This window comes from Roseivivax sediminis, assembly GCF_900112685.1.
In the GTDB taxonomy this organism is placed as follows: domain Bacteria; phylum Pseudomonadota; class Alphaproteobacteria; order Rhodobacterales; family Rhodobacteraceae; genus Roseivivax; species Roseivivax sediminis.
Genome location: NZ_FOMS01000009.1, coordinates 7,501 through 62,591, shown reverse-complemented (window position 1 = coordinate 62,591; position 55,091 = coordinate 7,501). Strand labels below are relative to the sequence as shown.

Annotated in this window: 54 protein-coding genes and 1 pseudogene (2 of these 55 only partly in view); 37 read left to right on the top strand and 18 right to left on the bottom strand. The window is 68.1% G+C overall.

The window, feature by feature from the left end; genetic code table 11:
* Positions 1-452, top strand: the end of a protein-coding gene (gene hemH / locus F3H57_RS14510; protein ID WP_149756641.1) for a ferrochelatase. The gene continues 610 nt to the left of window position 1, outside the view; only the last 452 of its 1,062 coding nucleotides appear in the window; its start codon lies off the left edge, out of view; its stop codon occupies positions 450-452.
* Positions 453-671: 219 nt separating this feature from the next.
* A complete protein-coding gene (locus F3H57_RS14505; protein ID WP_223163088.1) occupies positions 672-1,502 on the top strand; it encodes a C40 family peptidase in 831 nt (276 codons plus the stop codon).
* 67 nt (positions 1,503-1,569) lie between these two features.
* Here the strand turns inward: F3H57_RS14505 and F3H57_RS14500 are convergent, their stop codons facing one another.
* Both F3H57_RS14500 and F3H57_RS14495 read right to left on the bottom strand, forming a co-directional pair.
* Positions 1,570-1,764, bottom strand: a complete 195-nt coding sequence (locus F3H57_RS14500; RefSeq protein ID WP_149756639.1) for a ferrochelatase — start codon at positions 1,762-1,764, stop codon at positions 1,570-1,572.
* A 153-nt stretch (positions 1,765-1,917) separates the two neighbouring features.
* Positions 1,918-2,514, bottom strand: coding sequence for a L,D-transpeptidase (locus F3H57_RS14495; RefSeq protein ID WP_149756638.1), 597 nt, complete (start codon positions 2,512-2,514; stop codon positions 1,918-1,920).
* 168 nt (positions 2,515-2,682) lie between these two features.
* On the opposite strand from F3H57_RS14495, the gene F3H57_RS14490 reads away from it, so the two are divergent.
* A complete protein-coding gene (locus F3H57_RS14490) occupies positions 2,683-3,237 on the top strand; it encodes a CAP domain-containing protein (protein ID WP_149756637.1) in 555 nt (184 codons plus the stop codon).
* Positions 3,238-3,255: 18 nt separating this feature from the next.
* Here F3H57_RS14490 and F3H57_RS14485 read toward each other — a convergent pair whose 3' ends face one another.
* Entirely contained in the window at positions 3,256-3,756 is a 501-nt protein-coding gene (locus F3H57_RS14485) for a L,D-transpeptidase family protein (RefSeq protein WP_149756636.1), read from the bottom strand.
* Positions 3,757-3,865: 109 nt separating this feature from the next.
* Positions 3,866-5,083 (bottom strand): class I SAM-dependent RNA methyltransferase, encoded by a 1,218-nt coding sequence (locus F3H57_RS14480; RefSeq protein WP_149756635.1) that lies wholly within the window; start codon positions 5,081-5,083, stop codon positions 3,866-3,868.
* A gap of 263 nt (positions 5,084-5,346) precedes the next feature.
* Between F3H57_RS14480 and F3H57_RS14475 the strand changes: the two genes are divergently transcribed.
* The 6 genes from F3H57_RS14475 (at position 5,347) to F3H57_RS14450 (ending at position 11,343) form a co-directional block, all read left to right on the top strand.
* On the top strand, positions 5,347-6,498 hold the full coding sequence (locus F3H57_RS14475) for a WD40/YVTN/BNR-like repeat-containing protein (protein WP_149756634.1): 1,152 nt from the start codon (positions 5,347-5,349) through the stop codon (positions 6,496-6,498).
* A 196-nt stretch (positions 6,499-6,694) separates the two neighbouring features.
* Positions 6,695-7,519 carry a phosphonate ABC transporter ATP-binding protein gene (gene phnC / locus F3H57_RS14470; RefSeq protein ID WP_149756633.1) on the top strand — a complete coding sequence of 275 codons (825 nt, stop codon included), beginning with the start codon at positions 6,695-6,697 and terminating at the stop codon, positions 7,517-7,519.
* A gap of 57 nt (positions 7,520-7,576) precedes the next feature.
* Positions 7,577-8,482 (top strand): phosphonate ABC transporter substrate-binding protein, encoded by a 906-nt coding sequence (gene phnD, locus F3H57_RS14465; protein WP_149756632.1) that lies wholly within the window; start codon positions 7,577-7,579, stop codon positions 8,480-8,482.
* Between the two features lie 63 nt (positions 8,483-8,545).
* Positions 8,546-9,400 (top strand): phosphonate ABC transporter, permease protein PhnE, encoded by an 855-nt coding sequence (gene phnE / locus F3H57_RS14460; RefSeq protein WP_149756631.1) that lies wholly within the window; start codon positions 8,546-8,548, stop codon positions 9,398-9,400.
* 8 nt (positions 9,401-9,408) lie between these two features.
* Positions 9,409-10,728: a phosphonate ABC transporter, permease protein PhnE gene (gene phnE / locus F3H57_RS14455; RefSeq protein ID WP_149756793.1), complete on the top strand. Its 1,320-nt coding sequence runs from the start codon at positions 9,409-9,411 to the stop codon at positions 10,726-10,728.
* Positions 10,729-11,343, top strand: a complete 615-nt coding sequence (locus tag F3H57_RS14450) for a DapH/DapD/GlmU-related protein (protein ID WP_149756630.1) — start codon at positions 10,729-10,731, stop codon at positions 11,341-11,343.
* Between the two features lie 128 nt (positions 11,344-11,471).
* On the opposite strand, the gene phnF is transcribed toward F3H57_RS14450, so the two are convergent.
* Complete coding sequence (phnF, locus tag F3H57_RS14445) at positions 11,472-12,179, bottom strand: phosphonate metabolism transcriptional regulator PhnF (protein ID WP_149756629.1); 708 nt, start codon at positions 12,177-12,179, stop codon at positions 11,472-11,474.
* Positions 12,180-12,303: 124 nt separating this feature from the next.
* Between phnF and phnG the strand changes: the two genes are divergently transcribed.
* From phnG to phnN, 7 genes are all read left to right on the top strand, one after another.
* Positions 12,304-12,774 (top strand): phosphonate C-P lyase system protein PhnG, encoded by a 471-nt coding sequence (phnG, locus tag F3H57_RS14440; protein ID WP_394349837.1) that lies wholly within the window; start codon positions 12,304-12,306, stop codon positions 12,772-12,774.
* Positions 12,774-13,343 carry a phosphonate C-P lyase system protein PhnH gene (gene phnH / locus F3H57_RS14435; RefSeq protein ID WP_149756628.1) on the top strand — a complete coding sequence of 190 codons (570 nt, stop codon included), beginning with the start codon at positions 12,774-12,776 and terminating at the stop codon, positions 13,341-13,343. Before phnG ends, phnH begins: the two co-directional genes overlap by 1 nt.
* Positions 13,343-14,434 (top strand): carbon-phosphorus lyase complex subunit PhnI, encoded by a 1,092-nt coding sequence (locus F3H57_RS14430; RefSeq protein ID WP_149756627.1) that lies wholly within the window; start codon positions 13,343-13,345, stop codon positions 14,432-14,434. The genes phnH and F3H57_RS14430 overlap by 1 nt, the downstream gene beginning before the upstream one ends.
* Before the next feature lie 74 nt (positions 14,435-14,508).
* Positions 14,509-15,360, top strand: coding sequence for an alpha-D-ribose 1-methylphosphonate 5-phosphate C-P-lyase PhnJ (locus tag F3H57_RS14425; protein ID WP_149756791.1), 852 nt, complete (start codon positions 14,509-14,511; stop codon positions 15,358-15,360).
* A complete protein-coding gene (gene phnK / locus F3H57_RS14420) occupies positions 15,357-16,127 on the top strand; it encodes a phosphonate C-P lyase system protein PhnK (protein ID WP_149756626.1) in 771 nt (256 codons plus the stop codon). Before F3H57_RS14425 ends, phnK begins: the two co-directional genes overlap by 4 nt.
* An 80-nt stretch (positions 16,128-16,207) precedes the next feature.
* Complete coding sequence (gene phnL / locus F3H57_RS14415; protein WP_149756625.1) at positions 16,208-16,891, top strand: phosphonate C-P lyase system protein PhnL; 684 nt, start codon at positions 16,208-16,210, stop codon at positions 16,889-16,891.
* A complete protein-coding gene (phnN, locus tag F3H57_RS14410) occupies positions 16,888-17,430 on the top strand; it encodes a phosphonate metabolism protein/1,5-bisphosphokinase (PRPP-forming) PhnN (protein ID WP_149756624.1) in 543 nt (180 codons plus the stop codon). Before phnL ends, phnN begins: the two co-directional genes overlap by 4 nt.
* On the opposite strand, the gene F3H57_RS14405 is transcribed toward phnN, so the two are convergent.
* Positions 17,412-18,101, bottom strand: a complete 690-nt coding sequence (locus F3H57_RS14405) for a DUF1045 domain-containing protein (RefSeq protein WP_149756623.1) — start codon at positions 18,099-18,101, stop codon at positions 17,412-17,414. The genes phnN and F3H57_RS14405 overlap by 19 nt on opposite strands.
* 74 nt (positions 18,102-18,175) lie before the next feature.
* On the opposite strand from F3H57_RS14405, the gene F3H57_RS14400 reads away from it, so the two are divergent.
* Positions 18,176-19,318: an alpha-D-ribose 1-methylphosphonate 5-triphosphate diphosphatase gene (locus F3H57_RS14400; protein ID WP_149756622.1), complete on the top strand. Its 1,143-nt coding sequence runs from the start codon at positions 18,176-18,178 to the stop codon at positions 19,316-19,318.
* A gap of 6 nt (positions 19,319-19,324) precedes the next feature.
* Here the strand turns inward: F3H57_RS14400 and F3H57_RS14395 are convergent, their stop codons facing one another.
* The 3 genes from F3H57_RS14395 to F3H57_RS14385 form a co-directional block, all read right to left on the bottom strand.
* Positions 19,325-19,684 carry a glyoxalase superfamily protein gene (locus F3H57_RS14395; protein ID WP_149756621.1) on the bottom strand — a complete coding sequence of 120 codons (360 nt, stop codon included), beginning with the start codon at positions 19,682-19,684 and terminating at the stop codon, positions 19,325-19,327.
* 151 nt (positions 19,685-19,835) lie between these two features.
* A complete protein-coding gene (gene folD, locus F3H57_RS14390; RefSeq protein WP_149756620.1) occupies positions 19,836-20,729 on the bottom strand; it encodes a bifunctional methylenetetrahydrofolate dehydrogenase/methenyltetrahydrofolate cyclohydrolase FolD in 894 nt (297 codons plus the stop codon).
* A 122-nt stretch (positions 20,730-20,851) separates the two neighbouring features.
* Positions 20,852-22,528 (bottom strand): formate--tetrahydrofolate ligase, encoded by a 1,677-nt coding sequence (locus F3H57_RS14385; protein WP_149756619.1) that lies wholly within the window; start codon positions 22,526-22,528, stop codon positions 20,852-20,854.
* A 357-nt stretch (positions 22,529-22,885) separates the two neighbouring features.
* Here F3H57_RS14385 and F3H57_RS14380 point away from each other — a divergent pair, with 357 nt between their 5' ends.
* Entirely contained in the window at positions 22,886-23,542 is a 657-nt protein-coding gene (locus F3H57_RS14380; protein ID WP_188129696.1) for a LuxR C-terminal-related transcriptional regulator, read from the top strand.
* A gap of 52 nt (positions 23,543-23,594) precedes the next feature.
* Here F3H57_RS14380 and F3H57_RS14375 read toward each other — a convergent pair whose 3' ends face one another.
* Positions 23,595-24,371 carry an ion transporter gene (locus F3H57_RS14375; RefSeq protein WP_149756618.1) on the bottom strand — a complete coding sequence of 259 codons (777 nt, stop codon included), beginning with the start codon at positions 24,369-24,371 and terminating at the stop codon, positions 23,595-23,597.
* A gap of 199 nt (positions 24,372-24,570) precedes the next feature.
* Between F3H57_RS14375 and F3H57_RS14370 the strand changes: the two genes are divergently transcribed.
* The 9 genes and pseudogenes from F3H57_RS14370 to lpdA all read left to right on the top strand — a co-directional run bounded on the left by F3H57_RS14370 (position 24,571) and on the right by lpdA (position 38,549).
* On the top strand, positions 24,571-25,764 hold the full coding sequence (locus F3H57_RS14370; protein ID WP_149756617.1) for a pyridoxal-phosphate-dependent aminotransferase family protein: 1,194 nt from the start codon (positions 24,571-24,573) through the stop codon (positions 25,762-25,764).
* 5 nt (positions 25,765-25,769) lie between these two features.
* Positions 25,770-26,714, top strand: a complete 945-nt coding sequence (locus F3H57_RS14365) for an HpcH/HpaI aldolase/citrate lyase family protein (protein ID WP_149756616.1) — start codon at positions 25,770-25,772, stop codon at positions 26,712-26,714.
* A gap of 23 nt (positions 26,715-26,737) precedes the next feature.
* Positions 26,738-27,922 (top strand): malate--CoA ligase subunit beta, encoded by a 1,185-nt coding sequence (locus F3H57_RS14360; protein ID WP_149756615.1) that lies wholly within the window; start codon positions 26,738-26,740, stop codon positions 27,920-27,922.
* Between the two features lie 13 nt (positions 27,923-27,935).
* The gene (sucD, locus tag F3H57_RS14355; protein WP_149756614.1) at positions 27,936-28,835 is read left to right on the top strand and encodes a succinate--CoA ligase subunit alpha; all 900 of its coding nucleotides are present in this window, start codon (positions 27,936-27,938) and stop codon (positions 28,833-28,835) included.
* Between the two features lie 132 nt (positions 28,836-28,967).
* Complete coding sequence (mutL, locus tag F3H57_RS14350) at positions 28,968-30,818, top strand: DNA mismatch repair endonuclease MutL (RefSeq protein ID WP_149756613.1); 1,851 nt, start codon at positions 28,968-28,970, stop codon at positions 30,816-30,818.
* A 59-nt stretch (positions 30,819-30,877) separates the two neighbouring features.
* The gene (gene rmuC / locus F3H57_RS14345; RefSeq protein WP_149756612.1) at positions 30,878-32,353 is read left to right on the top strand and encodes a DNA recombination protein RmuC; all 1,476 of its coding nucleotides are present in this window, start codon (positions 30,878-30,880) and stop codon (positions 32,351-32,353) included.
* Positions 32,354-32,752: 399 nt separating this feature from the next.
* The gene (gene aceE / locus F3H57_RS14340; protein WP_149756611.1) at positions 32,753-35,407 is read left to right on the top strand and encodes a pyruvate dehydrogenase (acetyl-transferring), homodimeric type; all 2,655 of its coding nucleotides are present in this window, start codon (positions 32,753-32,755) and stop codon (positions 35,405-35,407) included.
* A gap of 15 nt (positions 35,408-35,422) precedes the next feature.
* Positions 35,423-36,733: pseudogene (gene aceF, locus F3H57_RS14335) on the top strand (dihydrolipoyllysine-residue acetyltransferase); the annotation flags it as partial.
* 10 nt (positions 36,734-36,743) lie between these two features.
* Positions 36,744-38,549 carry a dihydrolipoyl dehydrogenase gene (lpdA, locus tag F3H57_RS14330; RefSeq protein ID WP_188129695.1) on the top strand — a complete coding sequence of 602 codons (1,806 nt, stop codon included), beginning with the start codon at positions 36,744-36,746 and terminating at the stop codon, positions 38,547-38,549.
* A 190-nt stretch (positions 38,550-38,739) separates the two neighbouring features.
* Here lpdA and F3H57_RS14325 read toward each other — a convergent pair whose 3' ends face one another.
* From F3H57_RS14325 to F3H57_RS14315, 3 genes are all read right to left on the bottom strand, one after another.
* A complete protein-coding gene (locus tag F3H57_RS14325; protein WP_188129694.1) occupies positions 38,740-38,952 on the bottom strand; it encodes an antitoxin Xre/MbcA/ParS toxin-binding domain-containing protein in 213 nt (70 codons plus the stop codon).
* Positions 38,953-39,218: 266 nt separating this feature from the next.
* Positions 39,219-39,857, bottom strand: coding sequence for a ChrR family anti-sigma-E factor (locus F3H57_RS14320; RefSeq protein WP_149756607.1), 639 nt, complete (start codon positions 39,855-39,857; stop codon positions 39,219-39,221).
* 15 nt (positions 39,858-39,872) lie between these two features.
* Positions 39,873-40,442 carry a sigma-70 family RNA polymerase sigma factor gene (locus tag F3H57_RS14315; RefSeq protein ID WP_149756606.1) on the bottom strand — a complete coding sequence of 190 codons (570 nt, stop codon included), beginning with the start codon at positions 40,440-40,442 and terminating at the stop codon, positions 39,873-39,875.
* A 194-nt stretch (positions 40,443-40,636) separates the two neighbouring features.
* On the opposite strand from F3H57_RS14315, the gene F3H57_RS14310 reads away from it, so the two are divergent.
* From F3H57_RS14310 to F3H57_RS14290, 5 genes are read left to right on the top strand one after another with little or no spacing between them, the layout of a single operon-like run.
* Entirely contained in the window at positions 40,637-41,947 is a 1,311-nt protein-coding gene (locus F3H57_RS14310) for an NAD(P)/FAD-dependent oxidoreductase (protein ID WP_149756605.1), read from the top strand.
* 4 nt (positions 41,948-41,951) lie between these two features.
* A complete protein-coding gene (locus tag F3H57_RS14305) occupies positions 41,952-42,704 on the top strand; it encodes a DUF1365 domain-containing protein (RefSeq protein WP_149756604.1) in 753 nt (250 codons plus the stop codon).
* Complete coding sequence (locus F3H57_RS14300) at positions 42,701-43,924, top strand: MFS transporter (RefSeq protein ID WP_149756603.1); 1,224 nt, start codon at positions 42,701-42,703, stop codon at positions 43,922-43,924. The genes F3H57_RS14305 and F3H57_RS14300 overlap by 4 nt, the downstream gene beginning before the upstream one ends.
* A 1-nt stretch (position 43,925) precedes the next feature.
* Positions 43,926-44,489 (top strand): DUF3833 family protein, encoded by a 564-nt coding sequence (locus tag F3H57_RS14295; protein WP_149756602.1) that lies wholly within the window; start codon positions 43,926-43,928, stop codon positions 44,487-44,489.
* Positions 44,486-45,217 (top strand): SDR family NAD(P)-dependent oxidoreductase, encoded by a 732-nt coding sequence (locus F3H57_RS14290; protein ID WP_149756601.1) that lies wholly within the window; start codon positions 44,486-44,488, stop codon positions 45,215-45,217. Before F3H57_RS14295 ends, F3H57_RS14290 begins: the two co-directional genes overlap by 4 nt.
* Here the strand turns inward: F3H57_RS14290 and F3H57_RS14285 are convergent.
* Complete coding sequence (locus tag F3H57_RS14285; protein WP_149756600.1) at positions 45,214-46,467, bottom strand: DNA polymerase IV; 1,254 nt, start codon at positions 46,465-46,467, stop codon at positions 45,214-45,216. The genes F3H57_RS14290 and F3H57_RS14285 overlap by 4 nt on opposite strands.
* Before the next feature lie 55 nt (positions 46,468-46,522).
* Here F3H57_RS14285 and F3H57_RS14280 point away from each other — a divergent pair, with 55 nt between their 5' ends.
* Positions 46,523-46,936, top strand: coding sequence for an NUDIX hydrolase (locus F3H57_RS14280; protein WP_149756599.1), 414 nt, complete (start codon positions 46,523-46,525; stop codon positions 46,934-46,936).
* Positions 46,937-47,041: 105 nt separating this feature from the next.
* Here the strand turns inward: F3H57_RS14280 and F3H57_RS14275 are convergent, their stop codons facing one another.
* Both F3H57_RS14275 and F3H57_RS14270 read right to left on the bottom strand, forming a co-directional pair.
* Positions 47,042-47,350: a hypothetical protein gene (locus F3H57_RS14275; protein WP_149756598.1), complete on the bottom strand. Its 309-nt coding sequence runs from the start codon at positions 47,348-47,350 to the stop codon at positions 47,042-47,044.
* A gap of 128 nt (positions 47,351-47,478) precedes the next feature.
* Positions 47,479-48,132, bottom strand: coding sequence for an orotidine 5'-phosphate decarboxylase / HUMPS family protein (locus F3H57_RS14270; RefSeq protein WP_149756597.1), 654 nt, complete (start codon positions 48,130-48,132; stop codon positions 47,479-47,481).
* A gap of 132 nt (positions 48,133-48,264) precedes the next feature.
* Between F3H57_RS14270 and F3H57_RS14265 the strand changes: the two genes are divergently transcribed.
* Positions 48,265-49,413, top strand: coding sequence for a hypothetical protein (locus F3H57_RS14265; RefSeq protein WP_149756596.1), 1,149 nt, complete (start codon positions 48,265-48,267; stop codon positions 49,411-49,413).
* 251 nt (positions 49,414-49,664) lie between these two features.
* Positions 49,665-52,280 (top strand): ATP-dependent chaperone ClpB, encoded by a 2,616-nt coding sequence (gene clpB, locus F3H57_RS14260; RefSeq protein ID WP_149756595.1) that lies wholly within the window; start codon positions 49,665-49,667, stop codon positions 52,278-52,280.
* 300 nt (positions 52,281-52,580) lie between these two features.
* On the opposite strand, the gene F3H57_RS14255 is transcribed toward clpB, so the two are convergent.
* Together F3H57_RS14255 and F3H57_RS14250 are read right to left on the bottom strand one after the other, a co-directional pair.
* The gene (locus tag F3H57_RS14255) at positions 52,581-53,069 is read right to left on the bottom strand and encodes a fasciclin domain-containing protein (RefSeq protein ID WP_149756594.1); all 489 of its coding nucleotides are present in this window, start codon (positions 53,067-53,069) and stop codon (positions 52,581-52,583) included.
* 103 nt (positions 53,070-53,172) lie between these two features.
* Positions 53,173-53,664: a fasciclin domain-containing protein gene (locus F3H57_RS14250; RefSeq protein WP_149756593.1), complete on the bottom strand. Its 492-nt coding sequence runs from the start codon at positions 53,662-53,664 to the stop codon at positions 53,173-53,175.
* Positions 53,665-53,962: 298 nt separating this feature from the next.
* Between F3H57_RS14250 and msrP the strand changes: the two genes are divergently transcribed.
* Together msrP and msrQ are read left to right on the top strand one after the other, a co-directional pair.
* A complete protein-coding gene (msrP, locus tag F3H57_RS14245) occupies positions 53,963-54,868 on the top strand; it encodes a protein-methionine-sulfoxide reductase catalytic subunit MsrP (protein ID WP_149756592.1) in 906 nt (301 codons plus the stop codon).
* Positions 54,868-55,091 carry the start of a protein-methionine-sulfoxide reductase heme-binding subunit MsrQ gene (gene msrQ, locus F3H57_RS14240; RefSeq protein WP_149756591.1) on the top strand. The gene runs 376 nt beyond the window's last position, so 224 of the gene's 600 nt are visible here — the first part of the coding sequence; the start codon lies at positions 54,868-54,870; its stop codon lies off the right edge, out of view. The genes msrP and msrQ overlap by 1 nt, the downstream gene beginning before the upstream one ends.

The following is a 55,091-nucleotide window of genomic DNA, read 5'->3' as shown; positions in this document are numbered from 1 at the left end:
AGCGCAAGTATGCCGAGATGGACGAGAAGCCGCAGATCCTCGTCTGTTCCTATCACGGCGTGCCAAAGCGCTACCTGATGGAAGGCGATCCCTACCATTGCCAGTGTCAGAAGACGACGCGCCTTCTGAAGGAGCGGCTGGGTTGGGCCGACACCGAGATCACCACCACCTTCCAGTCGCGCTTCGGGCCCGAGGAATGGCTGAAGCCCTACACCGTGGAGGAGGTCGCCCGTCTCGCCAAGGAAGACGGCAAGACCAACATTGCCGTCTGCGCCCCGGCATTCTCGGCCGATTGCATCGAGACGCTCGAGGAGATCAACGAGGAGATCCGCGAAAGCTTCGAGGAGGCAGGCGGAAAGACTTTCACCTACATTCCCTGCCTCAACGACGACGAGGCGCACATCGCGGCGTTGACCCGGGTGATAGAGGAGAATCTCGGCGGCTGGCTGTAGGTTCGGCGATCGGTCGCCCCTGCCAGCGAAGGGGCGCGGTTCGCCCGCCCTATGGCACGGGGATGCCGCCGGCGGGTCTTACTTTCGGCCGGTTCGCGCGGTGACGTGATCGCCTGCGCAACGGGTGCGCCCGCGGCAGGTATCGGTTCCGAAAGGGTTCGTACCTAGATTCAGGTCATGGGCGCGCCGCTTGTGCGCCGTTGCAGAAGGACGAGCCACGTGACCGATACGATCCGCACCCGCCTCGATGCCGCCCTGAGGTCTCTCGGGCTGTGGCTGGCCGCGCGGATCACCCGCAACGACGCCGCGGGCGGCAGCCACGTGCCTTCCGACTTCGCCCGCCTGCGCGAGGCGTTGCAGCCGGGGGATGTGCTGCTCGTCGACGGGCAGTCGCTGGTCGGCCAGACCGTGAAGTACCTCACGCAGTCGACATGGTCGCATGCCGCGCTTTACGTGGGCGACGCCGCCGCCCTCGGCGCACCGACCGACGCGCGCCACGAGCTCGTCGAGGTCAATCTCGGAGAGGGCTGCGTTTCGGCGCCGTTGTCGAAATACGCCAGGTACCACACCCGCATCTGCCGTCCGGTCGGGCTGTCCGACGCCGACCGTGCGCGCGTCGCGCAGTTCATGACCGAGCGGATCGGTCTGCGCTACGACATGCGCAACATCTTCGACCTCGCCCGTTACGTGATGCCGAAGCCGCCGCTGCCGGGGCGCCTGCGGCGCCGGATGCTGGCGCTCGGGTCGGGCGATCCGACGCGGGCGATCTGTTCGTCGCTGATCGCGCAGGCGTTCCAGACCATCGGCTACCCGATTCTGCCGCGCGTGCGCGAGGTCAAGCTGCGGACCCGTGACGACGCGACCCGGAGGGAGCTTCTGCACATCCGGCACCATTCGCTCTACGTGCCCGGCGACTTCGACCTCTCGCCCTATTTCGAGATCGTCAAGCCGCAACTCGCGGCCGGATTCGACCCGGGCCTGCTGGCCTGGGCGCACCAGGTCCCGGACGAGGTCGGCGGCGCGGAGGCGCTGCAATTCGTGGCGGAGTGAACCCGGAACGAAAAAGGCGGCGCCGAAGCACCGCCTTCCACCAGCGTCACGCGTTGTCGCGCGTCGATCAGTCCGATGCCACTGCGGCAGCGACCAGGGCCAGCATGATCAGCGGCACGACGATCGCGGCCGAAGAGGATTGCTGTTCGGTTTCTTCCACGACCACGACGGGTTCCATGACCACGTCGTCCTTTGCGTAAGAGCCCGCGAACGCGGACGTGCCAGCGGCGGTGATTGCGGCTGCAAGAGCGAGTTTCTTCATCTTGTTCCCTCCAGATGACGGCCAGCGCCCGCAACCGTAACGGCCTAAAGCGGCAGGCCCCAAAGATTTACCTCGTGAGTCGTTCTAAGCAGCAAAACCATGCGCAGGCAATTTCGCCGCCGGGAATGACGCCCTCAAGCACCGCGTGTGTCGTCAAATAAGCAACACCTGTGTGCCCACCTGGGCAAGCTGGTACAGCTCTTCGATGTGATGGTTGTAGAGGCCGATGCAGCCGTTGGAGGAGCGGCGCCCGATCTTGCGTGTGTCGTGCGTGCCGTGGATGCGGTAATATTGCCACGATAGGTGCAGCGCCCGGGTGCCGAGCGGATTGTCCGGCCCCGGTCCGACATAGTCCGGCCATTCGGGATTGCGCTGCTTCATCGCCGGCGTCGGACGCCAGTCGGGCTCGGGGTCCTTCAGGGTCACGCTGGTGCGCCCGCGGCGCGTCAGGTCCTCGGTCAGCGGCACAGACGTCGGGTAGAGCTTGTATGTCTGCCGATCCTCACCCCAGTAGTGGAGCGCGCGCGAACGGATATCGACAAGGATCGCACCCTTGTTGAGGTTCGAGAAATAGGGTTGCCAGTCCAGTGTACGGAAACTCGACACGTTCCGGCGCACGATGGTGGACAGGTCGCGCTCCACCTCTGTTGTGCCGGGTCCGGTCTGGGCCAGGGCAGGGGCGGCGAGGAATGCCGCCGTACCGGTCAGGAAGCCGCGCCTTGCAAGGCGGTTCTGTGTTTTCTTCTTCATGACGTCGTCTCCGGATCGTCCAAGCATACAACGAATGGGTTATGGCGCGCTGGCCGCGGTCGCAAATCAAACGCCCGTCATCGGGAAAATCACGGCGATGTGGGTTTGAATGGCAACTTATACAGCGATATGGCGTTTGTTAACACAACGACAACAGGTGGACAGGCCATGACACGTTCCATTCTCCTCGCATCCGCGGCGGCTCTCACGCTCGCGGCCTGTGCGCCAACGATCACCACCAGCACGACGGCGACCGGCCCCGACGGCCAACCGCTCAAGGTCTACAACCTGGCGGGCGTGAGCGATTCTCAGGTGTCTTTCCGCATGCTCGACGCGGTGAACTCCCTGCGCCGCGACGCGGGCGTGGGCGAGTTGGAACTCAATTCCCAGTTGCGCGCGGCAGCCGCGACGCATTCGCGGGACATGGCGGTGCAGAACCGCCCCTGGCATTTCGGCTCCGACGGATCGTCGCCGGTGGACCGTGTCCGGAGCGCAGGATACAACGGGGAGCTCGTCGGCGAGGCGATCTCGGAGACTTACGAGACCGAGCTTCAGACGCTCGCCGCGTGGATGGACGAAGCCAATACCCGCGACGTTATCCTCGATCCCGAAGCGCGCGAGATGGGCTTCGCCTGGCACCAGGAATCCAACGGCAAGATCTGGTGGACGCTGGTCACCGGCGCGCCGGGTGGCGGCGGCGGTACCGTGACCGCCGCGCTCTGAGGGCCGGGGCGCCCCGCCTCAGGGCGTGATGACGATGGGGGTGCCGTCCTTGACCATGGCGTAGACATGCTCGATCTGCCGGTCGGTCACGGCGATACAGCCCCAGGTCCAGTCCTGTTTGCCGTTGATGTTGCTGCCTTTGGGCGGTCCGCCATGGATGAAGATGTCGCCTCCCGGGCTCTTGCCCATGGCCAGGGCGCGGGCGATGTCCTGCTCGTTCGGATACGACAGGCCGATCGACAGGTGGTACCGGGAGTTCGGGTTGCGCTTGTCGATGTAATACAGGCCTTCGGGCGTGCGCCCGTCGCCTTCGATCTGCTTGTGCCCGGCCGGCTGGAAGCCGAGCTGTATCGGGTATTGTTTCAGCATCCTGTCGTGATGCAGCAGGTACATCCGCCGACTGGACTTGTCGACGAGCACCTGTGTGACCTCCGGCCCGTTGTAGGTCCGGAATTTCGTGCTGCAGGCCGAAACCGCAAGCGCGGCCCCGACCAGCATCAAAACCTTGATGAGACGCATGTGAGACTGCCCGCTCTGCCCGCTCTATTTTTGCGGCGAAGGTACTGCAGATCGGCACGCGAGCCTAGCCGGAACGTAACCCCGATCACGCAGCGGTGAGCGGGCCGGGTCACGTTCGCGACAGCTGCGCCACGATCTCCACATGCGCCGACCAGCGGAACTGGTCGACCACCTGCAGCCAGTTGATGCCGTAGCCCGCGCGCGCCAGCGTGGCGCAGTCGCGGGCGAAGGTGACCGGGTTGCAGGACACATGGGCGATTCGCGCCGGTCCGGCCTCTGCCAGCTCGGCGATCTGCGCCTCGGCGCCGGCGCGCGGCGGGTCGATCACCGCGGCGTCGAAGCGGGCCAGATCGACCGCGGGCAGGGGATTGCGGAACAGGTCGCGCGCCTCGGTCGTGACCTGCCGCAGCCCGTGGGCGTGGCGCCAGCCCCGGTCAAGCGCGGCGAGCATGTCGCGCCCGGCTTCGACCGCGTGCACCGACGCCCGGCTCGCCAGCGGCAGCGTGAAGGTGCCGCAGCCGGCGAACAGGTCGACGATGTGACGCGCGCCGTCCGTCGCTTCGGCCACCGCGTCCTGAAGCGCCGCCTCGCCTTCGGGGGTCGCCTGCAGGAAGGCGCCGGGCGGCGGCACCACCCGCGCGGTGCCGAGTTTCACCGCCGGCGCGCGCCGCTCCAGCGTCTCGTCCGCGTCCCAGCTCAGGCGTGCGAGATCGTGATCGCGGGCGATGTCGGCCAGCGCGCTGCGCAGCGCGGCATCGGCCGGCTTGCCGCCGGTGACCGCGACGTCGAGCCCGTCGGCACTCCGGGTGATCTGCACCGCGATCTCGCCCTTGCGGCTGGCGCCCAGTCGCGCCACCGCCTCGGCCAGGGGCAGGGCCCCGGCGATGTCGGGATGCAGCACCCGGCATTCGGGGATGGCGACGATCTCATCCGACCGCTTGCGGTGAAACCCCGCCAGCGCGCCCGTCTTGGTGCGCCGCGCCGAGAGCGTGGCGCGCCGCCGGGTCTGCGCTGGCGAGGTGGCCACGGGGCGCATCGGCGCGGTGAGCCCGTGCGCGGCAAGCGCGGCGCGCACCACGTCCAGTTTCCACGCGGCGACGAAGCCGTCCGAGGCGTGCTGAAGCTGGCAGCCGCCACACGCCCGCGCATGCTTGCAGGGCGGCGCGACCCGGTCCGCCGACGGCGTGACGATCTTCGGCGCCGGGATCGTGTCGCCCTCCAGCGCGCCGGAAACCTCCTCTCCGGGGAGCGTGCCGGGTACGTAGAGCGGCCCCGGCGCGATGCCGTCGCCGCGATGGCCGAGCCGTTCGATGAAATGCGTGGTCATGCCGCGGTGATGGCGCGAATTGCCTCCCGCGTCGAGAGGGTGGTCGTCTCAGCGCGCGCAGAGCCGCTCGGTGGCTGCGCGAGGCCGCGGGCCGGTGAGGTCCAGCAAAAGATGCAGGCCCGGGGCGCGATCTGGCATCGGAAGGTCCTGTCGGGTCAGGCCGGACCCTGGGCGGGTTGGCGCCGGGTCGGAACGGATCGCCACGTCGCGGGCCGGATTCGTGTTACTCTGCCTCCGGGCGAAGCGGTGCGGGGTCGGGTGCGATGACCGACGTGACGGTACTGGTGGGAACGACCAAGGGGGCATTCCTGATCGTCGGAACCGCGGACCGGCAGGACTGGCGCCTGCGCGGCCCGTTCTGCGACGGCTGGGCGATCAACCACGTGATCGGGGATCCGCGAAGCGGCGTGCTCTGGGCCGGCGGCGGCGGCGAATGGTCGGGCGCCGGAGTCTGGCGGTCGGCCGACGGCGGCGACAGCTGGACGCTCTCCAAGCTTTCCGACGGCAGCATGGACGCCTGGATGCGCGAGGACCCAAACACCGCGCAGGCTCTGGGGTTCATGAGCTCGCCGCCCGGGCCGCATACCGGCGTGGTGGAGGCGATCTGGTCGCTCTCCCGTGTCGGCGACCTCGTCTATGCCGGGGGCAAGCCGGCGCAGCTCTTCCGCAGTGCCGACAACGGCGAAAGCTGGGAACTCGTCGAGAGTCTCGCGCAGCATCGTGAGCGCGAAAGCTGGAACCCGGGCGCAGCAGGCCTCACCCTGCACACGATCCTGTCCGCGCCGGACGCGCCAGAGCGCATATGGCTGGGCATCTCCGCCGCCGGCGTCTTCGCCTCCGAGGACGGTGCGGAAAGCTGGGAGCGCCGCAACCGCCGGTCGAACGCCGTGGCCGCGCCGGCCCATCCGGCGGGCGGCGACGGGCAGCAGATCGGGTTCTGCGTGCACAACATGGTCCGCGCACCGGGCGTGGGCGACCTGATCTACCAGCAGAACCATCACGGTGTCTTCCGCTCGCGCGACGGCGGGCGCAGCTGGGACGACATCACCGCGGGCCTGCCCTCTACCTTCGGGTTTCCCGTTGCGGTGCATCCGCACGATCCGCAGACGCTCTGGGTTCTGCCGCTCAACGGCGACAGCGCCGGCCGCTATCCGCCGGGCTCCGCGGCGGCGGTCTGGCGCTCGCGCGACGGAGGCGAGAGCTGGCAGGCGATGACGGACGGTCTGCCTGCGCGCGACTGCTTCTTCACCGTGCTGCGGCAGGCGATGGCGACAGATCGCGGCACCCCGGCCGGGGTCTATTTCGGCACCAACAGCGGCTCGGTCTTCGCCTCGACGGACGAGGGCGAGAACTGGTCCGAGATCGCCCGTCATCTGCCGACGGTCCTTTGCGTGGAAACTCTGGCGCCCGCCTGACCAGAACGCGCTCCTTATGCCCCGGCCCGCTTCTTCATCTGGCCGGATAAACTCCGGGGAGCGCGAGGGGGCGGCCCTCGCTCCCTCTTCCAGCAACCCGCGCCGCGCGGCCGGTCATCGTTACAGAACTTTTACGGAACCGTCACGAACAGGTTGCCCGCGACCCTCATACGCCCCCCAGCATTCAGGGGGACGCATGCTCGCAATCGAAGGCCTGACAAAGCGCTTCGGCACCAATACCGCCGTGGACGCCGCCAGCTTCACCGTCGACGAACCGCGGATGATCGGCATCATCGGTGCGTCCGGGGCCGGCAAATCGACCATGCTGCGGATGATCAACCGGCTGACCGACGCGACCGAGGGGCGCGTCGCGTTCGAGGGCCGCGATGTGCTCACGCTGCGCGGCAAGGCGCGGCGCGACTGGCAGTCCGACTGCGCGATGATCTTCCAGCAGTTCAACCTCGTGCCACGGCTCGACGTGGTGTCGAACGTGCTGCACGGCACGCTCGGCCGCCGCTCGACGCTCGCGACGATATTCAACCTCTTCCCGCGCGAGGACATCCACCGCGCCATCGACATCCTCGCGAGGCTCGGCATCGCCGAGCACGCCGCCAAGCGCGCCGAGGCGCTGTCGGGCGGCCAGCAACAGCGCGTCGCCATCGCCCGCGCGCTGATGCAGGAGCCGAAGATGATCCTCGCGGACGAGCCCATCGCCTCGCTCGACCCGATGAACGCGCAGACGGTGATGGAGGCGCTGCGCCGCATCCACGAGGAGGACGGCCGCATGGTGATCGCCAACCTCCACACGCTCGATACCGCGCGGCGCTACTGCGACCGGGTGATCGGCATGCGCAAGGGCCGCATCGTCTTCGATGGCGCGCCGGAACTGCTGACCACCGGCGCGGCGCGCGACATCTACGGCGCCGGCGCGGATTTCTCCGAGGAGGCGACCTCGACCGAGATCCGCGAACGCGAGCCCTACGCGGAGGCCGCCCTGCGCGACGCCGAAGCGACTGTCTGAGACCCGTTTCCACCACACCGGTACCCGGGACAGGGCCGGCAACCAACGGAGAGTACCATGAAGAAACTGATCGCAGCCGCGCTCGCGACCACCGCGCTGACCGCGCCCGCCTTCGCGCAGGAGATCGACGGCTTCAACATCGGCATCCTCGGCGGCGAGAACGCGCAGGATCGCCTGAACTCCTACCAGTGCCTTGCCGACTACACCGAGGAAGCGCTCGGGGTCGACGTCAAGCTCTTCGCGCCGGCCGACTACAACGGCGTGATCCAGGGCCTTCTCGGCGGCACCATCGACATGGCCTGGCTCGGCGCGTCGGCCTACGCCGCGACCTACCTGTCGGACCCCGAGGCCGTGGAGCCGGTGTTGGTGAAGATCAATCTCGACGGCTCCTACGGCTACCACTCCATCGGCTTCGCCCGGAAGGATGCCGACATTGCCTCGCTCGAGGACATGGAAGGCAAGGTCTTCGGCTTCGGCGATCCCAACTCCACTTCGGGCTACCTGATCCCTTCGATCGAGATCCCGCAGGAAGGTGATGCGATCACCATGGAGCCGGGCGACTACTTCCAGGACGTCGTCTTTACCGGCGGTCACGAGCAGACCATCGTCGCGGTGAACAACGGCGACATCGACGCCGGCGTGACCTGGGCCGACGGCCAGGGCGACTGGGCCGACGGCTACAACTCGGGCGCGCTGCGCAAGGCCGTGGACGCCGGCCTCGTCGACATGAACGACATGGTGGAGATCTGGCGCTCCAAGCCGATCCCGGAAGGTCCGGTCGTGCTGCGCAAGGCGCTGCCCGACGAGGTCAAGGCCACGATGACCGAACTCGTCGACGGCATTTACGATCGCGACCAGGACTGCGCCTACAACATCGCCGCCGGCGAAACCCTCGGCTTCGATCCGATCGATCACGACGCGTACCTGTCGATCATCGAAGCGCGCAAGTCGCAGTCGAACTGAGCGCGACGCACCATCCGGGCCCTGCCGCAGACGCGGCGGGGCCCATCATTTTCCGGGGGCACAATGGCCTACGTCGACAGCGATTTCCGCGCCCACTACTTCGAGATGCTGCGCCGAAAGCGGCTCTATTCCGGCATCGTGCTGGCGATCTTCGTGCTGCTTCTGGCCTCGGGCTTCCTTCTGGCGAATGACCGCAACGCCGGCGGCTTTCTTCAGGGAATGCCGCAGGTGCTCGACTTCCCGGCCGACGTCGTGGCCGACGCCGCGCCCAAGGTGGCGGAGCTGCCGGCCCACCTCGTCACCTATTTCCCGGCCCTTCTGGAGACGGTGAACATCGCCGCGGTCTCGACGCTCGCGGGGGGCGTCCTCGCGATTTTTGTGTCGCTCCTGTCGACGCGGGGCCTTGCGCGGTTTCCGCGCCCCATTCCTGTCTTCCGCCGCTTCATGGACCTCTGCCGCGCGATCCCCGAGATCGTGATCGCGCTCATCCTCATCTTCGTGCTCGGCGGCGGGCCGGTGCCGGCGATGATCGCCATCGCCTTCCACACCATCGGCGCGCTCGGCAAGCTCTTCTCCGAGGTCAACGAGAACGCCGACCTCAAGCCGGTGGAGGGCCTGTCCTCCGTCGGCGCCAGCTGGATGCAGCGTATGTGGCTCGGCGTCGTGCCGCAGGTCGCACCCAACTGGCTGAGCTACGCGCTTCTGCGGTTCGAGATCAACGTGCGCGCCTCCGCCATCCTCGGCTTCGTCGGGGCCGGCGGCATCGGCTACGAGCTGAAGAACACGATGTCCTGGGGGCAGGGCAAGTTCGACGAGGCCGCGGCGATCTTCATCCTGCTGTTCCTGACCATCGTCGTCTTCGACCAGCTGTCGAGCGCGGTGAGGAACCGACTGACCCACGGGAGGGCCGTGCTGTGAGCGACGTGATGCAAGGCACTGCAAGCCACGCCCGCTACGCCGCCGCCGAGGCGCTTCTGTCCCGCAAGCGGCTGATGGCCTTTCTCGTGCCGGGCGTGGTGCTCGCATACCTCGTCTACATCTTCTTCGCCTTCGACATCCCCGGCCTCGCGCAGCGCGCGGACCTCGAGAACGGCCGCACGCTGATCCGCGACGCCTACAGCTACAAGACCCACGTGACGCGCGACAACCGCTCCGGCGACGTCTCGGTGTCGATCGAGGGGGAGCGCAAGGGCGACTACCCCGAAGGCACCGCGCCCGAATGGGTCGCCCTGGGCGAAGAGACCGTGGTGACGCTGCCGCGCGGGCACGAGGTGCGCTTCCTGCCCGGCAACGCGCTTGTCTACGACTTCCCCGAGGGCGATCCGCGCGCCGATATCGAGGCCCGGATCGAGGATCGCGAGGTCGTCACCGACATCGGAGAGGCCCTGCCCGATCACGTCTCCCTATCCTCGTCGCGTCTGAACATCACCACCGAGGCGGGGCGCGTGTCGCTCACCAACAACCGGACCGAGGTGTTCCGCTACTTCACCGGGTGGGAGCTGTTCTTCTTCACCCTGGACAGCCCGTATCACGGCCACTCTTTCTGGAGCATCGCCTTCGGAGAGCGCATCGACTCCGAGCGCACCAACATCGCCGGCGCGGTGTCGGACTTCTGGAACAACGCCATGTGGCGCCACAAGGACGTCGCCTGGGCGATCTTCGAGACGATCCTCATGGCCTTCCTCGGCACCGCCGGCGCGGCGCTCATCGCGCTGCCGCTGGCCTTCGTCGCGGCCAGGAATTTCTCGCGCCTCTGGGCGGCACGCTTCGGCGTGCGGCGGATCTTCGACTTCGTGCGCGGGGTCGACGGCCTGATCTGGACCATCGTGCTCAGCCGCGCCTTCGGGCCCGGCCCGCTGACCGGCGCGCTGGCGATCCTGCTCACCGACACCGGCACTTTCGGCAAGCTCTTCTCCGAGACGCTGGAGAACGTCGACAGCAAGCAGATCGAGGGCGTGCAGTCGACCGGCGCGAAGAAACTCCAGCGCTACCGCTTCGGCGTGATCCCGCAGGTGATCCCGGTCTTCCTCAGCCAGGCGCTCTACATGCTGGAATCGAACACCCGCTCGGCCACGATCATCGGCGCGATCACCGGCGGCGGCATCGGGCTTCTGCTGACGCAGGCGATCATCACCCAGAAGGACTGGGAAGAGGTGACCTATTACATCGTGCTCATCATCCTGATGGTGATGTTCATGGACAGCGCGTCGTCCTGGCTGCGAAACAAGCTCATCCGGGGCGAGTAGATGCCCCGCCTTTCTCCGGACGCGCCGTATCTGCACCCCGAGTGCGAGATCACCGAAACCACCTTCGGCCGCTATTGCGAGATCGGACGCGGCAGCCGCATCGCGCATGCGCGGATCGGCGATTATTCCTATTGCGACCGCTACGCCGACATCGCCAACGCGCATATCGGCAAGTTCGCCAACATCGCCAGCTTCGCCCGCATCGGCCCGACCGATCACCCGATGGAGCGCGCCTCGCTGCACCATTTCCTCTATCGCTCCGGCGATTACTGGGACGATGCGGAGGCCGATCCGGATTTCTTCGCGCGCCGCCGCGCCCGGATCGCGACCATCGGCCACGACACGTGGATCGGCCACAACGCCATCGTCCGCCCCGAGGTCACGGTGGGCGACGGCGCCGTGGTCGCCGCCGGCGCGGTCGTAACCCGCGACATCGCCCCCTACGAAATCGCCGCAGGCATACCCGCCCGCCCGATGCGCCGACGCCTGCCCGAACCGGTCGCGGACCGGATGCGCGCGCTCGCCTGGTGGGACTGGGACCATGCCACCCTGCGCGCCCGCCTCCCCGATTTCCGCGCCCTCTCCGCCGAAGCCTTCCTCGAGCGCTACGAATAACGTCACCTGTCACCCTCGCGTCCCACGCCAGTCAGGAGCGCGCCCCCGGCTTTCATCTGCCCACAAATATCCCGGGGAGCGCGAGGGGCTGGCCCCTCGCTCCCTCGCGCACCAAGCGCGCGCACATCTCACCCCGCATGCACCAGCGCCACACGGTCGCCCGCGAACCATGTCGTGCCGCGCTCCACCGGCATGCCTTCGGGCGTCTCGTTGCGGCTGATCGTGCACAGGACCGGCTCGCCGTCTCGGAGCCCCAGATGCAGCGCCTGAGTCGCGCTCGCCCGCTCGGCGCTGATCCGGGTCTCGGCGCGCACGTAGTCGGCCACGCCGGCGCGGGCCAGCGCCTCGGTGACGGACGCCGTCTCGGCGAGGGCCGCGGCGAGACCGGGCAGGCGCGCGGCGGGGAAGACGCTCTCGAAATGGGCGATGGCGATTCCGTCCGACAGCGACAGGCCCTCGTAGACCACGACCTCCGACTCCCGGTCGAGGTCCAGCGCCTCGGCCTCGGCCCGCCGCGCCGGCCGGGTCTCGATCCGCAGCACGCGCTTTTCCGGCAGGTGCCCCGCGGCGCGCAGGTTCTGGTGAAAGCGCACGCGGCGGCCGAGCGCGTAGTCCGTGGGCACGATATCGACGAAGACCCCGGCGCCGCGACGCGACCGCACGAGGCCGCGCTCCGACAGATCCGAGAGCGCGCGGCGCACGGTGTGGCGGTTGACGCCGAAGCGATCCGACAGCGCGGCTTCGGTCGGCAAGCGCGCGCCGGGGGGATAGAGCCTCTCCGCGATCTCGGTCTCGAGCGTCTTCGCGATGGCTTTCCAGACCGGGTTTCGGGGCATGCGGATGTCTCCGGCTGAGGGCGTCATCAAAACTTCACGACGCGTGGTCTTGTGCGCCGGGCGGCTTCGGCGTAATTAGTTGTCTAGTTGTATAGTAATCGCGACAAGTGGACAAGATGTCGAGATGACGATGGCACAGGACAGCGAAGCAGAGGCGACAGAATCGCGCCGGGGCTGGATGGGGCTTCTGGCCCGTGCCGCGCCCGAAGCGCTGGCGGCGCGGGTGGAGGCGCTCGATCCGCCGCTGCCGGAGGCCGAATGGCTGCGCGTGCCGCAGACCGGCGGGGTGATGGTTCGCGGCCAAATGGGCGGCACAGGCGCCCCCTTCAACCTCGGCGAGATGACCGTCACGCGCTGCGCGCTGCGCCTGACCGACGGTACCGTGGGTCATGCTTACGTGCAGGGCCGCGACCGGGCGCATGCCAGGACCGCGGCGCTGGTCGACGCGCTGATGCAGGGCGAGCGCGCGGCGGAGCTGCGTTCGGCCGTGCTGGATCCGCTCGATGCTGCGGAAACGGCCGCGCATCGGGACCGTGCGGCGAAGGCGGCGGCGACGCGGGTCGATTTCTTCACCATGGCGCGGGGAGAGGATTGATGACGCAGGATGCCCTGTCCGGCGGCTTCGCCGATCCGGCCCGCGCCGCGGCCGAGGCGTTCCGCGCCTCGCTCGACGCGCTCGCCCGGCCCGGCACGATCCACCGCGCCTCCGGCGGGTCCGGGCCGGCGCCGCTGTCACCCGCGGCCGCGACGCTGCTGCTGACGCTCTGCGATGCCGGCACGCCGCTGCACCTCGCGGGGGACCACGACACCGCCGACATCCGCGCCTGGGTGGCCTTCCACCTCGGGGCGCCTCTGGTCGCGCCGGGCGCGGCGCAGTTCGCGCTTGGCACATGGCAGGCGCTCGGACCGCTTGGCGCCTATCCGCAGGGCGAATCCGAATATCCCGACCGCTCCGCCACGCTGATCGTCGAATGCGGCGCGCTGGAGGCGCGGGGCTCGCGGCTCACCGGGCCGGGCATCGCCACCGAGGCGCGGCTTTCCCTGCCCGAGACGGAGGCGTTCCGCGCCAATGCCGCGCGCTTCCCGCTCGGGCTCGATTTTTTCTTCTGCGCGGGGGACCGTCTGGCGGCCCTGCCGCGCACCACGCGCGTGGAGGCAGGCTGATGTACGTGGCGGTGAAAGGCGGCGAGCGCGCCATCGACAACGCCCATGGCTGGCTCGCCGAGGAACGGCGCGGCGACCGGGACGTGGCGGAGCTGAGCGTGGCGCAGATCCGCGAGCAGATGGCGCTGGCGGTGAACCGGGTGATGGCGGAGGGCTCGCTCTACGATCCGGACCTCGCGGCGCTGGCGATCAAGCAGGCGCGGGGCGACCTGATCGAGGCGATATTCCTGATCCGGGCCTATCGCACGACGCTGCCGCGCATCGGCGCCTCGCGGCCCGTCGACACCGGCGCGATGCGCTGCGACCGGCGGATCAGCGCGACTTTCAAGGACGCGCCGGGCGGGCAGGTGCTGGGGCCGACCTTCGACTATACCCACCGGCTGCTCGACTTCCTGCTGGAGGCCGGCGCCGAGGTGCCGGAGGCCGAGACGGACGAGGCCGACATGGTGCCGAAGCCGAGGATCACCGAGTATCTCGGCCGCGACGGGCTGATCGAGGCGGAGGCGGATAGCGACGCGGAGCCGCCCGACATGACCCGCGCGCCGATGGCCTACCCGGCGGACCGGGCGCTGCGGCTGCAGGCGCTGACCCGCGGCGACGAGGGTTTCGTGCTTGGCATGGCCTATTCGACGCAGCGCGGCTACGGGCGCAACCACCCCTTCGTGGGCGAGCTGCGCATCGGCGCGGTGCCGGTCGAGATGGAGGTGCCCGAGCTCGGCTTTGCCATCGAGATCGGCGAGGTGGTGCTGACCGAATGCGAAAGCGTGAACCAGTTCGCCGGCTCGAAGACCGAACCGGCGCAGTTCACCCGCGGCTACGGGCTGGTGTTCGGGCAGACCGAGCGCAAGGCGATCTCCATGGCGCTGTGCGATCGTGCGCTGCGCTGGGAGGAGCTGGGCGAGGAGAATGTCGGCGCGCCGGCGCAGGACGCCGAGTTCGTGCTGAGCCATGCCGACAACATCCAGGCGACCGGGTTCCTCGAGCATATCAAGCTGCCGCATTACGTCGATTTCCAGTCTGAGCTGGAGCTCGTGCGCAAGCTGCGGCGCGAGGCGGGTGCAGCGGACGCCCATGCGGAGGCGGCGGAATGAGCGGGGGCAGCTCCTCCGCCGTGGCCGGCGTCGTCGCTGGCCCGGCCGGGACAACGGAAGGATCGAGCGCGATGATGGACGGGCAGGCCGAGGCCTACAACTTTGCCTATCTCGACGAGGAGACCAAGCGGATGATCCGCCGCGCGCTCCTCAAGGCGGTGGCGATTCCGGGCTACCAGGTGCCCTTTGCCAGCCGGGAGATGCCGATGCCTTACGGCTGGGGCACCGGGGGCGTGCAGCTCACCGCCGCCTGCCTTCGGCCCGACGATACGCTGAAGGTCATCGACCAGGGCGCCGACGACACCACCAACGCGGTGTCGATCCGCCGCTTCTTCCAGCGGACCGCCGATGTGGCCGTGACCGAGCGGACGGCGGAGGCGACGGTCATCCAGACCCGCCACCGGATCCCGGAGACGCCGCTCAGAGAAGACCAGATCCTCGTCTACCAGGTGCCGATCCCCGAACCGATGAGGTTTCTCGAGCCCCGCGAGACCGAGACGCGCAAGATGCACGCGCTGGAGGAATACGGGCTGATGCACGTCAAGCTCTACGAGGACATCGCGCGGCACGGGCATATCGCCACCTCCTACGCCTACCCGGTGAAGGTGGAGGGGCGTTACGTCATGGATCCCTCGCCGATCCCGAAATTCGACAACCCGAAGATGGAGATGGCGGCGCTGCAGCTGTTCGGCGCTGGCCGCGAGCAGCGGATCTACGCGATCCCGCCGCATACGCGGGTGGTCAGCCTCGATTTCGAGGATCACCCGTTCGAGGCCTCGAAGGCGGACCAGGCCTGCGCCCTATGCGGAGCTGAGGACAGCTATCTCGACGAGGTGATCACCGACGATGCGGGCACGCGGATGTACGTGTGTTCGGACACCGATTACTGCGGCACCCGGCAGGCAGCCGGGGAGGAGGCGCGATGACCCCGCTTCTGGACGTGCGCGGCCTGGAAAAGCGCTACGGAGCGCGGATCGGCTGCACCGACGTGTCCTTCGACCTCTGGCCGGGCGAGGTCATGGGCATCGTCGGCGAGAGCGGGTCGGGCAAGTCGACGCTGTTGAGTTGCCTTGCCGGTGACCTTGCGCCCGACAGGGGCGAGGTGATCTTCGACACCCGCGATCGCGGCCCGGTCGACACGGTGACGATGTCAGAGCCCGAGCGGCGGATGCTGGGGCGGACCGACTGGGCCTTCGTGCACCAGACGCCGCGCGACGGGCTGCGTATGGGCGTGAGCGCCGGCGGCAACGTGGGCGAGCGGCTGATGGCCGTGGGCGCCCGGCATTACGGCGAGATCCGCACCCAGGCGCTCGACTGGCTGGGCCGGGTCGAGATCGCGGCGGACCGGATCGACGACCGGCCGCGGGATTTCTCGGGCGGGATGCAGCAGCGGCTGCAGATCGCGCGCAACCTCGTCACCGGGCCGCGGCTGGTATTCATGGACGAGCCAACCGGGGGGCTCGACGTCAGCGTGCAGGCGCGGCTTCTGGACCTGCTGCGCGGGCTGGTGCGCGAGATGGGGCTGTCGGCGATCGTGGTCACGCACGACCTCGCGGTGGTGCGACTGCTGGCGGACCGGCTGATGGTGATGCAGGGCGGGCGCGTCGTGGAGGCGGGGCTGACCGACCAGGTGCTCGACGATCCGCAGCACGGGTACACGCAGCTTCTGGTGTCGAGCGTGTTGCAGGTGTGAAGGCGTCGTGGGGGCGCTGCCCCCACACCCCCGGAGTATTTTGAAGCCCAAAGAAGCAGGGGCGCGGGAGTAGTGGCGAGATGATCGAATTGAGGGACGTGGCGAAGACGTTCACGCTTCACAATCAGGGCGGGGCGGTGATCCGGGTGATGGATGGCGCGGCGCTGTCGGTGGCGCCGGGTGAATGCGTGGCGTTGACCGGTGCGTCGGGTGCGGGCAAGTCGACGCTGATGCGGATGATCTACGGCAATTACCGGGCGGCGTCGGGGTCCATCGTCGTGGGCGGCGTCGACCTGGCGGGGGCCGCGCCGCGCGAGATCATCCGGCTGCGGCGCGAGACTTTGGGCTATGTCAGCCAGTTCCTGCGCGTGGTGCCGCGGGTGCCGACGCTCGACGTGGTGGCCGAGCCGTGCCTCGCGCTCGGGATGGCGCGCGAGGCTGCGGGGGAGCGGGCGGCGGCGCTCCTGTCGCGGCTGAACGTACCGGAGGCGCTCTGGGGCCTGTCGCCGACGACCTTCTCGGGCGGGGAGCAGCAGCGCGTGAACATCGCGCGGGGCTTTGCGCACGACTACCCCGCGCTCCTGCTGGACGAGCCGACGGCGAGCCTCGATGCCGTGAACCGGGGGATCGTGCTCGATCTGATCGGCGAGGCGAAGGCGCGCGGCGCGGCGATCGTCGGGATCTTCCACGATCTCGAGGCGCGCGCGGCGGTGGCCGACCGGGAGGTCGACGTGACCGCCTTCACGCCGGGGCAGGCGGCATGAGCGGACGGGCCTTTGCCGTCGTCGGCCCCTCGGGCGCGGGCAAGGACACGCTTTTGCAGGCGGCGCTGGCGCGGCGGCCGGATCTCTACCTCGTGCGCCGGGTCATCACGCGCGGCGCGGAGGCGGGCGGTGAGGATTTCGAAGGCGTGAGCGCGACGGAGTTCGCCCGGCGGGACGCGGCCGGAGACTTCGCGCTGACCTGGCAGGCGCACGGCCTCAGCTACGCCATCCCCGAGGCGGCGCGGGAGGCGCAGGCCGAAGGCCGCGACGTGGTGTTCAACGGCTCGCGCGCCATGCTCGGCGCGGCGGCGGAGGCGTTCGCGGACCTGCGGGTGATCCTCGTGACCGCGCCGCGCGAGGTGCTTGCGGCGCGGCTTTCCGAACGCGGGCGCGAGAGCGCCGATGAGATCGCCGCGCGCGTGGACCGGGCCGTGCCGCCTCTGCCCGAGGGGCTACCGGTGACCGAGATCGACAACGGCGGCGCGCTGGGCCCCGCCGTGGAGGCGATGCTCGCCGCGCTTCAGCCGGTGAGGGCGTAGCGGTGTACCAGATGGAACATGCCGTCCGGCGCCTCGCCGAAAAGGCAGAGCGATGCGATCCGGTAGGGCGCCGGCAGGAGCGGCGCGAACCAGGCGCCGAGCGCGGCCTCGGTCGCGGCAAGCTCCTCGGGCGGCAGCGGACCCGTCAGGGTGATGTGGAAGCGGAATTCCTCCATCACGTAAGGGTAGCCGAACTCTGCCAGCAGCGCCTCCTGCCGGTCGCTGAGCCGTCCGGCGCGGCGGCGGGCCAGCTCTTCGTCCGTGAGAAGGGCCCGGTGGCGGTCGAGGTCGCGCACGCAGGCCCCTGCCAGAGCGTCGAGCGCGGCCGTCTCCCCGTCCGGCACGAGGGCGAGGAAGGGGCCGATCCGCGCCAGCCGCAGACCCGGCAGCCTCACCGGGGCGCGCTCCGCCGCCAGAGCCTCCACCTCGGCGGCGAGCGCCTCGGGCGTCGATCCTTCCGCCAGGCGAAACGGGGGTTTCAGCGTGGCGTGAACCCCGTACTTGCGCGGCCGTGCGGTGATTTCCGCCACGGGCCGTGGCAGGCCGGGCACGTCGGGGTGATCGCGCGGCGCCGCGGCCGCGGAATCCCAGCCGAGCCAGCGCGACAGCGTGTCGGCGAACGCCCCGGTTTCCGGGGCATGGTAGAGAGCGTAGCGCTTGTAGTCGGTCACGGGCTCTGGCCTAACGCGCAAATGTCACATCCGGATGTCACGACCTTGAAGCAGGCGCGGCAAGCGAGGGCAAGATGAACGAGACCATTCTGACGAACGCGCGGATCGTGCGCGAGGACGAGGTCGTGACCGGCACGCTGGTCCTGAAGGACGGCCGGATCGCGGAGATCGCGAAGGGCGCCAGCACCGCGCCCGGTGCCGTCAATTGCGGCGGCGATCACCTGATCCCCGGCCTGATCGAGCTGCACACCGACAACCTCGAGCGGCATATCGAGCCGCGCCCGGGCGTCGCCTGGCCACACATGACAGCCATCCTCGCCCATGACGGGGAGCTCGCCAGCGCCGGGATCACCACGGTCTTCGACGCCATGCGCGTCGGCTCCATCGTGCAGGAGGCGGAGACGGAATACGGCAAGTACGCCCGCGCGCTGTCGCGCGAGATGTTCGGCCTGCGGGCCAAGGGCGCGCTGCGGATCAGCCATTTCCTGCACCTGCGCGCAGAGGTCTGCTCGGAGACGCTGCTTGAAGAACTCGGCGAATTCGGGCCCGAGGACCGGGTCGGCATCCTGTCGATCATGGACCACACGCCGGGCCAGCGGCAGTTTCGCGACATCTCCAAGCTGCGGGCCTACGTGATGGGTAAGCACGGCGTCGACGAGGCCGGCTTCCAGCGGCATGTCGCGCAGCTCAAGGCGCTGCAGGAGAAGGTCGGCGCGGCGCACGAAGCGGGTGCAGTCGAAGCGGCCGGGCGACTCGGCGCGGTGCTGGCGAGCCACGACGACACCACCGCGGATCAGGTGGAGGTGAGCCGCGGTCACGGCGTGCGCCTGGCCGAATTTCCCACCACCGAAGAGGCGGCCGAGGCCTGCCACGCCAGCGACATCGCGGTAATGATGGGGGCGCCCAACCTCATCCGTGGCGGATCGCATTCCGGCAACGTCGCAGCGGAGCGGCTGGCCAAGGCGGACCGGCTGAACATCCTGTCGTCGGACTACATCCCGTCCTCGCTGATGCTGGGGGCGTTCCGGCTCGGCACGGTCTGGGACGACCTGCCGCGGGCGATCCGCACGGTCACGGCCGCGCCGGCGGCAGCGACGGGCCTGACCGATCGGGGCCGCATCGCCGAAGGGTTGCGCGCCGACGTGGTGCGCGTGGCGCATGTGGACGGCACGCCCGTCGTCCACGGCGTCTGGAGCCAGGGCCGGCAGGTCGGCTGAGGCGCCTCAGCCCACCGCCTGCCAGAAGGTGAGCCGGTTGCCGGCGGGATCGGTCACGGTCATCTCCATGTCGCCCCAGGGCTGGCGCACCGGCACGCCGGGGCGCCCGAAGCCGTAACCGGACGCGGCCAGGCGGCGCTGGAACGCCAGGAGGTCCGGCTCGGCGATCCGCACGCGCGCGCCGGGGCAGCAATCGCCGTGGTGCTGCGACAGGTGCAGCTCGGCGCCGCCGCGAATGACGCCCATGTAGAGCGGCAGGTCGGGGGCGAAGCGGTGCTCGAACCGCTGCTCGAAGCCGAGAAAGCCGAGGTAGAAGTCGCGCGTCGCGGCGATATCGAACATGCGCAGGATCGGTGTCACGGGCATTCGGGCGCTCCGGCAGGCCTATGAATGGCAGCGGCATGGCGCCGCCGTCTCCTCTTGACGCCTCGGCACGCGGGCAGTCCCGCGCCGCATTGCGACAAGACGCCCGGCCCGAAACGAGGTCCATTGCCCGAGCCGCTGCCGCCATCCCCGCTCAGACCGTGAGGTCCGCCGGCTCCTCCAGCCCGTTCGCCCGGCAGCAGGCCGTCGTGGTGTTGGCCAGAAGGCAGGCGATGGTCATCGGGCCGACCCCGCCCGGCACCGGGGTGATCGCACCGGCGACCTCCGAACAACTGGCGAAGTCGCAATCGCCCACGAGCCGGGTCTTGCCCTCGCCCGCATCGATCCGGTTGATGCCCACGTCGATCACCGTCGCGCCGGGCTTGACCCAGTCGCCCGGCACCATCTCCGGCCGGCCAACGGCGGCGACGAGGATGTCGGCGCGGCGGCACACCTCCGGCAGGTCCTTGGTGCGCGAATGCGCGATGGTCACCGTGCAGCTGTCGCCCAGCAGCAATTGCGCCATTGGCTTGCCGACGATGTTCGACCGCCCCAGCACCACCGCGTTCATGCCCGACAGCGACCCGTGGTGATCGCGCAGCAGCATCAGGCAGCCGAGCGGCGTGCAGGGAACCATGGATTTCTGCCCGGTGCCCAGCAGCCCGACATTCGAGATGTGGAAGCCGTCGACATCCTTAGCCGGGTCGATGGAGTTGATCACCAGATCGCTGTCGAGGTGATCCGGCAGCGGCAGCTGCACGAGGATCCCGTGCACCTCCGGATCGGCATTCAGCTGCGCGATCAGCGCCAGCAGGTCCGCCTCGGAGGTATCCGCGTCCAGCCGGTGCTCGTAGGAGTTCATCCCCGCCTCGCCCGTCTGCTTGCCCTTGGACCGGACATAGACCTGGCTCGCCGGGTCCTCGCCCACCAGCACCACGGCGAGGCCGGGGGTGATCCCGTGATCCTGCCGCAGCCGGGCGACATGCCCCGCCACCCGCTCGCGCACCTTGGCCGCAAAGGCCTTGCCGTCCAGTATCGTCGCTGCCATCGCGCCTGTCCCCTTCACCTTCTTCTCGTTGCAAATACTCCCGCCGGAGGCAGGAGGCGACCCCCTTCGGGGGGTGCCGACCGCCGCGGGCGGGGCTCGATGCCCCGTCCGCGGCGCGCCCGTCAGAACAGGCCCTCGATCTCCCCCGCGTCGTTGAGCCGGATGTTTTCGGCCGACGGCACCTTGGGCAGGCCCGGCATGGTCATGATCTCGCCGCAGATGGCGACCACGAAGCCCGCGCCCGCCGACAGGCGCACTTCGCGCACCGGCAGGTCGAACCCCTCAGGCGCGCCGCGCCGCGTCGGGTCGGTGGAGAACGAATACTGCGTCTTGGCCATGCAGACCGGCAGGTTGCCGTGGCCCTGCTCCTCCCACTCCCTGAGCTGGCTGCGCACCTTGTTGTCCACGGTGACGCTGCCGGCGCGGTAGATCTTCTTCGCCACCGTCTCGATCTTCTCCAGAAGCGGCATGTCGTCGGGGTAGAGCGTGCTGAAGTCGGATTCGCCGCCATCGGCGATCTCGGCCACGCGGGTCGCCATCTCTTTCATGCCGGCCGAGCCTTCGGCCCAGTGCTTGCACAGGATCGCCTCGGCGCCCTGGCCGGAGACGTAGTCCTTGACCGCCGCGACCTCGGCATCGCTGTCGCCAGCGAAGTGATTGATACCGACCACCACCGGGACGCCGAAGCCTTTCACGTTCTCGATGTGACGGCCGAGATTGGCGCAGCCTGCCTTGACCGCCTCGACGTTCTCCGCCCCGAGGTCGGCCTTGGCGACGCCGCCGTTCATCTTCATCGCCCGCACCGTCGCGACGACCACGACGCAATCGGGCGACAGGCCCGCCTTGCGGCACTTGATGTTCATGAACTTCTCGGCCCCTAGATCGGCGCCGAAGCCGGCTTCGGTGACCACGTAATCGGCCAGCTTCAGCGCGGTCCGGGTGGCGATGACCGAGTTGCAGCCGTGCGCGATATTGGCGAACGGCCCGCCATGCACGAAGGCGGGGTTGTTCTCCAGCGTCTGCACCAGGTTGGGCTGCATCGCCTCGCGCAGGAGCACCGTCATCGCGCCGTCGGCCTTGATGTCGCGGGCGTAGACCGGCGTCTTGTCCCGGCGGTAGGCCACGATCATCGCGCCGAGCCGCTCCTGCAGGTCGGACAGGTCCTTCGCGAGGCACAGGATCGCCATGACCTCGGAGGCGACGGTGATGTCGAAGCCGGCCTCGCGCGGGAAGCCGTTGGCCACCCCGCCGAGCGAGGTCACCACCTGCCGCAGCGCCCGGTCGTTCATGTCCAGAACGCGCCGCCAGACCACGCGGCGGATGTCGATCTGCTCCGCGTTGCCCCAGTAGATGTGGTTGTCGATCATCGCCGACAGGAGGTTGTGCGCCGACGTGATCGCATGGAAATCGCCGGTGAAGTGAAGGTTCATGTCCTCCATCGGCACGACCTGCGCGTAGCCGCCGCCGGCGGCGCCGCCCTTCATCCCGAAATTCGGCCCGAGCGAGGCTTCGCGGATGCAGATCGCCGCGTTCTTGCCGATCGCGTTCAGCCCGTCACCGAGGCCGACGGTCGTCGTCGTCTTGCCCTCGCCCGCGGGCGTGGGGTTGATCGCCGTCACCAGAATCAGCTTGCCGTCCGGGCGCCCGTCCAGCCCGTTGATGAAGTCCTGCGACACCTTCGCCTTGTCGTGGCCGTAGGGCAGCAGGTGGTCGCTGCCGATTCCCAGCTTCTCGCCGATCTCCTGGATCGGCCGCTTGGAGGCAGCGCGCGCGATCTCGATGTCGCTTTTGGGTGCCATGGTCATTCTCCCTCGTGTCTGTATGGTGCGCGGCGCCGGCTGTCGGACCGGCCGCATGTCGGTGTTCTGCGCCTTCGCGTCCGCAGGGGCGACAAACTCGCTCCCTCTCGAATATTCTCACGGTTAAATAATATTTCCTAAGCGTCAATGGCGCTTTTTGGGTTAATCCGGGTGGATCGGTCCCGGACCGGAGCCGATCGGATGCAGGCGTCGCTATCGGAAACCTCGCTGCGCCGCAGCGAAAGAATACGCAAGAATACCGTGACTTTGGCAGGATGCCTCGCAGACTGGGAGGATCGTCGAGATGGCGTGCCGGGCTGCCGGCACGGTATCCTGAACCACGTCTGGAGGAGGACCATGACCGTATCGGTGAACACGATCGAGAGCCCCGCGGCCACCATTGCGGTCGCCCCGGTGCGCGTGTTCCTGGTCGAGCCCAACCCCCTCGTGGTCTCGGCCCTGGGGCAGTGTTTCGGCACCGATCCGAGGTTCGAGCTTGTCGCCTCGGCGCCCGGCGGACGCGCGCTTCTGGCGGCGGAGGCGGGCGGCTTCGACCTCGCCGTGGTGGCGTGGAAGACCGCAGACATCCCCGCCATCGACATCCTGCGCAGCTGGAGGGAGGCCGGCCGGACAGAGCCGGTGACGGTCTTCTCCAGCACCCGCGATCTGGGCACCGTGCGGCAGGCGGTGCGGCTCGGCGCGCAGGGCTATTGCTACCAGTTCGACGACCCGTCGGTGCTGTTCGACACGCTGCACGCGGTGGCCAACGGGCGCATCTGCGTGCCTTTCATCGACGTGACGGAGATCAACGACACCCCCCTGTCACAGCTCACCGTGCGCGAGAGGGAGCTTCTCGACGTGCTGTCGCGCGGCTGGACCAACCAGCAGATCGCCGACCGGACGGGCATCTCCGAGAACACGGTGAAGTACCACCTCAAGAACCTCTACGAGAAGCTCGGCGTGCGGAACCGCGCGATGGCCGTCGCCGTCTATTCGCGCGAACGCGACCGCTAGGCGCCGCCTCTCGTAGGGTGGGCAATCTGCCCACCCCGGCTTGGCCGCAGTGCTACTCGTCCCGCTCCGCGAGCCGCCGGTCGATGGCGTCGAGCCGGCGCAGCACCTCGTCGCGGTAGTCCGTGGTTGCGGCCTGCGATTCCTCGGCATGCGCCTCCTGCATGGAGTTCACGATCAGGCCGACGATCAGGTTCACCACCGCGAAGGTGGTCACCAGGATGAACGGCACGAAGAACGCCCAGGCGTGGGGGTAGACCTCCATCACCGGGCGCACGATGCCCATCGACCAGCTTTCCAGCGTCATGATCTGGAAGAGCGTGTAGGCCGAATGCGGGATCGTGCCGAACCACTCGGGGAACGCGTCCCCGAAGAGCTTCGTGGCCATCACCGCGCCGATATAGAAGATCAGCGCCATCAGCAGGAAGACCGACGCCATTCCCGGCAGCGCGGACACGAACCCTTCGACCACCCGGCGCAGCGTCGGCGCGACCGAGACGAGGCGCAGAAGCCGCAGGATCCGCATCGCCCGCAGGACCGACAGCCCCTGCGTCGCCGGCACCAGCGCGATCCCCACCACGAAGAAATCGAAGAGGTTCCAGCCGTCGCGGAAGAACCGCCCGCCCTGCGCGATCAGCTTGGCGCCAAGCTCCAGCACGAAGATCGCCAGGCACAGCCGGTCGAGCGTCACGATCAGACCGCCCGCCGCCGCCATCGCCGCGTCCGAGGTCTCCAGCCCGAGGATCACCGCGTTGAACAGGATCACCCCGGTGATGACGTGCCGCGTGATCGGCCGGTCGAGGATCGCGGAAAGGCGCTGGCGGAAGGTCATCGGCTCACCCGTGGTTGCGTCGCGCTGCCTTAATGCGGGTGCGCACCGCACCCGGCAAGGGGGTGCGCGCCGGCGCCGGCCGGGTAGCGGCGCCCTACCCGCCGGCGGTGATTTCCTATCCTGCGGTGTGTGGGCCGAAGCGCCGTGCCGGCGCAGGCTGAGGGCCAGAGATCGACCGCGGCCCGAAGGAGATTCCGCCATGCCCGGCTTCAGCCACCTCTACATTCCCGGCCCCACCAACCTGCCCGAAGCGGTGCGCCGCGCCATGAACGTGCCGATGGAGGACATGCGCGCCCCCGACTTCCCGGACCTGACCCGCCCGGTCTTCGAGAAGGCGCAAAAGGTGTTCCGCAACAGCGAGGGCCGCGTCTTCATCTACCCCTCCTCGGGCACCGGCGCATGGGAGGCGGCGATCCAGAACACCCTGTCGCCCGGCGACAAGGTGCTGATGAGCCGGTTCGGCCAGTTCTCGAACCTCTGGGTCGACATGGCGCAGCGCATGGGTCTCGACGTCGACGTGATCGATTGCGAGTGGGGCGAGGGCGTGCCGGTGGACCAGTACGCCGAGCGGCTGAAGGCCGACAAGACGCACGATTACAAGGCGGTCTTTGCCACCCATAACGAGACCGCCACCGGCGTGACCTCGGACATCAAGGGCGTGCGCGAGGCGCTCGACGCCGCCGGGCATCCGGCGCTGCTGATGGTCGACGGGGTGTCGTCGGTGGGCTCCATCGAGTTCGACCAGGACGCCTGGGGCGTCGATTGCGCGGTGTCGGGCTCGCAGAAGGGTTTCATGCTGCCCGCCGGTCTCGGTATCCTGTCGGTCAGCAAGTGGGCGCTGGAGGCGCACAAGACCGCGGAGTTCCCGCGCTGCTACTTCTCCTTCGAAGACCAGATCCGGATGAACGACACCGGATACTTCCCCTACACGCCGGCGACGCAGCTTCTGCGCGGCCTCGACGTGTCCTGCGACATGCTGCTGGACGAGGGGCTGGAGAACGTCTGGGCGCGGCACCGCCGGCTCGCCTCGGGCGTGCGCGCGGCGGTGGAGGCCTGGGGGCTCACGCTCTGCGCGGCGCGGCCCGAGCTGTGGTCCGACACGGTCAGCGCCATCGTCGTGCCGGATGATCGCGACGCCCGCGACGTCATCGCCGCCGCCTATGCCAAGTACGATACCTCGCTCGGTTCCGGCCTCGCCAATGTGGCAGGCAAGGTGTTCCGCATCGGCCATCTCGGCTGGCTGAACGAAGGCATGGTCTGTACCGCGCTTTCGGCCGCCGAAATGGCGATGATCGAGTGCGGCTTCGAGATCGAGGCCGGGTCCGGCGTCGGCGCGGCGATCCGCCTCTTCGCCACGTCCGATGCCCCCCAGATGAAAATCGCAGCGGAGTAAGCTTCATGTCCCACATTGTTCACGGCATGCGCGCGTCCCGGCTTCAGCGCTCGACGCTGGCTGTGCCCGCCTCCAACCCCACCATGGTCGAGAAGGCCGCGGACAGCGCCGCCGACATGGTGTTCCTCGACCTCGAGGACGCGGTCGCGCCCGGCGACAAGGTGCAGGCCCGCAAGAACGCGATAGAGGCGCTCAACGACATCGACTGGAAGGGCAAGAACAAGCTCACCAGCGTGCGGATCAACGGGCTCGACACCCACTACATGTACCGCGACGTGGTCGACGTGATGGAGCAGGCCGGCCAGTTCCTCGACGTGGTGCTGATCCCCAAGGTCGGCCTGCCGCAGGACGTCTACATGGTCGAGGCGATGCTGAGCCAGATCGAGATGGCGATGGGTTTCGAGCGCCGCGTCGGCATCGAGGCGCTGATCGAAACGCCGCTCGGCATGGCGAACGTCGAAGCCATCGCCGCCGCGCCCTCGCGGCTCGAGGCGATGCATTTCGGGGTCGCGGACTACGCCGCGTTCCACAAGGCGCGCACGGTGAATATCGGCGGGCTCAACCCGAACTATCCGGGCGACCAGTGGCACGCGGCCCTCAGCCGCATGACCACCGCCTGCCGCGCCTATGGCCTGCGCCCGATCGACGGCCCGTTCGGCGATTTCAGCGATCCGGACGGCTTCCGCGACGCCTGCCGGCGCGGCGCGGCGCTGGGGATCGAGGGCAAGTGGGCGATCCATCCCAGCCAGATCGAACTGGCGAACGAGGAATATTCGCCCACCGACGCGGAGGTCGAGCGCGCGCAGAAGATCATCGCCGCGCTGAAGGAGGCCGCGTCGGCCGGCAAGGGCGCCGCCAGCCTCGACGGCAAGATGATCGACGCGGCGTCCGAGAAGATGGCGATGAACGTGCTGGCCGTGCAGGACACCCTGCGCGCCCGTGCCGCCTGAGCGGCGGGAAAGGGAGGAAAACCATGGACATCCACGAATACCAGGCCAAGGAGCTTCTGGCCAAGCAGGGCATCCGCCTGCCGCGCGGCGCGCTGGCCTATTCGCCCGAACAGGCCGCCTACCGCGCCTCCGAGATCGGCGGCACCGCCTGGGTGGTGAAGGCACAGATCCATTCCGGCGCCCGCGGCAAGGCGGGCGGCATCATCCTCTGCCGGTCGGAGAAGGAGGTGGAGGACGCCGCCGACAAGCTTCTGGGCGCGCGGCTCGTCACCCACCAGACCGGGGAGCGCGGCAAGCTCGTCTCGCGCCTCTATATCGAGGAGACGGTGCAGATCGACCGGGAGATCTATCTCGGCTTCGTGCTCGACCGGAAGGAAGAGCGGATCATGATCGTCGCCTCCGGCTCCGGCGGCATGGAGATCGAAGAGATCGCCGAGAACGAGCCCGACAGCATCGTGCGCCAGGTGGTCGATCCGGGTGTCGGCATGCTGCCCTTCCAGGCGCGCGAACTGGCCTTCGGTCTCGGCCTCGACGGGGCGCTGATCGGCAAGGCGTGCCAGGCGATCATGGGCAGCTACCGCGTCTTCCGCGACCACGACGCGGCGATGCTGGAGATCAACCCGCTGGTGGTCTCGCACGACGAGATCTACGCGCTCGACTGCAAGATGTCGTTCGACGAGAACGCCGTCTTCCGCCGCCCCGAGATCATGGAACTGCGCGACAAGAGCCAGGAGGACCCGCGCGAGACCTTCGCGTCGGATCGCGGGCTGTCGTACGTGGGCCTCGAGGGCAATATCGGCTGCATCATCAACGGCGCCGGCCTCGCGATGGCGACGCTCGACATGATCAAGATCGCTGGCGGAGAGCCGGCGAACTTCCTCGACATCGGCGGCGGCGCGAGCCCCGAGCGCGTGGCGAAATCCTTCCGCGCGGTGCTTCAGGACCGCAAGGTGGAAGTGATCCTCGTCAACATCTTCGCCGGCATCAACCGCTGCGACTGGGTCGCCGAGGGCGTCGTGAAGGCGCTCGAAGAGGTCGGCGTGGGCGTGCCGCTGGTGGTGCGCCTGTCCGGCACGAAGGTGGAGGAAGGCCGCGCCATCCTGAAGGAGCGGGCGCCGTCGGTGATCGTCGCCGACACGCTCAAGGACGCGGCGGAAAAGGCGGTGGCGGCCAGGAAGGGCGCCGAAAGCACCGTCGCAGCGCAGTAAGGGAGGACAGCACATGGCCATTCTGATCGACGAGACGACGCCGGTGATCGTCCAGGGCTTCACCGGCCGCATCGGCACCTTCCACGCGGAGGAAATGCTCGCCTACGGCACCAATGTCGTCGGCGGCGTGACCCCCGGCAAGGGCGGCGGCACCCACATGGACCTGCCGGTGTTCAACACCGTGAAGGGCGCGGTGCGCGAAACCGGGGCAGAGGCGTCCATCATCTTCGTGCCGCCGCCCTTCGCCGCGGACGCGATCATGGAAGCCGCCGATGCCGGCATCAAGTATTGTACCTGCATCACCGACGGCATCCCGGCGCAGGACATGATGCGCGTGAAGCGCTACATGCGCCGCTACCGCTCGGACCTGAAGATGCGGCTGACCGGGCCGAACTGCGCCGGCACGATCTCTCCGGGCCGGGCGATGCTGGGGATCATGCCGGGGCAGATCTACACGCAGGGGCGCGTCGGCGTCGTGGGCCGCTCGGGCACGCTGGGCTACGAGGCGGCGAGCCAGATGCAGGCACACGGCATCGGCATCTCAACCTCCGTCGGGATCGGCGGCGATCCGATCAACGGCTCCTCGTTCAAGGACATCCTGATGCTGTTCGAGGAAGATCCGGATACCGACGCCGTGGTGATGATCGGAGAGATCGGCGGCCCGCAGGAGGCCGAGGCGGCCGAATGGGCGCGCGAGCACATGAAGAAGCCGCTGATGGCCTACGTGGCGGGGCTTTCGGCGCCGAAGGGCAAGAAGATGGGCCATGCCGGCGCCATCGTGCAGGCCTTCGGCGAGAGCGCGCAGGAGAAGGTGGAGATCATCCGCGAGGCCGGTCACACGATCATCCCCAACCCCTCCGCCTTCGGCGAGACGGTGGAGGCGGTGCTCTCCGGCCGCAAGGCCGCCGCCTGACATCGAAGCAACTCCCCGACTGCAGGCGGCTTTCGGGTCGCCTGTTTTTCTTGGTGCCGTTTCGAAAACCGGCCTTCGCGGGCGCGGAAAAGGCGTTGCCCGACTCGGCGCGCGGCTGCTAGATATCGTGTGATGACGACGCACAGCCCCAATATCCGCGCCGAACGCCCCGCGATTCGCCAGCTCGACGATGCCGCGATCAACCGCATCGCCGCCGGCGAGGTGGTCGAACGCCCCGCCTCCGCGGTCAAGGAGCTGGTGGAGAACGCCATCGACGCCGGCGCCCGCCGCATCGCCATCGACATCGCGGATGGCGGCAAGACCCTGATCCGGGTGTCGGACGACGGCTGCGGCATGTCTCCCGAAGATCTGCCGCTGGCTCTGTCGCGGCATGCCACGTCGAAGATCGACGGCACCGACCTTCTGAGCATCCACACGTTCGGGTTCCGGGGCGAGGCGCTGCCGTCACTCGGCGCGGTGGGCCGGCTGATACTGCAATCGCGGGCCGAGGGCGGCGAGGCGGCGGAACTGACCGTCGCGGGCGGCATCGCGACTGGCCCCAAGCCCTGCGCGCGCAGCACCGGCACGACCGTCACCCTGCGCGATCTGTTCTACGCGACGCCCGCGCGGCTGAAGTTCCTGCGCACCGACCGCGCCGAATCGCAGGCGGTGGGGGAGGTGGTGCGCCGGCTTGCGATGGCAGAGCCCTCAGTCGGGTTCACCCTGCGCGACGTGTCGGGCGGGGGCGAGGGGCGCGTGACCTTCCGCGCCGATCCCGTCACGGGGGACCTGTTCGATGCGCTGCGCGGGCGTCTGTCGCAGGTCATGGGGCGCGAATTCACCGATAACGCGATCGCCGTCGACGCGGAGCGGGACGGCATCCGGCTGACCGGCCTTGCCGGCCTGCCGACCTATTCGCGCGGCTCGGCGGTGGCGCAGCACCTCTTCGTCAACGGGCGTCCGGTGAAGGACCGGATGCTGCTGGGCGCGCTTCGAGGTGCCTACCAGGATTTCCTGTCGCGCGACCGGCACCCGGCGGTGGCGCTGTTCGTCGATTGCGACCCGCGCGCGGTCGACGTCAACGTGCACCCCGCGAAGTCCGAAGTGCGCTTCCGCGACTCCGGCACCGTGCGCGGGCTGGTCGTCTCGGGCTTGCGTCACGCGCTGGCCGAGGCCGGGCACCGCGCCTCCACCACCGTCGCCGGGGCGGCGCTGGGGGCGATGCGCCCCGAGCCGTCCGGCCCGCCGCGCGTCTACCAGATGGACCGCCCCTCGCCGGCGGCGCGCGCCGCGTCCCACGTCGCGCAGGCGCCCGGTTTCGCGGAGATGGAGCCGGCCTGGTCCGGCCGCGTGGTGGAACCGGAGCCCGAACCGGCCGAACCCGCGCAGGAGGCCCCGGCCGCGCTGCCGCTTGGCGCCGCGCGCGGGCAGGTGCACGAGAACTACATCATCGCCCAGACCGAGGATGGCCTCGTCATCGTCGATCAGCACGCGGCGCATGAACGGCTCGTCTACGAGAAGCTGAAGGCGCAGATGGCCGAACGCGGCGTGCCGGCGCAGGCCCTCCTGATCCCCGAGATCGTGGAACTGTCCGAAGGCGACGCCGCGCTGATCCTGTCGGTCGCGGAGGATCTGTCGCGCATGGGCCTTGGCGTGGAGCCCTTCGGCGGCGGCGCCGTCGCGGTTCGCGAGACGCCGGCGATCCTCGGCGAGGTCAACGCCGAGGCGCTCCTGCGCGACGTGCTGGACGAACTCGCGGATGGCGGGACTGCAACGCTGGTGCAGGAGAAGCTGGAGGCGATCCTGTCGCGCGTGGCCTGCCACGGCTCCATCCGCTCGGGCCGCAGGATGCGGGCCGAGGAAATGAATGCACTCCTGCGGGAGATGGAGGCGGTGCCCCATTCCGGCCAGTGCAACCACGGCCGGCCCACCTATGTCGAATTGAAGCTGACGGATATCGAACGGCTTTTCGGCCGAACTTGACGGACATCCCAAAGCGTCTCTGATGCCGCAAACGGGTATATACATTCGGGAAATCGAAAATGGACGTGCTGCTTGATACGGCGGGGCCGGCCTATCCGCTCTTGCTCGGCCTCCTGGCCCTGTCCGCAATCCTTGCGGGCGTGTCCGCCGTGCTGCGCAATCGCCTTTCGGCAAGGGTCCGCGATGTCGCGGAGCTGACCCGCACGCTCGAACAGGAGCGCGCGGCGCTGAAGGAGGAGCGCGAGCAGCGCACCGACCTTGCCGCGAAGCTATCGGCCGAGACGACGCGCGCCGAACGCCTGCCGGGGCTGGAGCGGGAGCTGAGCGCGGAACGCACCGCGCGATACGAGGCGCAGCAGGCCAATACCCGGCTCGAGACCGAGATGGACGCGCTCAAGCGCGCGAACGAGGAAAAGCTCGCCGAATTGCGCGATATCCGGAAGCAATTGGAAGAAAAATTCACGTCGCTCGCCGGGACGGCCCTCGAGGACAATTCCAAGCGGTTCCTGAACCTGGTGAGCGAGAGGTTCGAAAAACACAAGGAAACCGCGGAAAAGGAATTGAACACGCGCCAGGAGGCGATCGGCAACCTCGTCAAACCGCTGCAGGATCGCCTGTTGAAATTCGACGAGCGCATGGGTGAGATCGAGAAGGCCCGGAACGAAGCCTACGGCGCGATCCGCACGCAAGTGGAGCAGCTGACCCTCGGGCAGACGACGCTCAACGCCGAGACCCGCAAGCTGGTGCAGGCACTGCGCGCGCCCAAGACGAGGGGCCGCTGGGGCGAGATGCAACTGCGCCAGGTCTTCGAGATGGCCGGCATGACCGAGGAGGTCGATTTCCTCACCGAGACCTCGATGGAAACGGATGAGGGCCGGCGGCGCCCCGACGCGCAGGTCCGCATTCCCGGCGGCAAGAGCATCATTGTCGACGCCAAGACCCCGCTCGATGCCTATCTCGACGCGCTCGAGGCGGAAACGGCGGACATGCGGGAGGCGCATATCACGCGGCACGCGCGGCAGGTGCGAGAGCACATCAAGGTGCTGGCGTCCAAGGCCTACCAGGACCAGCTCGACACCACGCCGGATTTCGTCGTGATGTTCATCCCCGGCGAGACCTTCGTTTCGGCGGCCTGCGAAGCCGATCCCGGCCTGCTGGAATTCGGGTTCGAAAAGCGCGTGCTGATCGCGACGCCGACGACCCTGATGGCCCTGATCAAGGCCATCGCCTATGGCTGGCAGCAGGAGAAGATGGCCGAGAACGCCGCCGAGGTGCAGCGCGTGGCGCGCGAGATCTACGATCGGCTCGGCACGTTCGCGTCGCATCTCGACAAGGTCGGGCGCAGTCTTCGGACGTCCGTGGACGCCTACAACAAGTCCGTCGGTTCACTGGAGGGGCGCGTTCTGCCGTCCGCCCGCAAGTTCGAGAGCCTGGGCGTCGTCGGCCCGAACGACAGCCTCGACCAACTCGCTCAGGTCGAGGTCGAGCCGCGCGCGCTTTCGGCGCGGGAATTCGTGCCGGGCTCTTCGGGCTGACAGGCGTCCCTGCGCCACGCCGGGGATTTCCTCTTTCCATTCTCTGCCTATGTCGTCCAACCTGAGGCGGAACCGGTGGCCCACGCGGCCGCGCCAGGCCGGTTTTGCAGGAGGCGCCGGTTGGTGCGCGCTCGTGCGACGCGGGAGGAGGAACATGGCAGACGTCTTGCGGGATGACGAAATTTGTTCATCGTTGAACTATAGGGCATGCGGCTTACGCATGCCGGTTATTCGTGCACCTGCCTGTTTCGTCCACGCGGAGCCTGATACCGCAGCGTCATCGCGCGGCGGGGGAGCCGTTCGGGTCGTTCCAGACCTAGAGAGCGACGACGAGTGGAAATTGGTTCAGCGTTGAACAAGTCTGGGCGCGCCGCGCCGCGATCAAGGGAAGAGGGCCCCATGAAGGATACGCCAAACGACATCGACCCGGTCGAATCGCAGGAATGGCAGGAGGCCGTCGAGGACGTCATCCTGCGCGACGGTCCCGACCGCGCGCACTTCCTGCTCGACAAGGCCGTGCAGCAGGCCCGCGCCGCAGGTGCGATGCTGCCGTTCTCGGCCACGACGCCGTACCAGAACACGATCTCGCCCGACGACGAGGTCGACATGCCCGGCGACCGCGAAGCCGAATGGCGGATCCGCACGATCAACCGCTGGAACGCGATGGCGACCGTGGTACGCGCCAACAAGTCGAGCGAGGGCATCGGCGGGCACATCGCGTCCTTCGCGTCGTCCGCGGCGCTCTACGATGTCGGGCTCAACCACTTCTGGCGCACAAAGTCCGCGATGCACGGTGGCGACCTGGTGTTCTTCCAGGGCCACGTGATCCCCGGCATCTACGCGCGGTCCTTCATGGAAGGGCGGATGTCCGAAGAGGATCTCGCCGGGTTCCGGCAGGAGGTCGGCGGCAACGGCCTGTCGTCCTACCCGCACCCGTGGCTGATGCCCGATTACTGGCAATTCCCGACGGTCTCGATGGGCCTCGGGCCGATGATGGCGGTCTATCAGGCGCGCTTCATGAAATACATGGAGAACCGCGGCCTGATCGAGAAGTCCGACCGCAAGGTCTGGGCCTTCCTCGGCGACGGCGAGATGGACGAGCCGGAATCGCTCGGTGCCATTTCCATCGCGGCGCGCGAGGGGCTCGACAACCTGATTTTCGTCATCAACTGCAACCTCCAGCGACTCGACGGGCCGGTGCGCGGCAACGGCAAGATCGTGCAGGAACTCGAGGGCTCGTTCCGCGGCGCAGGCTGGGACGTGATCAAGCTGCTGTGGGGCCGCGGCTGGGACGGGCTTCTGGAGCGTGACACCTCCGGCAAGCTGCGCCAGTTGATGGACGAGACCATCGACGGCGACTACCAGACCTTCAAGGCCAAGGACGGCGCCTATATCCGCGAACATTTCTTCGGCAAGTACCCCGAGACCGCGGAGCTGGTGAAGGACTGGAGCGACGAGGACATCTGGGCGCTGCGCCGCGGCGGCCACGACATCAAGAAGGTCTACAACGCCTATCTGCGCGCCACCCGGGCCGAGGGGCAGCCGACCTGCATCCTCGTCAAGACGGTGAAGGGCTACGGCATGGGCTCGGCCGGCGAAGGCCAGAACATCGCCCACCAGTCCAAGAAGATGCAGACCGATCAGCTCAAGCAGATGCGCGACCGCTTCCGCATCCCGATCGAGGACGAGGACCTCGACAAGGTGCCGTTCGTCACGCTGAACAACGCGCACAAGAGCTACCTGACGGAGCGCCGCAAGGAGCTGGGCGGTTCCTTCCCGCAGCGCTTCTCGGACGCGCCGAAGCTGGAGATCCCCGGCCTCGACAAGTTCAAGAAGGAGCTGCAGTCGTCGGGCGACCGCGAATTTTCGTCCACCATGGCGTTCGTGCGCATCCTCACAACGCTTCTGCGCGACAAGCAGATCGGCAAGCACGTTGTGCCCATCGTACCGGACGAAAGCCGCACCTTCGGCATGGAGGGGCTGTTCCGCTCCGTCGGCATCTACAACCCGCTGGGGCAGAACTACACGCCCCAGGATGCCGACCAGATGATGTACTACAAGGAGTCCAAGGACGGCCAGGTCCTGCAGGAGGGCATCAACGAGGCCGGCTCCATGTCGGACTGGATCGCGGCGGCGACGTCGTATTCCACGCACGGCGTGCCGATGATCCCGTTCTACATCTTCTATTCGATGTTCGGCTTCCAGCGGGTCGGCGATTTCGCCTGGGCTGCCGGCGACAGCCGCGCGCGCGGCTTCCTTCTGGGCGGCACCGCGGGCCGCACGACGCTGAACGGCGAGGGCCTGCAGCACGAGGACGGCCACAGCCACATCATGGCCGGCACCGTGCCGAATTGCATGAGCTACGATCCGACCTTCTCTTACGAGGTGGCGGTGATCGTTCAGGACGGCATGCGCCGGATGTACCAGGACCAGGAGGACGTCTACTACTACATCACCCTGATGAACGAGAACTACGCCCATCCCGAGATGCCCCCCGGCGCCGAGGAAGGGATCATCAAGGGGATGCACCGGATCCAGAAGGCATCGCGCCCCGGCAAGAAGCACGTCAACCTGATGGGGTCGGGCACGATCCTGATCCAGGTGATGCGCGCCGCCGAGATGCTGAAGGAGGATTTCGGCGTCTCGTCCGACATCTGGTCGGCGACTTCGTTCAACGAACTGGGCCGGGACGGGCAGGACGCGCTGCGCCACAACCGCCTCAACCCGTTCGCGGAGGAGCGCGTGCCCTACGTCACCCAGTGCCTCGAGAAGGCCAAGGGCCCGGTGATCGCCGCGACCGACTACATCAAGGCCTATGCCGACCAGATCCGCGCCTTCGTGCCGCAGCGCTACACCGTGCTCGGCACCGATGGCTACGGCCGGTCGGACAGCCGCGAGAACCTGCGGCGCTTCTTCGAGGTGGATGCCAACCATGTTGCCGCGGCGGCGATGGTTGACCTCTACCGAGACGGCGCGGTGTCCCAGAAGGACGTCGAGGCCGCCCTGAAGAAATACGACATCGACGGCGGCAAGCCGAACCCGCGCCTGAGCTGAGCCGGACCCGAGGGAGAGAGACATTCCATGACGACTGAAGTGAAAGTGCCCGACATCGGCGATTTCGACGATGTTCCGGTGATCTCGGTTCTGGTGAGCGTGGGCGACACCATCGCCGAGGAAGATCCGCTTATCGAGCTGGAATCCGACAAGGCGACGATGGAGGTCCCGTCGAGCCATGCCGGAAAGGTGGCCGAGATCAAGGTCTCCGAGGGCGACAAGGTGTCCAAGGGCTCGGTGATCCTGCTGGTCGAGGCGGCGGATGACGAGTCCGGCGGCGATGAAGGCGGCGGCGGTGCGGAGTCCGCACCGAAGGAGGCCAAGGAAGAGCAGCCCCAGAAGGACGAGACCAAGCAGCAGGAGACGCCGAAAGAGCCGGCCCAGCCCGCGAAGGCGGTGACCGATGCCGGCTTCTCGCGCGTCCACGCCTCGCCGTCGGTGCGGGCCTATGCGCGTCGGGTCGACGTCGATCTGTCCACAGTGAACGGATCGGGCCGCAAGGGCCGTATCCTGCGCGAGGACGTGGAAAAGGCGCTGAAGGCGCAGGCCGGCGCCGGAGCGCCCGCCGCGGACGCGGCGCAGGGCGGCATGGGAATCCCCCCGATCCCGCCGGTCGACTTCTCCAAGTTCGGCCCCGTCGAAGACGTGGAGATGAGCCGGATCAAGAAGCTCTCCGGCCCGGCTCTGCACCGCTCGTGGCTGAACATCCCGCACGTGACGAACAACGAAGAGGCGGACATCACCGACCTCGACAAGTACCGCAAGGAGCTCGACACCGAAGCGAAGGAAGAAGGCTACCGCGTCACGCTCCTGTCCTTCGTCATCAAGGCGTGCGTCTCCGCGCTCAAGAAGCACTGGGAGTTCAACTCGTCGATCCACCCCGATGGCGACAAGCTGATCCGCAAGCATTTCTACCATATCGGGTTTGCCGCGGACACGCCGAACGGGCTGATGGTGCCGGTCCTCAAGGATGCCGACCGCAAGGGGATCGTCGAGATATCAAAGGAGCTCGGGGAGCTGTCGAAAGCCGCGCGCGACGGCAAGCTGAAATCGGCGGACATGCAGGGCGCGACCTTCACCATCTCGTCGCTCGGCGGGATCGGGGGGACCGACTTCACCCCCATCGTGAACGCGCCCGAGGTGGCGATCCTCGGACTCTCGCGATCGAAGATGGCGCCCGTCTGGGACGGCGAGCAGTTCGTGCCGCGCAACATGCTGCCGCTGTCGCTGAGCTACGATCACCGGGCGATTGACGGCGCGCTGGCCGCGCGGTTCAACGCGCATCTGAAATACCTGCTGGCCGATCCGCGCCGGCTGATGCTGTGAGGTGACGAAGATGGACGTCAAAGTCCCCGATATCGGCGATTTCAGCGAGGTGCCTGTCATCTCCGTGCTGGTGAGCGTCGGCGACACGGTCGAGAAGGAAGATCCGCTGATCGAGCTTGAATCGGACAAGGCGACCATGGAGGTCCCCTCGTCCGAGGCCGGCAAGATCACCGAGATCCGCGTCAAGGAAGGCGACAAGGTCACCGAGGGCGACGTGATCCTCGTGCTCGAGGGCGCGGACGGCAGCGGCGACGACGAAGACGAGAAGGACGCCGAGAAGGCCGAGGAGCCCAAGGGCCAGGGCGGTCAGCAGGCCGGCGGCTACGGCGACCGCGGCTCGGACAGGGAAGGCGCGCCCGAGAAGGTCGAAGCCTCGGGCAGCGACAGCGGCGAAGGCGATGTCCACGCGGAGGTTGTCGTGCTCGGCTCCGGCCCCGGCGGCTATTCGGCGGCGTTCCGGGCCGCCGACCTCGGCAAGAAAGTGGTTCTGATCGAGCGGTATCCCACGCTCGGGGGCGTGTGCCTCAACGTCGGCTGCATCCCGTCGAAGGCGCTTCTGCACGTCGCCAAGGTCATCACCGAGGCCGAGGAGATGAACGCGCACGGGGTCAGCTTCGGCAAGCCGAAGATCGACCTTGATGAGCTGCGCGAGTTCAAGGACAGCGTCGTCGGCAAGCTGACCGGCGGGCTCGACGGGCTGGCCAAGGGACGCAAGGTGCAGGTCGTGCACGGCTTCGGCAAGTTTACCGGACCGAACATGATCGCGGTCGAGGGCGATGACGGCACCACCAAGGTCAGCTTCGACCAGTGCATCATCGCCGCTGGGTCCGAGCCGGTGGAACTGCCGTTCATCCCGCATGACGATGATCGCGTGGTGGACAGCACCGGCGCGCTGGAGCTTCAGGACATCCCCAAGCGGATGCTGGTGCTCGGCGGCGGGATCATCGGGCTGGAAATGGCCTGCGTCTACGATGCGCTCGGCTCAAAGATCACGGTCGTCGAATTGATGGACCAGATCATTCCGGGCGCGGACAAGGATCTCGTCAAACCGCTGATGCAGCGCATCAAGGGTCGCTACGAGAACATCTTCCTCAAGACCAAGGTCACGGGGATGGAGGCGCTCAAGAAGGGGCTGAAGGTCACCTTCGAGGACGAGAAGGGCGAAAGCTTCACCGACACCTTCGACAAGGTGCTGGTCGCCGTGGGCCGCAAGCCCAATGGCAAGATCATCGACGCGGACAAGGCCGGGGTGGCGGTGGACGAACGCGGCTTCATCGCGGTGGACGAATTCCAGCGCACGGGCCAGAGCCACATCTTCGCCATCGGCGACGTCGTCGGCCAGCCGATGCTGGCGCACAAGGCGGTGCACGAAGGCAAGGTCGCGGCCGAGGTCGCCGCGGGCGAAAAGCGCGCCTTCGATGCACGCGTGATCCCGTCGGTCGCCTATACCGACCCGGAGGTCGCCTGGTGCGGCCTGACGGAGACGCAGGCGAAGGAGCGCGGCATCAAGGTCGAGAAGGGGGTCTTCCCCTGGGCGGCCTCGGGCCGGTCGCTGTCGAATGGCCGGTCGGAGGGCATGACCAAGCTGCTGTTCGATCCCGAGGACGACCGCGTCGTGGGCGCGGCCATCGTCGGCACGTCGGCGGGCGACCTTATCTCGGAGGCGGCACTGGCGATCGAGATGGGCGCGGACGCGGTCGACCTCGGCCACACGATCCACCCGCACCCGACGCTGTCCGAGACGGTGAACTTCGCGGCGGAGATGTTCGAAGGCACGATCACCGATCTGATGCCGCCGAAGAAAAAGAAGTCCTGACTGAGACGAAAACCGGAGGCTCGAAGCCCCCGCGCGGATCTCCGTGCGGGGGCTTTGCCTTCGCGGTGTCGGGCCTAGCGATGTCCGGTTGAGCGCGCGCGCCGACGCGCGATCTCCCCGCGCGTCACAACCGCGCGATGGATGGGGGGCTCGTGTAGAGTCTCGCGATCCTGGGTGAGTCGGGCCGCCGTCAGGCGGCGGCCACTGTGGTCGTGCCCATGCTGGTCACCAGCACTGTCACACGCATCATGTTCAGATGGTCCCCGTCCAGCACTTCGGCCGGTTTCTGCCAGCCGAGGACTGGATTGGGCGTGTGCAGAAACTCACGCGCCCGGTCGCTTCCTACCTTGGCTTCGAGCAGTTCGACCAGTTTGCGACGGCTTTCGGTGCAGTTCGTGCGCACGGCGCCCTCCTTCTTTGATTCTTCCCCTGGTCCCACCTAAAAGTTGTACGAGGGCGTGGTGTTGCTGTCACGCCGCGCGGCAGCGAAATTATTGCCTCCAAATGTCGAAATCGTTTGTAATCTTACGAAAAAATCTGAATCGAGAACCGCAACGCATTGAACGCAAAGGTGTTGACGAAATTTCGCCTACACGCTTATGGCGACTAAATATTTCGCAGTGACATATTTGCATCCCAGGACCCGGGCGCCCGCGCCGCGCCCCCGGTTCAGATCCCCACGAACCGTTGCGCAAGCCGCGGCAGCCAGCCCTTGAATCGCAGGGGCGCGTCGGTGACCGCAAGGCAGATGCAGTCCGCGGAAATGTCGGCAACGGGCATGTGGTCGTCCGCCTCGGTCGCGACCTCGATGTCGCCACGGGCATAGGTGCCGCCCGCATCCGAGAAGGCGCCCTGCAGGACCAGCGTAAGCTCCGTCCCGTTGTGCCCGTGATCGGGCATCGCCGTCCCGGCGGGGATGTGGAATAGCCGTGCGGTGGCCTCCCCGGTGGTGGCGATCACGGCCTGCCGGACACCCATGCCAACCGGCCGCCAGGATACGGCCTCGAGCGACTCCCCCACATAGCCCGCAAGCGGTGCCGGCAGCGCCCCGGCGGAGCCGGACTGGCGGCGTGGCTCCGGCGTCTCGGTGCGGATGCGGGCGAGAGTCCGGGTCAGGCAGCCGTCCGAGAGATCCGCGGAATCGCTGCGGTCCAGAAGCGCGCCGCCCACCGCGTCGTAGCCGCCATAGGCCGCGCGGCAGGTGTCGCAGAGCGAGATATGCGTGGCGATCGCCAGCTCCATCGCCTCCGGCAGGGTGCCAGCGGCGTAGGCCATCAGAAGCGCTTCGGTCGGGTGATGTCGGATCATCGTCGTTACGTCCGTTCAAGACATGGCATGGCGCAGGCGGTCCAGCGCCAGGCGGATGCGGGACTTGATCGTGCCGAGCGGCAGGCCGGTTTGCGCGGCGATCTCCCGGTGGCTGAGATCGCCGAAATAGGCCTTTTCGATCAGGTCACGCTGTTTCTCGGGTAGGCTGCCGAGAGCGGCGCCGAGGCGCGCGCTCTCCTGCTGGAGGCCGACGATATCGGCCGCTTCGGCCGGCTGGTCGGGCCCCCAGGGCAGATCCTCGGGTTCGGGGCGCGCGGCGGTCTTCCGGGCAAGGTCGATGCGCCGGTTGCGGGCGATGGTGAAGATCCAGGTCGACACGCTGGCGCGCGCGGGGTCGAAGAGATGCGCCTTGCGCCAGACCGTCGACATGGAATCCTGCACGATTTCCTCGGCGGTGGCCGGATCGCAGCCGCGCCGCATCAGGAACGCCTTCAGCCGCGGCGCGAAGTGTTCGAAGATGGCGACGAAGGCCGCTTCCGAGCGGTTGTCGCGGATCTCGGCCAGCCGGGCCACCCAGTAGGCCGGATCGGCCTTGGGATCCGGGGCTCTTTCGGCGGGCCTCATGCGCGGCGCCGCCGGCGGCGGGGCCGTCGGCATCTCGGACTCGAACTCCTGGGCAAGGCGGGCATTGCGCAACATAACCGGGTTACGTGGCGGGGCCGAAGCCGGATCACTTGAAAGTATATCTGAACCAAAGTCATCCGCGTGTCCGTGGGTTTCGTACCATCCCACAAACGCTGTGACGGAGACCTGCCCGCATGCCCTTCGAACGCCTGTCCGCCGCGCCCCGGAAGATCGCCGTGATCGGCGGAGGAATTTCCGGGCTCGGCGCGGCGCATTACCTGGCCGACGACCACCGCGTGACGCTGTTCGAGGCGGAGCCGCGACTGGGCGGGCATGCGCGCACCGTCGTCGCCGGCAAGCGCGGCGACCAGCCGGTCGATACCGGGTTCATCGTTTTCAACTACGCCAACTATCCGTTGCTTGCCGATCTCTTCGCGCGGCTCGACGTGCCCGTGGTGCCGTCGAACATGAGCTTCGGCGCGAGCCTGCGCGGCGGGACGCTGGAATACGGACTGGCCGGGATGCGGGCAGTCTTCGCCCAGCCGGCCAACGCGCTGCGGCCCGGCTACCTGCGGATGCTGCGCGATATCGGGCGCTTCAACGCAAGGGCGATCGCGGCCTCGGCCGCCGATGACACGCAGAGCCTCGGGGATTTCCTCGAGACGCTCGGCACGGGGCCATGGTTCCGCGACTATTACCTCCTGCCGCTGTCGGGGGCGATCTGGTCGACGCCGACGCAGAAGATCCTCGACTTCCCGGCACAGGCTCTGGTGCGGTTCTTCGAGAACCACGCGCTGCTCAACTATTCCGGCCAGCACCAATGGTACACGGTAGACGGCGGATCGGCCGAATATGTCCGGCGGCTGGCGGACGAGTTGCGCCGGCAGGGGGCCGATCTGCGCACCGGGGCCCCGGTCGCCGGCGTGCGGCGCGATGCCAACGGCGCAGAGGTGCGCTGCCCCGGCGGTGAGTGGGAGCGCTTCGACGATGTGGTGTTCGCCACGCATTCCGACGACAGCCTGGCCATGCTGTCCGACGCGACGGGGCAGGAGCGGCGCATTCTCGGCGCCGTCGCCTACCAGCCCAACCGCGTGGTACTGCACCGCGACCCGCGCATGATGCCCAAGCGCCGCGTCTGCTGGTCGTCGTGGAACTACACCGAAGACCGTGTTCGGGCGATGAACACGATCGACCTGACCTACTGGATGAACTCGCTCCAGCCGATCCCGATGGACGATCCGCTGTTCGTGACGCTCAATTCGACGCGCGAGATCCGCGACGAGCTGATCTGCGACGAGACCGTGCTGCGCCACCCGGTCTACGACCTCGGCGCGCTCGAGGCGCAGGCGGCGATGCGGGCGCGGAACGGCACGCACAACACCTGGTTCTGCGGCGCGTGGATGAAGAACGGGTTCCACGAGGACGGACTGTCGAGCGCCTGGGACGTGGCGGGCGCGATCAAGGCGCGCGCCGGGCTCGTGGCCGGTGCGGTGGCGGCGGAGTGAGCGCATGGAAGCGGTCGAACACATTGCAGGTCATACGTGGCACGGCCGAAAGGGCGCGGTAAAGAACGCCTTTCGCTATTCCATCGACTACGTGCTCGTCGATGCGGAGGCCGACCAGCGCGCCCCGCGCCTGTTCTCGCGCGGTCGCGCCAACGTCGCTGCCTTGCACGACCGCGATCATGGCGGCTCGCCGGGACAGGGGCGCGGCGCGGCCTGGGCGCGCGAGGTCCTGGCAAGGCACCAGGTGCGCGCCGAGGGCCGTCTGTTGCTGCTCGCGCAGCCGCGCCTACTGGGGCACGTGTTCAACCCGGTGAGCTTCTGGCTTGCCCATGACGCCGCGGACCGGCTGGTCGCGGTGATCGCCGAGGTCACCAACACCTTCGGAGAGCGGCATTCCTACCTCTGCCGCAAGCCGGAGGGCGGGCAGATCGGGCCGGACGACGTGCTGAGCGCGCAGAAGGTCTTCTACGTCTCGCCGTTCCAGCCCGTGACGGGCGGCTACCGATTCCGCTTCGACATCGCGGAGGACCGGGTGGGCATCCGGATCGACTACGACCGCGATGGCGGCGGGTTGATCGCCACGCTGACAGGGCGGCGGCAGCGGCTGACCTCTGCCGGGATCCTGCGGGCGCTGCTGCACCGGCCGTTCGGGTCGCGCCGGGTGCTTGCGCTCATCTTCTGGCAGGCGCTGAAGCTGCGGCTGAAGGGCGCCCGTTATCGCACCCGACCGGCGCCGCCAACGCGCGACATCACGTGACGGCCCCGTTCCTGCCGGGTTACGCGGCCTTCGCGGCGGTGCTTTCGGCAGCGGGCCTGCCGATATACATCCACGCGCCCAAGGTCTATGCGGAGGAATACGGCGTCAGCCTCGGCGCGATGGGCGGGGTGCTGTTCGCTCTGCGGCTTCTGGATCTCGTGCAGGACCCCGCGCTCGGCCGTCTGGCCGAGCTGTTGCGGCGGTATCAAGGAGCTTCCGTCGTCCTCGGCGCCGCCGTGATGGCACTCGGGATGCTCGGGCTTTTCGTCGTGGCGCCGCCGATCCCGGCGATCTGGTGGTTTGCGCTGACGCTGACCTGCGTGTTCTCGGCGTTCAGCTTTCTGACGATCACCTTCTATGCCAACGGCATCGGCACCGCGACGATGCTCGGGTCCGGCGGGCATATCGGCCTCGCGCGCTGGCGCGAGACAGGCGCGCTTCTGGGGGTGTGCATCGCCTCGGTCCTGCCCAATGCGTTGTCCGCCGCGGGGCTGCCGGGCTTTGCGGGGTTCGCGCTGCTCTTCGCGCTCGCCGTGGCGCTAGCGGTTTGGTGGATGCGCGGTGAGTGGGGCCGCGCGGCGACGGTGCCGAGCGGCGGGTTCGGCCCGGTCCTGCGCGACGGCGTGGCACTGCGGCTTCTGCTCGTGGCGCTTGCGAACGCCGCGCCGGTTGCCGTGTCGTCGACCCTGTTCCTGTTCTTCGTGGAAAGCCGGCTGGACGCGCCGGGGTGGGAAGGGCCTCTCCTGATGGTGTTCTTCCTGTCGGCCGCGGGGGCGGCGCCGCTCTGGGGGCGAATCGCGGAGGCACGTGGCGCCAAGCGTACGCTCCTTGCTGCGATGGCGCTGGCGATCGCCTCCTTCGGTTTCGCGCTGACGCTCGGTTCGGGCGACACTTTGCCCTTCGCGATCATCTGCGTGGCGAGCGGCGCGGCGGTGGGCGCTGACCTGACGCTGCTGCCGGCGATGTTCGCCCGACGCATGGCCGAGGTTGCGCCGGCCGGGTCCGAGGGGTTCGCACTTTGGTCGTTTGTACAAAAGGTTACGCTGGCCTTCGCGGCCATAGCGCTACTTCCCGTATTGGAAGCGTCGGGCTTCGAGGCCGGCGGCGAGAGCCCGGACCGGGCGCTCTGGACGCTCAGTCTGCTCTACGCCGGCGTGCCCTGCGCCCTGAAGCTCGCGGCCATGGTCCTGTTGGCCGCGACCCCGATCGAGGAGAGATGACATGGCCTTGCTGACCGGTGTGCTCGCAGGGATGCTTGTGGTCGCCTGTTTCGTGCTGGCGCGCGATCGGTTGGCGTCCTTCGCGGCGCAACGGCCAAAGGATTACATCGACGCCGAGCCTGCCTTCGATCTGCGCCATCACCTTTCGGGAGCGATCCTCTGCGAGGGCGTGATCTACGGCCCGCTCGGCCGGGTGGCGTCGCGGTTCGTGGGCGATTTCGATGTCACCTGGGATGGCGAGACTGGGGTGATGCACGAACGCTTCACCTATGACAGCGGCGAGATCCATGAGCGCGCGTGGCACCTGACCCTTCACGAGGGCGGCCGGATCGAAGCGGAGGCGGAGGACGTCATCGGCACCGGCCGCGGCCAGCAATCGGGCCCGAGCGTGATGCTGCGCTACCGGCTGCGGCTTGAGCCGGAGGCCGGGGGTCATGTCCTCGACGCGATCGACTGGATGTACCTGGCGCCGAACGGGACCATCGTGAACCGTTCGCAGTTCCGCAAGTTCGGCCTCAAGGTGGCGGAGCTGGTCGCGACCATGCGCCGGAAGGAGGCGACATGAGCGACTGGCAGGGCAAACGGTACTGGCTGATCGGGGCGAGCGACGGGCTTGGCGCAGCACTGGCACGGAAGATGAGCCGGGCGCGAGCCTCGCTCGTCCTCTCTGCGCGGTCCGAGGACAAGCTGCACGATCTCGCCGGCAAGCTGGAGGGCCCCGCCGACGTGGTGCCCATCGACGTGAGCGATGCGGAGTCGGTGCGCGCGGCAACGGAGGCGGTGGGCGAGATCGACGGCGTGGTCTTCCTCGCCGGGGTCTACTGGCCCTTCGGCGCGGACGAGTGGGACGCCGAGAAGGCCAACATGATGGCCGACGTGAACTTCACCGGCGCGATGCGCTGCATGGGGGAGATCGTGCCGCGCTTCGTCGCGCGCGACCGCGGGCACATCGTGCTGACCGGATCGCTCACCGGGTATCGGGGGTTGCCGGGGTCGGTCGCATATACCGCGTCGAAGGCGGGCGTGATGGCGATGGCCGAATGCATGTATTGCGACCTGCGGCAGACGGGAGTGCAGGTGCAGCTCGTCTCGCCGGGGTTCATCCGTACGCGGCTGACCGAGAAGAACGACTTCAAGATGCCGCAGATCATGGCGCCCGAGAAGGCGGCCGGCATCGTCCTTCAACACATGGGAAGCCGCCGGTTCCAGCGCGCCTTTCCGCGCCCGTTCTCCTGGGCGCTCAGGGGTGGGCAGTTCCTGCCCGAGTCGCTCTACTACCGGATCTTCGGCTAGCGCAGCGCCCGGCCCTTGAGGATCGCGTCGGGGCCGAAGCGCGCGCGGATGCGGTCGGTGGCGCGCTCCGCCTCGCTGCGCCGGGCGGCATCGGGGTCGAGGAGGTCGGGCATGCGGTCGGCGGCCTCCGCCCCGCAGAGGTCCGACAGTCCGACTCCGAGCAGCCGGTAGGCGCGCCCCGTGCCGACCGCGTCCATAAGCTGCCGTGCCTCGCGATAGATCCGGTCGGCGATCTGCGTCGGCTCGCGCAGCGCATGACGGCGGGTGATGAGCGAAAAATCAGCGCGCTTGAGCTTCAGCACCACCACGCGCCCGGCGAGCCCCTTGGCCTTGGCCCGGTCCGCCACCTTCTCGGCCATGCGCCAGAGGTGACCATCGAGGATATCGGCGTCGGCTGTGTCCTCGTTGAACGTGGTCTCGTTGGAGATCGACTTGACCGGCGAATGGGCCGACACCCGGCGGTGATCCTCGCCGCGGGCGAGGTGCCACAGCCGCGTGCCCATGGACCCGAAGCGCGCCGTCAGGTCGCGGATATCCCACCGCGCGAGGTCGTCGAAGGTGCGGATGCCGGCTCGGTCGAGGCTGTCCTGCCCCGCCTCGCCCACGCCCCAGATCATCCGCACCGGCTTGTCGCGCAGGAAATCACGCGTCTCGGCGGCCCCGATCACCGAAAAGCCGTGCGGCTTGTCGAGGTCGGAGGCGATCTTGGCCAGGAACTTGTTGTGCGACAAACCGATGGAGCCGGTGATCCCGAGCTCCTCCCGCATCCGCCGCACGAGGCGTGCGAGCATCACCGCCGGTGGTGCCCCGTGCAGACGTGCGGTGCCGGTGAGATCGAGGAATGCCTCGTCGAGCGACAGCGGCTCAACCGCCGGGGTCAGATCCTCCATCATCGCTCGGATCCGGCGGCTGATCTCCGCGTAAAGCTGCATGCGCGGCTTGATGATCACTGCGTCCGGGCAGAGGGCGAGCGCCTTGAACATCGGCATCGCCGAGCGCACGCCGCGAATCCGGGCGACATAGCAGGCGGTCGACACGACGCCACGCCGCCCGCCGCCGATGATCACCGGCTTGTCCGCAAGCTCGGGGTTGTCGCGCTTCTCCACGGAGGCATAGAAGGCATCGCAATCCATGTGCGCGATTGAGAGATCCCAAAGCTCGCCATGCGCGATCACCCGCGGGCTGCGGCAGGACGGGCAGCGCGGACCGGCATCGAAGCTGGTCAGGCAATCGCGGCAAAGGGCGGGCATCGGGGACCTCCCGGTCGTTCTACCCGCAAGATAGACGCGAGGGGGCGACGGCACCATGACCGAAGAGGCCTTCATCGGCGCCAAGCTGATCCTGTTCCTGGGCGCGCGGCTGGTGGTCATCCGCCGCGACGACCGCCCGGACATTCCCTGGCCCGGCTATCTCGACCTACCGGGAGGGGGCCGCGAAGGGGCTGAGACGCCCGAAACCTGCGCGCTGCGCGAGACCGCCGAGGAACTGGGTCTCGACGTGGATCGAGGTGAGATCGTCTGGAGTGCGGAATGGGTATCGGAGCGGGGGCGGACATGGTCCTTCGCCGCCCATTTGCCAGCGCGGCGCGTCGCGGACATCCGGATGGGCGACGAGGGTACGGGCTGGATGCTGCTCACACCGGCGATGTTCCTGGCGCGAGACGATGTGGTCCCACATTTCCAGGATTACCTGCGGCGGTATCGGCGTGAAAGGTCTTGATCCGGGGGCGAGTTAGGTGCCGGGACCGGCGGAAAACGCCGGCCCCGGCGGCAAGGGTCTCCGGGACAGGAAAAGACCCTCAGGGGAACATGATCGGAACGCTGCTCAGGCGGCTCGGTTCCCGAAAAGCTGACCGAAAAGTTTCTGTATTGGATGCGCCGCGTGCTGTGCGATGTCGGGATCGACGCCCTCGGGGACGATCTGCGAACGCAGGCTGTCGGGTTGCTCCAGAGACCGGATGGCGGCGCGACGCAGGCCGGTTACGGCCTCGTGGAATCCGGTGTCGAGCGGCGCTTCGAAATCGCTGGGGATGCGGACGGGGCCACGGTCGGTCTCGACGGTTACGAGCGCCTCGAACGAGGCTGTAGCGGGATTGTAACGGACGTCTCCGATATCGCTGTCGAGATCTTGCATGTGATGCCTCTTGGAGTCATTCGTGCACTGCTTCGATGACATCACAACGAAGATCGCGGCTTTGCGTTCCGAACCGTGGCGGCAAACCGCCGAACGCGCCATTTCGGCTTGCCCCGCGTCGGCTGCCCTCACCCAAGTTCCGCGGCCAGCGCCCGCATCGCGACAGCCGGTTCGGCAGAGGCGGTAATGGTGCGCCCGATGACGATGTGATCGGCCCCCTGGGTTACCGCCTCGGCGGGGCGTCCTTCCTCCTCGGTGCGGACGGCGATCACCAGTCGGCCGACCGCTACTCCGAGCGGCCGCACGGCCGACACGTGATCCGCCGCGACCACCACGCCATCGGCCCCCGCCGCCAAGGCGCGTTCGCAGCGCGCCGCGACCTCCGCGGCCTCCCCGCCGGCCTCGTCGCGTTGCGTCAAAAGTTCCAGCCGTGCCGGGGCGATCGCGGTGGCCAGGACGGACGTGGCTGTGCCGCGGCTTGCCCGAACGGCGGCGCGCACGACATCCGGGTCGGCCGCGACCGACAGATAATCTATTTCGAATTGCGTCAGTCCGTGGACCGCTTCGGCCACCTCTTCCGCCATCCCGCCGAGCGTCATGTCGAGGAAGACGCGCTTGCCGTGTGCCTGTTTGAGCTCGTTGGCGAGCGCGAGGCCGCCGCCGGTCAGCATCCCCAGGCCGATCCGGTAGAACTCGATGTCCTCGCCCAGCCGCTCGGCGATCGTCAGCCCGGTGAGTGCTTCGCGGACATCGAGCGAGACGATCAGTTTCTGCGTCAGCATGATGTGCCGCCTCTCTGCATGGGCTTGCGTTTCCAGTTGCGATACATTCCGCCGTGTGTATGTGACGACCGCGGAACGGAGTCTAGATCTCATCGTTGAATAACAAATGTGTGTAGCTGCCCGGAGCATTCAATGACAGACGAATCCAATACGCCCCAGTCCAGCGCCAAGGGCGAGGCGGCGCCGAAGCCGTCCAGCGTCGCGCCGATCACGCTCGGTGCTGCCGTGGTGGTGGCGCTGGCCATCGCGATCACCCTCAACCTTGCGGATGGCGGCGATTCCGAGACGGCGGCCGAAACCTCGGCCTCCGACGACATGCAGATCTCCCAAGCCGACACGTCCGAGGGTTCTACGGAAGAGGCACCCGGCGAAGGTTCGGGCTCCGAAGGTGAGCAGGCCGACAGCGCGGGTAGCGAGGACGCGGCCGGCGAGGGCGAGCAAACCGGGTCGGGCGGCGACTCCGAAGATGCCGCGGAAGCGGAGGAAGGCACGTCCTCCGGCGGCGAAGCCGCGGAGTCCGGCAGCGACGCGGAAGGCGAACAGGCTGGTGGTGCCGAGGCTGAGGATGCGGCCGAAGGCGGTGCCCAGGAACAGGCTCAGTCCGAAGACGGCTCCGGCGATCAGGCAACTGCCGAGGGTGGCGAATCCGACCAAGCGGAAGACGGCTCGGCTGATCAAGCGGCTGCTGCCGGCGGCGGGTCCGGTCAGGCCGAAGGCGGCTCGGGTGATCAGGCCGCGGCCGAGGGTGGCGAATCCGGTCAGGCCGAAGGCGGCTCGGATGATCAGGCGGCTTCCGAAGGTGGCGAATCCGACCAAGCGGAAGATGGCTCGGCTGATCAAGCGGCTGCTGCCGGCGGCGGGTCCGGCCAGGCCGATGGCGGCTCCGGCGATCAACCCGCTTCCGAGGGCGGTCAATCCGACCAGGCCGAAGGGTCGGGTGGTGCCGCTGCTGACGGCGATAGCCAGCAATCCGGCGACCAGAGCGAACAGTCGCAACCGGCCGAGGCTGGTGGATCCGGCGAAGAAGGTGAGCAGGATGACAGTGCGCAGGCTTCTGGTGGTGAGCAGGCTGCTGGTGGTGAGCAGGCTGCGAATGACAGCGCAATGAGCCAGGAAGATCGTCGCGCACTGTCCGAAGCGGCGACGCAGGCCATGGAAGCGGCCGATACCGCAGCCCAGGCCGCCGATGAAGCGGCCGCTCGCGCGGACGAGGCCGCCCAGGCCGCAGCGCAGGCCTTCGAGCGGCTGCGCGAGGCGAGCGAGGCGATCGCCAACGACTGACGGGCGGCCGGCCCGCCGGTGCCTTCAGGACCGCGCCCGCCCCGGGTGCGGTCCTTTTTGTTAGCTCTGTTGGCGTGGTCGGGCCGGGTGGGCAGGGCGTGGCCGCAGCCCCGCGGATCGACCATTTTCCCCTGTGGCAATCTTGCATCGCCCCGCGACGTACCCATCTGTGATGCGAGGCTTCGAAAGAGCGCGTGCCGCACAGCCGGGCGTGCCGGGACCGGAGCGCTTCAACAGAAGGAGACGACCCCATGAACTTGGAAAAGTTCACGGAACGCGCGCGCGGGTTCATCCAGGCGGCGCAGACCATCGCGATGCGGGAGAGCCACCAGAAGCTCACCCCCGAGCATATCCTCAAGGCCCTGCTCGACGACGAGGAAGGCCTCGCGTCCAATCTCATCACCCGGTCGGGCGGCGCCCCGGAGCGTGTGGTGCAGGCGCTCGACCTCAAGCTTGCCAAGATCCCGAAGGTGTCGGGCGATGCGGGGCAGGTCTACCTCGACAGTGCCACGGGCCGCGTCCTCGACGAGGCTGAGAAGATCGCCAAGAAGGCCGGCGACAGCTTCGTGCCGGTGGAGCGGATGCTCACCGCGCTCGCCGTCGTGCGCAGCCCGGCGAAAGAGGCGCTGGAGGCCGGCGCCGTGACGGCGCAGGGGCTGAACGGCGCGATCAACGACATCCGCAAGGGCCGCACCGCCGACAGCGCCAATGCCGAGGAAGGCTATGACGCGCTGAAGAAATACGCGCTGGACCTGACCGAGCGCGCCGAAGAGGGCAAGATCGACCCGATCATCGGCCGCGACGACGAGATCCGCCGCGCCATGCAGGTGCTGTCTCGTCGTACCAAGAACAACCCCGTGCTGATCGGTGAGCCTGGCGTCGGCAAGACCGCCATCGCCGAGGGTCTCGCCCTGCGGATCGTCAACGGCGATGTTCCCGAAAGCTTGCAGAACAAGCGTCTGCTGGCGCTCGACATGGGCGCGCTGATCGCCGGTGCGAAGTACCGCGGCGAGTTCGAGGAACGGCTGAAGGCGATCCTGAAGGAAATCGAGGCCGCGGCCGGTGAGATCATCCTCTTCATCGACGAGATGCACACTCTGGTCGGGGCCGGCAAGGCGGACGGCGCGATGGACGCCTCCAACCTGCTGAAACCGGCGCTCGCGCGCGGGGAGCTTCACTGCGTCGGCGCCACCACGCTCGACGAGTACCGCAAGCACGTGGAAAAGGACGCGGCACTGGCCCGGCGCTTCCAGCCGGTGATGGTGAGCGAGCCCACGGTGGAGGACACCGTGTCGATCCTGCGCGGCATCAAGGAGAAGTACGAGCTGCACCACGGCGTGCGGATCTCCGACAGCGCGCTGGTGTCGGCGGCGCAGCTGTCGCACCGCTACATCACCGACCGGTTCCTGCCTGACAAGGCGATCGACCTCGTGGACGAGGCCGCCTCGCGCCTGCGCATGGAGGTGGATTCCAAGCCCGAGGAGCTCGACGCGCTCGACCGGCAGATCCTGCAGATGCAGATCGAGCAGGAGGCCCTGCGCAAGGAGGACGATGCCGCCTCGGTCGACCGGCTGGAGAAGCTGGAGCGCGAACTGGCGGAGTTGCAGGAGCGTGCCTCCGAGATGACCGCCAAGTGGCAGGCCGAGCGTGACAAGCTGGCCTCCGCCCGTGAGCTCAAGGAGCAGCTCGACCGGGCGCGCGCCGACCTGGAGATCGCCAAGCGCAACAGCGATTACGGCCGCGCGGGCGAATTGCAGTACGGCACGATCCCGGAGCTGGAAAAGGCGCTCGGCGAGGCCGAGGAGGCCGAAGGCGACGTCATGGTCGAGGAGGCCGTGCGCCCCGAGCAGATCGCGCAGGTCGTGGAACGCTGGACCGGCATCCCGACCTCCAAGATGCTGGAGGGCGAGCGCGAGAAGCTCCTGCGCATGGAGGACGGGCTGCACAAGCGCGTCATCGGTCAGGACCAGGCGGTCAAGGCCGTTGCCAACGCCGTGCGCCGGGCGCGCGCGGGCCTCAACGACGAGAACCGGCCGCTGGGGTCGTTCCTCTTCCTCGGGCCCACGGGTGTCGGCAAGACCGAGCTGACCAAGGCCGTCGCGGAGTTCCTCTTCGACGATGACAGCGCGATGGTGCGCCTCGACATGTCGGAGTTCATGGAAAAGCATTCGGTCGCACGGCTGATCGGGGCGCCTCCGGGCTATGTCGGCTATGACGAGGGCGGCGTGCTGACCGAGGCGGTGCGGCGCCGGCCCTACCAGGTGGTGCTGTTCGACGAGGTCGAGAAGGCGCATCCGGACGTGTTCAACGTGCTCCTGCAGGTGCTCGATGACGGGGTGCTGACCGACGGGCAGGGCCGCACTGTCGACTTCAAGCAGACGCTGATCGTGCTGACGTCGAACCTCGGCTCGCAGGCGTTGTCGCGGCTGCCCGAGGGCGCCGACCCGGGCGAGGCCAAGCGCGACGTGATGGAGGCGGTGCGGGCGCATTTCCGGCCCGAATTCCTCAACCGCCTCGACGAGACGGTCATCTTCGACCGGCTGAAGCGCGAGGACATGTCGGGCATCGTCGATATCCAGATGGCGCGGCTGCTGAAGCGGCTGGCGGCCAAGAAGATCACGCTGGAACTCGACGACGGCGCGCGCGCCTGGCTCGCGGACGAAGGCTACGACCCGGTCTTCGGGGCGCGGCCGCTCAAGCGGGTGATCCAGCGCGCGTTGCAGGATCCGCTGGCGGAGATGTTGCTGGCGGGCGACGTGGCCGACGGCGAGACCGTGCCGGTCCATGCCGGGCCCGACGGGTTGGTGATCGGAGACCGCGTGGCCACCTCGAACCGGCCGCGGCCGGACGACGCGGTGGTGCACTGAAACATCGCGGGGGGCGGCGGCCGTTGGTCGCCGCCTTCGCGCCGTGCTGGCCTATGCGTTCCTGGCGACGGGCGGGAGTGGGGGCCAGCCCCCACACCCCCGGAGTATTTGTCGGCCCAAAGAAGCAGGGGCGCGTTCGATGGATGATTGGCGACAGGAACGGCGCGGGGATCGCCTTTCTTGGGTCTGAGCCGGGAGGCGATGGCGGCGGCGCGACGCGTTACCGGCGCCGATCCGTGGGGTGAAGCCCGACAGGATAGCATATTCTGCAGCGGGCACTCGGGGGACATCGATTGGACGCTAGACGCCGTAAGGTGGCCGCAGGACCCGGTCGATCGTGTGGATGACGCCGTTCGAGGCAGAGATCTCGGCGCGGCCGACATTGGCGTTGGCTGCCCGCAAGCCCGGTCCGGTGCCGTCGATGCCGAGCGTCGTGCCCGCCAGGGTCGGCAGCGCGTGTCGGCGACCCGTGAGCGCGAAGGCGGAATATTCGCCAGGCACGATGTGGTGGGCCAGCAACCGGCGCAGGGTGTCACGCATCGCCGGCCGCGTAAGACGGTCCAGTCTGCGGCGGCCGAGCGCGTCGAAGGCCGCGAGTTTCGGCGCGAACACGGTGTAGGGACCGTCCGAGCGCAGCGTCCCGCCGAGGCCGGCGGCGATAAGCGCGTCGCAGAACGTGATGAACTGCGCCCGCGCGCCCAGCGTCGCGGCAAGATCGAGCCGCGTCGTGGCGGCGGCCGGTGTGCCGAGGCCGGCGGCGGCGAGCGACAGGAAGCGGCGGCGGTCCATGGCATGTCCTCCGAGCGGTGGCCTCTCGGAAGATAGCGCGGCACCGCCGGCCGGACAGTCGGAACGGCGCGCCGCCCATCAAGGGGCGGCGCGCCGGTGCGCGTTAGGGCATCAGGACCGAGTCGATCACGTGGATCACGCCGTTCGAGGCCTCGATGTCGGCCTGGGTCACGGTCGCGTCGCCCACCATCACGGTGTCGCCGTCGATGGAGACGGTCACGCTGGAGCCTTCCACGGTCTCGGCTTCCATGCCGTCCTCGAGGTCCGAGGACATGACCGCGCCGGGCACCACATGATAGGTGAGGATCGAGGTCAGCTGATCCTGGTTCTCTTCCATCAGCAATTCGTCAACGGTGCCTTCGGGAAGCGCTTCGAAGGCTTCGTCGGTCGGGGCGAAGACGGTGAAGGGGCCCTCTCCGGTCAGCGTCTCCACGAGGCCCGCGGATTCGGCGGCGGCGAGCAGCGTCTCGAAGTCGCCGGCCTCCTGGGCGGTCTCGACGATGTTCATGTCCTGCGCGACGGCGCTGGTGGCGCCGAGGCCGGCCCCTGCCAAGACGGTTGCCGCGGTCAGGCTCAGGTAGGTTCTGCGGAACATTACGTATCTCCTCCGGTTTGCAAAGCAGGATGCCGCTATCGGCATCATTCCCGGTACGCGCCCCCCGTCCCCCGGGTTCAGAATCAAATCGCTCGTGACGTGCATTGACGCCGTGCCAGTCGCCGCTAAGCCACGGCTTCCGCGCGCGTCGACCAACATCTTCGTGACGGGGCGTTGCCGCGACGTGATCGACGCGGGCGCGAATGTTGCAGCGGGCATACCGGAATGTGACCCGGTGTTGCTTGGCTCGACGTCCTGCTCCGGACATGCTGGGATCCAGACCCGATGGAGAGACACCATGGCCCGACGCTGGACATCCGACCTGAGCCCGCGCGACGTCACGCCCGAACGCGCGTTCCTGAACCGTCGGCAGATCCTGGGCGGGCTCGCTGCCGCGGGCGCCGTCACGCTTTCCTCCCCGCGCGCGCGTGCGCAGGAGGCTCTGGAGCCCAACAGCTGGGAGGAGATCACCTCCTACAACAACTTCTACGAATTCGGCACGGGCAAGGACGATCCCGCCCGATATGCCGGGCAGATGGCCACGTCGCCCTGGACGGTGGCCATAAACGGTCTGGTGGATCGTCCGGGCGAGTATGCCTTCAAGGACATCATGGCCCGGATGGAGATCGAGGAGCGAATCTACCGGTTCCGCTGCGTGGAGGCGTGGTCGATGGTCGTGCCCTGGACCGGGTTCGAACTGGCGGACCTTCTGGACATGGCCGGCATACAGGAGCGCGCGACCCATGTGGCCTTCGAGACGCTGCTGCGCCCCGAGGAGATGCCGGGCGTCGCGCGCCCGGTGCTCGACTGGCCGTATGTGGAAGGTCTGCGGCTCGACGAGGCGATGCATCCGCTCACGCTCATGGCCACGGGGATCTATGGGCGTGACATTCCCAATCAGAACGGCGCACCCCTGCGGCTGGTGGTGCCGTGGAAATACGGCTTCAAGTCGATCAAGTCTGTGGTGCGGATCACGCTGACCGACAGCGAGCCGCCGACCTCGTGGAATGTCGCCAATTCGCGCGAATACGGGTTCTACTCGAACGTGAACCCGGATGTGGACCATCCGCGCTGGTCGCAGGCGACCGAGCGCGAGATCGGTGGCGGGCTGTTCTCGCCCCGCAAGCCGACGCTGATGTTCAACGGCTACGAGGACGAGGTCGCATCCCTCTACGAAGGCATGGACCTGTCGGTGCACTTCTGATGACGGGCCGGCTCAATGACGCGTTGCGCCGTGTGCCGGTCTGGCCGCTCTATATCGCCGGAGCGGTGCCGCCGCTCTGGTGGCTGTGGCTCGGCCTGACCGGTGGCCTGGGGGTGGAGCCGATCGAGGCGCTGGAGCACCGTCTGGGAGAACTGGCGCTGCAGGTCCTGATCGCCGGGCTCTGCGTGACGCCCCTGCGCCGCCACCTGGGCGTGAACCTGAT

Bases quoted from the DNA above. Each gene is read 5' to 3' on its own strand.
- F3H57_RS14500 (WP_149756639.1), bottom strand. From the start codon at position 1,764: ATGAAGAAACTCGCTCTTGCAGCCGCAATCACCGCCGCTGGCACGTCC.
- F3H57_RS14495 (WP_149756638.1), bottom strand. From the start codon at position 2,514: ATGAAGAAGAAAACACAGAACCGCCTTGCAAGGCGCGGCTTCCTGACC.
- F3H57_RS14490 (WP_149756637.1), top strand. From the start codon at position 2,683: ATGACACGTTCCATTCTCCTCGCATCCGCGGCGGCTCTCACGCTCGCG.
- F3H57_RS14485 (WP_149756636.1), bottom strand. From the start codon at position 3,756: ATGCGTCTCATCAAGGTTTTGATGCTGGTCGGGGCCGCGCTTGCGGTT.
- F3H57_RS14480 (WP_149756635.1), bottom strand. From the start codon at position 5,083: ATGACCACGCATTTCATCGAACGGCTCGGCCATCGCGGCGACGGCATC.
- F3H57_RS14475 (WP_149756634.1), top strand. From the start codon at position 5,347: ATGACCGACGTGACGGTACTGGTGGGAACGACCAAGGGGGCATTCCTG.
- phnC (WP_149756633.1), top strand. From the start codon at position 6,695: ATGCTCGCAATCGAAGGCCTGACAAAGCGCTTCGGCACCAATACCGCC.
- phnD (WP_149756632.1), top strand. From the start codon at position 7,577: ATGAAGAAACTGATCGCAGCCGCGCTCGCGACCACCGCGCTGACCGCG.
- phnE (WP_149756631.1), top strand. From the start codon at position 8,546: ATGGCCTACGTCGACAGCGATTTCCGCGCCCACTACTTCGAGATGCTG.
- phnE (WP_149756793.1), top strand. From the start codon at position 9,409: ATGCAAGGCACTGCAAGCCACGCCCGCTACGCCGCCGCCGAGGCGCTT.
- F3H57_RS14450 (WP_149756630.1), top strand. From the start codon at position 10,729: ATGCCCCGCCTTTCTCCGGACGCGCCGTATCTGCACCCCGAGTGCGAG.
- phnF (WP_149756629.1), bottom strand. From the start codon at position 12,179: ATGCCCCGAAACCCGGTCTGGAAAGCCATCGCGAAGACGCTCGAGACC.
- phnG (WP_394349837.1), top strand. From the start codon at position 12,304: ATGACGATGGCACAGGACAGCGAAGCAGAGGCGACAGAATCGCGCCGG.
- phnH (WP_149756628.1), top strand. From the start codon at position 12,774: ATGACGCAGGATGCCCTGTCCGGCGGCTTCGCCGATCCGGCCCGCGCC.
- F3H57_RS14430 (WP_149756627.1), top strand. From the start codon at position 13,343: ATGTACGTGGCGGTGAAAGGCGGCGAGCGCGCCATCGACAACGCCCAT.
- F3H57_RS14425 (WP_149756791.1), top strand. From the start codon at position 14,509: ATGGACGGGCAGGCCGAGGCCTACAACTTTGCCTATCTCGACGAGGAG.
- phnK (WP_149756626.1), top strand. From the start codon at position 15,357: ATGACCCCGCTTCTGGACGTGCGCGGCCTGGAAAAGCGCTACGGAGCG.
- phnL (WP_149756625.1), top strand. From the start codon at position 16,208: ATGATCGAATTGAGGGACGTGGCGAAGACGTTCACGCTTCACAATCAG.
- phnN (WP_149756624.1), top strand. From the start codon at position 16,888: ATGAGCGGACGGGCCTTTGCCGTCGTCGGCCCCTCGGGCGCGGGCAAG.
- F3H57_RS14400 (WP_149756622.1), top strand. From the start codon at position 18,176: ATGAACGAGACCATTCTGACGAACGCGCGGATCGTGCGCGAGGACGAG.
- F3H57_RS14395 (WP_149756621.1), bottom strand. From the start codon at position 19,684: ATGCCCGTGACACCGATCCTGCGCATGTTCGATATCGCCGCGACGCGC.
- folD (WP_149756620.1), bottom strand. From the start codon at position 20,729: ATGGCAGCGACGATACTGGACGGCAAGGCCTTTGCGGCCAAGGTGCGC.
- F3H57_RS14385 (WP_149756619.1), bottom strand. From the start codon at position 22,528: ATGGCACCCAAAAGCGACATCGAGATCGCGCGCGCTGCCTCCAAGCGG.
- F3H57_RS14380 (WP_188129696.1), top strand. From the start codon at position 22,886: ATGACCGTATCGGTGAACACGATCGAGAGCCCCGCGGCCACCATTGCG.
- F3H57_RS14375 (WP_149756618.1), bottom strand. From the start codon at position 24,371: ATGACCTTCCGCCAGCGCCTTTCCGCGATCCTCGACCGGCCGATCACG.
- F3H57_RS14370 (WP_149756617.1), top strand. From the start codon at position 24,571: ATGCCCGGCTTCAGCCACCTCTACATTCCCGGCCCCACCAACCTGCCC.
- F3H57_RS14365 (WP_149756616.1), top strand. From the start codon at position 25,770: ATGTCCCACATTGTTCACGGCATGCGCGCGTCCCGGCTTCAGCGCTCG.
- F3H57_RS14360 (WP_149756615.1), top strand. From the start codon at position 26,738: ATGGACATCCACGAATACCAGGCCAAGGAGCTTCTGGCCAAGCAGGGC.
- sucD (WP_149756614.1), top strand. From the start codon at position 27,936: ATGGCCATTCTGATCGACGAGACGACGCCGGTGATCGTCCAGGGCTTC.
- mutL (WP_149756613.1), top strand. From the start codon at position 28,968: ATGACGACGCACAGCCCCAATATCCGCGCCGAACGCCCCGCGATTCGC.
- rmuC (WP_149756612.1), top strand. From the start codon at position 30,878: ATGGACGTGCTGCTTGATACGGCGGGGCCGGCCTATCCGCTCTTGCTC.
- aceE (WP_149756611.1), top strand. From the start codon at position 32,753: ATGAAGGATACGCCAAACGACATCGACCCGGTCGAATCGCAGGAATGG.
- lpdA (WP_188129695.1), top strand. From the start codon at position 36,744: ATGGACGTCAAAGTCCCCGATATCGGCGATTTCAGCGAGGTGCCTGTC.
- F3H57_RS14320 (WP_149756607.1), bottom strand. From the start codon at position 39,857: ATGATCCGACATCACCCGACCGAAGCGCTTCTGATGGCCTACGCCGCT.
- F3H57_RS14315 (WP_149756606.1), bottom strand. From the start codon at position 40,442: ATGAGGCCCGCCGAAAGAGCCCCGGATCCCAAGGCCGATCCGGCCTAC.
- F3H57_RS14310 (WP_149756605.1), top strand. From the start codon at position 40,637: ATGCCCTTCGAACGCCTGTCCGCCGCGCCCCGGAAGATCGCCGTGATC.
- F3H57_RS14305 (WP_149756604.1), top strand. From the start codon at position 41,952: ATGGAAGCGGTCGAACACATTGCAGGTCATACGTGGCACGGCCGAAAG.
- F3H57_RS14295 (WP_149756602.1), top strand. From the start codon at position 43,926: ATGGCCTTGCTGACCGGTGTGCTCGCAGGGATGCTTGTGGTCGCCTGT.
- F3H57_RS14290 (WP_149756601.1), top strand. From the start codon at position 44,486: ATGAGCGACTGGCAGGGCAAACGGTACTGGCTGATCGGGGCGAGCGAC.
- F3H57_RS14285 (WP_149756600.1), bottom strand. From the start codon at position 46,467: ATGCCCGCCCTTTGCCGCGATTGCCTGACCAGCTTCGATGCCGGTCCG.
- F3H57_RS14280 (WP_149756599.1), top strand. From the start codon at position 46,523: ATGACCGAAGAGGCCTTCATCGGCGCCAAGCTGATCCTGTTCCTGGGC.
- F3H57_RS14275 (WP_149756598.1), bottom strand. From the start codon at position 47,350: ATGCAAGATCTCGACAGCGATATCGGAGACGTCCGTTACAATCCCGCT.
- F3H57_RS14270 (WP_149756597.1), bottom strand. From the start codon at position 48,132: ATGCTGACGCAGAAACTGATCGTCTCGCTCGATGTCCGCGAAGCACTC.
- F3H57_RS14265 (WP_149756596.1), top strand. From the start codon at position 48,265: ATGACAGACGAATCCAATACGCCCCAGTCCAGCGCCAAGGGCGAGGCG.
- clpB (WP_149756595.1), top strand. From the start codon at position 49,665: ATGAACTTGGAAAAGTTCACGGAACGCGCGCGCGGGTTCATCCAGGCG.
- F3H57_RS14255 (WP_149756594.1), bottom strand. From the start codon at position 53,069: ATGGACCGCCGCCGCTTCCTGTCGCTCGCCGCCGCCGGCCTCGGCACA.
- F3H57_RS14250 (WP_149756593.1), bottom strand. From the start codon at position 53,664: ATGTTCCGCAGAACCTACCTGAGCCTGACCGCGGCAACCGTCTTGGCA.
- msrP (WP_149756592.1), top strand. From the start codon at position 53,963: ATGGCCCGACGCTGGACATCCGACCTGAGCCCGCGCGACGTCACGCCC.